The 57671-nt window shown below is 37.1% G+C and carries 37 protein-coding genes, 16 tRNA genes and 1 rRNA gene (1 of these 54 running past the window's edge); 47 read left to right on the forward strand and 7 right to left on the reverse strand.

Annotated features, from left to right (window positions below; all coding sequences use genetic code 11):
- Positions 1-86: 86 nt before the first annotated feature.
- From rrf to V7124_RS18580, 17 genes are all read left to right on the forward strand, one after another.
- Positions 87-202, forward strand: a 5S ribosomal RNA gene (rrf, locus tag V7124_RS18500).
- Positions 203-352: 150 nt separating this feature from the next.
- Positions 353-427, forward strand: a tRNA-Asn gene (locus tag V7124_RS18505).
- A gap of 9 nt (positions 428-436) precedes the next feature.
- Positions 437-528 (forward strand) — tRNA-Ser (locus tag V7124_RS18510).
- A gap of 22 nt (positions 529-550) precedes the next feature.
- Positions 551-625 (forward strand) — tRNA-Glu (locus V7124_RS18515).
- A gap of 29 nt (positions 626-654) precedes the next feature.
- Positions 655-730: transfer RNA gene (locus V7124_RS18520), tRNA-Val, on the forward strand.
- Positions 731-831: 101 nt separating this feature from the next.
- Positions 832-905, forward strand: a tRNA-Met gene (locus V7124_RS18525).
- A 3-nt stretch (positions 906-908) separates the two neighbouring features.
- Positions 909-985 (forward strand) — tRNA-Asp (locus V7124_RS18530).
- Positions 986-1022: 37 nt separating this feature from the next.
- Positions 1023-1095, forward strand: a tRNA-Phe gene (locus V7124_RS18535).
- A 12-nt stretch (positions 1096-1107) separates the two neighbouring features.
- Positions 1108-1183, forward strand: a tRNA-Thr gene (locus V7124_RS18540).
- A gap of 24 nt (positions 1184-1207) precedes the next feature.
- A tRNA-Tyr gene (locus V7124_RS18545) sits at positions 1208-1292 on the forward strand.
- Between the two features lie 36 nt (positions 1293-1328).
- Positions 1329-1402 (forward strand) — tRNA-Trp (locus tag V7124_RS18550).
- A gap of 15 nt (positions 1403-1417) precedes the next feature.
- Positions 1418-1493, forward strand: a tRNA-His gene (locus V7124_RS18555).
- 37 nt (positions 1494-1530) lie between these two features.
- Positions 1531-1605, forward strand: a tRNA-Gln gene (locus V7124_RS18560).
- 4 nt (positions 1606-1609) lie between these two features.
- Positions 1610-1684, forward strand: a tRNA-Gly gene (locus tag V7124_RS18565).
- A 6-nt stretch (positions 1685-1690) separates the two neighbouring features.
- Positions 1691-1761 (forward strand) — tRNA-Cys (locus V7124_RS18570).
- A gap of 39 nt (positions 1762-1800) precedes the next feature.
- Positions 1801-1886 (forward strand) — tRNA-Leu (locus tag V7124_RS18575).
- Between the two features lie 26 nt (positions 1887-1912).
- Positions 1913-1994 (forward strand) — tRNA-Leu (locus V7124_RS18580).
- 113 nt (positions 1995-2107) lie between these two features.
- Here V7124_RS18580 and V7124_RS18585 read toward each other — a convergent pair.
- On the reverse strand, positions 2108-5155 hold the full coding sequence (locus V7124_RS18585) for an FIMAH domain-containing protein (RefSeq protein WP_335492065.1): 3048 nt from the start codon (positions 5153-5155) through the stop codon (positions 2108-2110).
- 24 nt (positions 5156-5179) lie between these two features.
- A complete protein-coding gene (locus tag V7124_RS18590) occupies positions 5180-7162 on the reverse strand; it encodes a WD40 repeat domain-containing protein (protein ID WP_335411335.1) in 1983 nt (660 codons plus the stop codon).
- A 392-nt stretch (positions 7163-7554) separates the two neighbouring features.
- Between V7124_RS18590 and V7124_RS18595 the strand changes: the two genes are divergently transcribed.
- Entirely contained in the window at positions 7555-11436 is a 3882-nt protein-coding gene (locus V7124_RS18595; protein ID WP_335492069.1) for a cohesin domain-containing protein, read from the forward strand.
- Between the two features lie 51 nt (positions 11437-11487).
- Here V7124_RS18595 and V7124_RS18600 read toward each other — a convergent pair whose 3' ends face one another.
- Positions 11488-13083, reverse strand: coding sequence for an FAD-dependent oxidoreductase (locus V7124_RS18600; protein WP_335411331.1), 1596 nt, complete (start codon positions 13081-13083; stop codon positions 11488-11490).
- A gap of 137 nt (positions 13084-13220) precedes the next feature.
- Positions 13221-13799, reverse strand: coding sequence for a YesL family protein (locus V7124_RS18605; RefSeq protein ID WP_335492072.1), 579 nt, complete (start codon positions 13797-13799; stop codon positions 13221-13223).
- Positions 13800-13990: 191 nt separating this feature from the next.
- Here V7124_RS18605 and V7124_RS18610 point away from each other — a divergent pair, with 191 nt between their 5' ends.
- The 5 genes from V7124_RS18610 to V7124_RS18630 all read left to right on the forward strand — a co-directional run bounded on the left by V7124_RS18610 (position 13991) and on the right by V7124_RS18630 (position 19422).
- Positions 13991-15070: a GNAT family N-acetyltransferase gene (locus tag V7124_RS18610; protein ID WP_335492075.1), complete on the forward strand. Its 1080-nt coding sequence runs from the start codon at positions 13991-13993 to the stop codon at positions 15068-15070.
- 295 nt (positions 15071-15365) lie between these two features.
- A complete protein-coding gene (locus tag V7124_RS18615) occupies positions 15366-16610 on the forward strand; it encodes a sugar ABC transporter substrate-binding protein (protein ID WP_335492078.1) in 1245 nt (414 codons plus the stop codon).
- A 116-nt stretch (positions 16611-16726) separates the two neighbouring features.
- Positions 16727-17653 (forward strand): carbohydrate ABC transporter permease, encoded by a 927-nt coding sequence (locus V7124_RS18620; RefSeq protein WP_335411343.1) that lies wholly within the window; start codon positions 16727-16729, stop codon positions 17651-17653.
- Positions 17654-17716: 63 nt separating this feature from the next.
- Complete coding sequence (locus V7124_RS18625) at positions 17717-18493, forward strand: carbohydrate ABC transporter permease (RefSeq protein WP_420489501.1); 777 nt, start codon at positions 17717-17719, stop codon at positions 18491-18493.
- Between the two features lie 29 nt (positions 18494-18522).
- Positions 18523-19422: a Gfo/Idh/MocA family oxidoreductase gene (locus tag V7124_RS18630; RefSeq protein ID WP_335492083.1), complete on the forward strand. Its 900-nt coding sequence runs from the start codon at positions 18523-18525 to the stop codon at positions 19420-19422.
- Between the two features lie 75 nt (positions 19423-19497).
- Here V7124_RS18630 and V7124_RS18635 read toward each other — a convergent pair whose 3' ends face one another.
- On the reverse strand, positions 19498-20853 hold the full coding sequence (locus V7124_RS18635) for a hypothetical protein (RefSeq protein WP_335492087.1): 1356 nt from the start codon (positions 20851-20853) through the stop codon (positions 19498-19500).
- 235 nt (positions 20854-21088) lie between these two features.
- Between V7124_RS18635 and V7124_RS18640 the strand changes: the two genes are divergently transcribed.
- From V7124_RS18640 to V7124_RS18700, 13 genes are all read left to right on the forward strand, one after another.
- Positions 21089-22105, forward strand: a complete 1017-nt coding sequence (locus V7124_RS18640; RefSeq protein WP_335492089.1) for an NAD-dependent epimerase/dehydratase family protein — start codon at positions 21089-21091, stop codon at positions 22103-22105.
- Positions 22105-23160, forward strand: coding sequence for a dihydrodipicolinate synthase family protein (locus V7124_RS18645; RefSeq protein ID WP_335411314.1), 1056 nt, complete (start codon positions 22105-22107; stop codon positions 23158-23160). Before V7124_RS18640 ends, V7124_RS18645 begins: the two co-directional genes overlap by 1 nt.
- A 21-nt stretch (positions 23161-23181) precedes the next feature.
- Positions 23182-24186 (forward strand): zinc-dependent alcohol dehydrogenase, encoded by a 1005-nt coding sequence (locus V7124_RS18650; RefSeq protein ID WP_335492091.1) that lies wholly within the window; start codon positions 23182-23184, stop codon positions 24184-24186.
- Positions 24187-24289: 103 nt separating this feature from the next.
- Positions 24290-26170 (forward strand): beta-N-acetylhexosaminidase, encoded by a 1881-nt coding sequence (locus V7124_RS18655; protein ID WP_335492093.1) that lies wholly within the window; start codon positions 24290-24292, stop codon positions 26168-26170.
- A 12-nt stretch (positions 26171-26182) separates the two neighbouring features.
- A complete protein-coding gene (locus V7124_RS18660; RefSeq protein ID WP_335492095.1) occupies positions 26183-27526 on the forward strand; it encodes a GH1 family beta-glucosidase in 1344 nt (447 codons plus the stop codon).
- Between the two features lie 45 nt (positions 27527-27571).
- On the forward strand, positions 27572-28582 hold the full coding sequence (locus V7124_RS18665; protein WP_335492218.1) for a Gfo/Idh/MocA family protein: 1011 nt from the start codon (positions 27572-27574) through the stop codon (positions 28580-28582).
- The gene (locus V7124_RS18670) at positions 28579-29553 is read left to right on the forward strand and encodes a Gfo/Idh/MocA family protein (protein WP_335492098.1); all 975 of its coding nucleotides are present in this window, start codon (positions 28579-28581) and stop codon (positions 29551-29553) included. Before V7124_RS18665 ends, V7124_RS18670 begins: the two co-directional genes overlap by 4 nt.
- A gap of 79 nt (positions 29554-29632) precedes the next feature.
- On the forward strand, positions 29633-30313 hold the full coding sequence (locus V7124_RS18675) for an N-acetylmannosamine-6-phosphate 2-epimerase (protein ID WP_335492101.1): 681 nt from the start codon (positions 29633-29635) through the stop codon (positions 30311-30313).
- Between the two features lie 36 nt (positions 30314-30349).
- Entirely contained in the window at positions 30350-31264 is a 915-nt protein-coding gene (locus V7124_RS18680; RefSeq protein WP_335492103.1) for an ROK family protein, read from the forward strand.
- Positions 31225-32850, forward strand: coding sequence for an FAD-dependent oxidoreductase (locus V7124_RS18685; protein ID WP_335492106.1), 1626 nt, complete (start codon positions 31225-31227; stop codon positions 32848-32850). Before V7124_RS18680 ends, V7124_RS18685 begins: the two co-directional genes overlap by 40 nt.
- A 60-nt stretch (positions 32851-32910) precedes the next feature.
- On the forward strand, positions 32911-34722 hold the full coding sequence (locus tag V7124_RS18690; protein WP_335492109.1) for a hypothetical protein: 1812 nt from the start codon (positions 32911-32913) through the stop codon (positions 34720-34722).
- A 30-nt stretch (positions 34723-34752) separates the two neighbouring features.
- Complete coding sequence (locus V7124_RS18695) at positions 34753-36324, forward strand: hypothetical protein (RefSeq protein WP_335411296.1); 1572 nt, start codon at positions 34753-34755, stop codon at positions 36322-36324.
- 24 nt (positions 36325-36348) lie between these two features.
- Positions 36349-36966 (forward strand): SGNH/GDSL hydrolase family protein, encoded by a 618-nt coding sequence (locus V7124_RS18700; protein ID WP_335492113.1) that lies wholly within the window; start codon positions 36349-36351, stop codon positions 36964-36966.
- Positions 36967-37137: 171 nt separating this feature from the next.
- On the opposite strand, the gene apgM is transcribed toward V7124_RS18700, so the two are convergent.
- Both apgM and V7124_RS18710 read right to left on the reverse strand, forming a co-directional pair.
- A complete protein-coding gene (gene apgM / locus V7124_RS18705) occupies positions 37138-38379 on the reverse strand; it encodes a 2,3-bisphosphoglycerate-independent phosphoglycerate mutase (protein WP_335492116.1) in 1242 nt (413 codons plus the stop codon).
- An 18-nt stretch (positions 38380-38397) separates the two neighbouring features.
- On the reverse strand, positions 38398-39879 hold the full coding sequence (locus V7124_RS18710; protein WP_335492119.1) for an SLC13 family permease: 1482 nt from the start codon (positions 39877-39879) through the stop codon (positions 38398-38400).
- Positions 39880-40048: 169 nt separating this feature from the next.
- Between V7124_RS18710 and V7124_RS18715 the strand changes: the two genes are divergently transcribed.
- The 11 genes from V7124_RS18715 to V7124_RS18765 form a co-directional block, all read left to right on the forward strand.
- Positions 40049-40939, forward strand: a complete 891-nt coding sequence (locus V7124_RS18715) for a LysR family transcriptional regulator (RefSeq protein ID WP_335492121.1) — start codon at positions 40049-40051, stop codon at positions 40937-40939.
- A gap of 172 nt (positions 40940-41111) precedes the next feature.
- Positions 41112-42659, forward strand: a complete 1548-nt coding sequence (locus tag V7124_RS18720; RefSeq protein ID WP_420490567.1) for a response regulator transcription factor — start codon at positions 41112-41114, stop codon at positions 42657-42659.
- Positions 42660-42721: 62 nt separating this feature from the next.
- Positions 42722-44434: a cache domain-containing sensor histidine kinase gene (locus tag V7124_RS18725; protein ID WP_335492126.1), complete on the forward strand. Its 1713-nt coding sequence runs from the start codon at positions 42722-42724 to the stop codon at positions 44432-44434.
- A gap of 180 nt (positions 44435-44614) precedes the next feature.
- Positions 44615-45904 (forward strand): ABC transporter substrate-binding protein, encoded by a 1290-nt coding sequence (locus V7124_RS18730; protein WP_335492128.1) that lies wholly within the window; start codon positions 44615-44617, stop codon positions 45902-45904.
- A gap of 196 nt (positions 45905-46100) precedes the next feature.
- Positions 46101-47003, forward strand: a complete 903-nt coding sequence (locus V7124_RS18735; RefSeq protein ID WP_335492222.1) for a carbohydrate ABC transporter permease — start codon at positions 46101-46103, stop codon at positions 47001-47003.
- Positions 46996-47820, forward strand: a complete 825-nt coding sequence (locus V7124_RS18740; RefSeq protein WP_335492130.1) for a carbohydrate ABC transporter permease — start codon at positions 46996-46998, stop codon at positions 47818-47820. Before V7124_RS18735 ends, V7124_RS18740 begins: the two co-directional genes overlap by 8 nt.
- 41 nt (positions 47821-47861) lie before the next feature.
- Entirely contained in the window at positions 47862-50927 is a 3066-nt protein-coding gene (locus V7124_RS18745; protein ID WP_335492132.1) for a glycoside hydrolase family 2 TIM barrel-domain containing protein, read from the forward strand.
- An 83-nt stretch (positions 50928-51010) separates the two neighbouring features.
- A complete protein-coding gene (locus V7124_RS18750) occupies positions 51011-53266 on the forward strand; it encodes an alpha-galactosidase (protein WP_335492134.1) in 2256 nt (751 codons plus the stop codon).
- Between the two features lie 222 nt (positions 53267-53488).
- A complete protein-coding gene (locus V7124_RS18755) occupies positions 53489-56746 on the forward strand; it encodes a helicase-related protein (protein ID WP_335492136.1) in 3258 nt (1085 codons plus the stop codon).
- Positions 56736-57509, forward strand: coding sequence for a DUF4391 domain-containing protein (locus V7124_RS18760; RefSeq protein ID WP_335492138.1), 774 nt, complete (start codon positions 56736-56738; stop codon positions 57507-57509). Before V7124_RS18755 ends, V7124_RS18760 begins: the two co-directional genes overlap by 11 nt.
- A 10-nt stretch (positions 57510-57519) precedes the next feature.
- On the forward strand, positions 57520-57671 hold the beginning of the coding sequence (locus V7124_RS18765) for a site-specific DNA-methyltransferase (RefSeq protein WP_335492141.1). The gene runs 1762 nt beyond the window's last position; only the first 152 of its 1914 coding nucleotides appear in the window; its start codon is at positions 57520-57522; its stop codon lies beyond the right edge, outside the window.

The following is a 57671-nucleotide window of genomic DNA, read 5'->3' on the forward strand; positions in this document are numbered from 1 at the left end:
CTAGTTTTGAGGGAATGATTTTTTAAAAAAACCCTTGAAAAATCTCAAAAAGACTATATAATAGAAAATGTCTTTGAGTAAAATAGTCTGGTAACTATGGCAAGAAGGTCACACCCGTTCCCATACCGAACACGGAAGTTAAGCTTCTTTGCGCCGATGGTAGTTGGGACTTTGTCCCTGTGAGAGTAGGACGTTGCCAGGCTGTATTATTATTCCGCAGTAGCTCAGTGGTAGAGACGAGCATAACACCATGAATATGCTACGAGTTGTACACACCGAGCCGCTCCTTGCGTTACTTTCTGAGGTGGGGACACACGAAAGTAAACTGGGTTTAGGAAACAATTTATATTATTCCGCAGTAGCTCAGTGGTAGAGCTATCGGCTGTTAACCGATCGGTCGTAGGTTCGAGTCCTACCTGCGGAGCCATTCTTTTATGGAGAGCTGTCCGAGTGGCCGAAGGAGCACGATTGGAAATCGTGTAGGCGGGTAACCCTGTCTCAAGGGTTCAAATCCCTTGCTCTCCGCCATAAAACACTACTTGTTTTATTTGGCCCCTTGGTCAAGCGGTTAAGACACCTCCCTTTCACGGAGGTAACACGGGTTCGAGTCCCGTAGGGGTCACCAAAGTTTTTAACTATACTGAAATAACTCATGGAGGATTAGCTCAGCTGGGAGAGCATCTGCCTTACAAGCAGAGGGTCGGCGGTTCGATCCCGTCATCCTCCACCATAATTTCTTGATCAATCGAAAAGCTGCTTGAATAAGCAATCAGAGATTGATACATTCCCTACAATCTAGGGGCATGGATATTATGAAATACTTTTTATTGTCGCGGGGTGGAGCAGTCCGGTAGCTCGTCGGGCTCATAACCCGAAGGTCGCAGGTTCAAATCCTGTCCCCGCAATTCGGTCTGGTAGTTCAGTTGGTTAGAATGCCTGCCTGTCACGCAGGAGGTCGCGGGTTCGAGTCCCGTCCAGACCGCCATTTTTTAAAAAATGGCTTTAGGTAACATTATTATTGTGGCTCAGTAGCTCAGTCGGTAGAGCAAAGGACTGAAAATCCTTGTGTCGGCGGTTCGATTCCGTCCTGCGCCACCTTTTTATTATGCCGGGGTAGCTCAATTGGTAGAGCAACTGACTTGTAATCAGTAGGTTGGGGGTTCAAGTCCTCTCGCCGGCACCATTTGGTCAGAATTTAATATTATGTGGAGGGGTAGCGAAGTGGCTAAACGCGGCGGACTGTAAATCCGCTCCCTCCGGGTTCGGCGGTTCGAATCCGTCCCCCTCCACCAATCTTATTTTCCGACAAAGAAAAAACTATTTTTTATAGGGGTATAGTTTAAAGGTAGAACGAAGGTCTCCAAAACCTTTGGTGTGGGTTCAATTCCTACTACCCCTGCCAATAAATTTTATTATGGCGATTGTGGCGAAGTGGTTAACGCACCTGATTGTGGTTCAGGCATTCGTGGGTTCGATTCCCATCAGTCGCCCCATAATGGACTTTATTAACTATTAAAAATATATTATCATTGGGCTATAGCCAAGCGGTAAGGCATCGCACTTTGACTGCGACATGCGTTGGTTCAAATCCAGCTAGCCCAGCCAATTTGCGGAAGTAGTTCAGTGGTAGAACACCACCTTGCCAAGGTGGGGGTCGCGGGTTCGAATCCCGTCTTCCGCTCCATAATATGGCGGCATAGCCAAGTGGTAAGGCAGAGGTCTGCAAAACCTTTACCACCGGTTCGAATCCGGTTGCCGCCTTCAAAATTTTTACTTACGATTAATAGCGCATCTTATTGCGCCGGGGTGGCGGAACTGGCAGACGCACAGGACTTAAAATCCTGCGGTAGGTGACTACCGTACCGGTTCGATTCCGGTCCTCGGCATTAGAACAATTACAAAATTTTATTATGCCGGTGTGGCGGAATTGGCAGACGCGCACGACTCAAAATCGTGTTCCGTGAGGAGTGTCGGTTCGACCCCGACCACCGGTATCAATCTATCGCATGCCAAGCGGTAAAAAACGTTTCTTACCTAAGTAAGAAACGTTTTTTTGTTAATTAATAAAATATTTGTCTAGAAAGAAATTTTTAGGATGAAGATCCAATTAATTAGAAAATGCTTCTTCAATTGAATTAACATTGTTGTGTAAAGTATTTTTGATTGTTTCATCGATATTGCTGGTATCTAAATGTTTACGGAAATCTTCAAGATGTTTCAATGCTTGTTTTGAATCGCCTTTTTGGTTATGATGTTCCGCTTGTTTTAAACTGTTTGTTAATTGTTTTGCCAAAGAATGTGGAATGCCTCCAGTATCCTCAAGATCGAAAATTTGCTTAGATAGTGTATCAGTTGTAACGTCAATTGTTACGAGTAACTTATTAGTAGTAACAACCTCTCCATTATAAGAAACTTTTGCATATATCTCCGTAGTTCCTGCATTTTTACCGATCACTTTTCCTGCTTCAACGATAGCTGCCTTAGGATTGGAATTCACCCATTCTATTTTAGCACCTGCCAAATCGATTTCGTTTCCATTTACAAGTGTAACAGACAAATGAATGTCCTGTTCCGAACCTTGTAGCAGTGAATCACTTTCTATCGTCAATGTACCATTCTCTAGTGAAACTGGTAATTGATATAAATTATGATCAGCGGTATAGTAAATATTGCCTTCATTATCAACATCCATTAATTGAACAGTACCCGTAACTAACTGTTTACTTTTCATCGTTTTCGGATCAATAACTGTTAATTGACGTCCTGCTGTTGTGTAAAGGTATCCTTGATTGTCCCAGCGAATGAAAAATGGTCGCCATTGACTCCCTCTGTTAACACCTTTATAAAGCTCTGTGCTTTTAATAATTTCTCTATTTTCAGGATTCATCGCAAAGATGATTGTGTTATAGGCGCCAGCTTTATCTAATCCCCATGCGACTCCCCAAATGTTTCCATCAGGACCTACAGATAGTTCTCCAATCATTTCTGGTTTTTCTAATCCTTCCACCTGAAGGTCAAATTCCACATGTGTACCAGATTCAACATTATATTCGAACATTTTTGCCTTAGCTTCGGTAGGGTCAATGCCTAAACCACCAGAAATAGTCGAGCCGCCAAACACTTTACCATTTAAATAAGCTAATCCAATAATGCTTTGATTTTTAACAATATTACGGATGGTATTCCATTTATCGGTTTCAGCATCATAAATGGTAAGTGCACCACCAAGTCTTCCATAGTCGGAAATGGTACCAACAAAGAGTTTGTTATCACCTGATGTAAAAGTGAAAGGTCTGCTTTGATCATCTCCGATATCCTGAACCATCTCAGGATTATCACCGCTGACACCACCTGTATAGTTAAACGGCAGGTCTGGGTTATATTTGAAAATTCTGGCGCCACCATAAGTACCTAGATAGACATCTCCATTTAGAAACCCAATGCCTTCTATTTGGTGAGGGTCCCGTTCATGGAGGATATATTCATCGATAGAAGTATCAAAGACTCCAAAGGATCCTTGATAGCCGCCCATATAAATTTTTTGATCTTCACCGATTTCTAAACTTTGCATTAATAGGCCCTGCATATCCACTTCAGGGTAACTTATTTTTACCGTATTAGTGGCAGGGTCAAAGAGTGAATACTCGATTTGGTGATGTAAGATAGCTAATACATCTTTCCCACTATCATCTTTAACCCAATCCATTGCCTTTGCAGGTGTGGCTGGTAATTGAACAGTAGGTTCAACTTTCGCTTGCTTATGTGTTGTCATATCGTATGTCCATAATTGCTGCGTGTTTTTATTAATGTAATAGATAATATTCTCGTCATACGGTGATGGAGATGAAATCAGCCCATCAAATGTATGCTCATCCTGCCAATTCATTGTGTTTTTCTCTTCGCCCGTAGTCTTGTCGATCGTAACCATCGAAGTTCCATAGGCTACAAAAATATTATTTCCATATTCCCATATATTCGATATTTGTGTAGATACACCAGTTATGGGCAAATGTATTTCTGTTCTTTCACGAGTAGCAAGATCCATTTTCATTAAATAAGCCGTTGTACCAGTTCCTACATAAAGAGATTCTTCGGTAATTCCAAGTCCACGTGCATATTGTTGTCCCTCATAAAAAGTACCTAAATCGGAGAATTGAGCAGATTCAATATCATATTCAAACACTTTAGCATTTGGATAGGTAGCACCATAGATTTTCCCATCAACGGAGGCCTCTAGCTGCCAGACCCAATTATCAGATGGATTTTTTCCAAGCTGCTCAAGACGTTTTTCCTCGACCACATATCTGTATAAAATTCCGTTATAGGTGCCTGCAAAATATACATTGTCATCCGCACCGATAACCATTGCCCAAACTACATCACTTCCTGACAAGTCTTGAGAAAAAATCTTTTTACCAGTTACAGCGTCAGTTGCATAAAAAGTTGCTGGCGAACCATTTGTTGCATAGTAGAGTTCACCATCACCGATGGCTACCCCTTGAGATTTTGCAGCTAATGCGGCAGGACCATGATTAATGGTTTTACCATATTTAATAGGGAAATCTAAGATGTTAGATTCTTTTTCAAATAGCTTTACATCATCATAATATCCCTTCATGTTGGAAGTGGATGGTTGATAGATAAAAACCTTTAGTCCAGTTGCACCGGCTGGAGCGGTTGCTTGTATTTCTACTGTTTGCCACTTATTGAAGGCTGGAACATCAAAATATTTTGGTGTGTCAGAAATATTTTTTCCTTCATCATTGTACCAGCGCAGCCATATTCCAGGTTTACCAGTTAATTCTTCAACGTAGAGCTGTGCAGATAATTTATACTGATTTCCAGGAGTTATATCAATTTCCTGACTAAATAATCCTACAACACCGTTATTGTCAACGGCTAAACTTTGATTGCCAGAAGAAACGATTTTATCCGATATTGTCATGCCTGTTTTAAAACCCCCGGACCAATATATCCATGATGGCAGAGCCGTTTCAGATGGTGGTTCTGCTTCAAAACCACCATTTTCTACCTTAAGCTCCTTCCAACCGTCAGCAGCTGCAACAGAAATTGGCTTCTGGAAAAAGGGAAGTGTTGATAAAACTAGAATGGCTGCTAGTAAACAGTTATAATATCTTTTTAGTTTATTTTTCAATATTATTCCTCCTAATCTAAAAATCTATCTTTGGTATTGATAAAGCTTATGTCCTCTAGCAAAATAGATGTTTCCATCTGGATCCATTGCAAATAGATTAGCATCATCTACTAATACTTCATGATCCAATGTATCAGGGTTAATTCTGAATAATTCTCCGTGGGTTTGCCCATATAGATAGCCATCTTCATCAAATTCCAAGAATCCACCACGCCATAAATGCCCAATTGAATCCCAATTCATTGAATATAGTTCCTTTTCAGCAACAACTTGGTTTTTTTCAGTATCGTATTTGAATAAAATACCTGAAGTAAGTCCCCATAAGTTTCCTTCTTTATCAAAGGTTAGGGAAGAAATTGCCTTTTCTCCGGGAACTGGAATGGTTTCGAACTGTTTCTCACCAGTTTCCATATTATAGACAAATAATTTTGCTTCGTTCTCTGTTGGGGCAATACCTAAACCACCCCAAACAGAAGTACCGCCATATAACAGCCCATCCTTATAGGCTAATGAGATCACACTTTGATTTTGAACAATGTTCCGATGAAGGGTATAATCATTTGTTGCTGGATCAAAGATGGTTAATGCTCCACCAAGCTGTCCATAATCCGGCACGGTACCAATAGCTAAAAGATTACCTGCAGACTCTAAAGCAAAGGGACGATCTTGACCTTCAGTTTTTAAGCCGAAATGCTGAACAGGATTTACACCCATTTCATAGCTTTCATTTGGATTATAGGAATGTAAGAAACCACCAGGATAGATTCCCATATATAAACGATTTTGATGGCTAATCATTCCCTCGATTTGTCCAAGCCCTTTATTCTCTGTTACTTGGTTCGTTACATAGTTGAATTCTGCAAGTCCGCCAGATAAATATCCACCGATAAATATGTTTCCATTAGGACCTTGAGTAAGGGATTGGATACTGACCGGCTGTCCACTCAATTGACCCTGTAAAATTCGATGATTTCCGGTAATCGGATTGAAATGACGGATCTTTCCATCCCAAGCAATCGATACTAATGTTTTGCCTGGATATTGACTATTTTCAAATTTGGCCCAGCCGAAATCTCGTGCTGAGAAAAGATTATTAAAACCAGTTGGTGTTAGTTTCAATGAGTTCAAATCATAGGAATACAGTTCTTCATTTTTGATAAAATAAACCAAATTTCCTGGACCAGGTTCAGAAACATCAAGTCCATTCGCACCAGTAATCTCATCCACAATCTTCATGGTTTTCAAGTCAAATACTAGAATCGTATTACTAGAACCGGTTACCCGCGCGAACATTTTATTGTGAACTACATCGATATCATATACATTTGTACCTTTTGCATACTTTTCAGGAAGTGGAATCTCCACCTTTTCACCAGTATGTATATCTACCTCAACTAGATTTGCTCCATTTGTTCCCAGACCAACATAAAGCTTGTCTTTATAAACAGCAAGGCTTCTTGCATATTGTTGTCCTTCAATGATTTGTCCATAATCTCGAAACTCATTGGTTTCAGGATCATATTGGAACACTTTCCCACTAGGAAAAGTCCCCCCATAAATCCGTCCTTCACTATCTGACTTCACACGCCAAATAAAAGACTCACCTGGGATCGGATTTCCTAAGTTTTCAACATGATCGGCACCTGGAACATATTTAAACAATGAGGCTTTTGAGTTTGTTCCGATATAGACATTTCCCATCGGATCAACCGTTACTCCCCATGCTCCACTGGCACCATCTAATGGGAAACTGTCAACGCGTTCACCGGTTTTTGCATCAAGTACATTGAATACAGCAGGGGAACCGTTTGCAACAGCATAAATCCAATCTTGACCATTGGGACCTTTACCATAATCCGCAGCGGGAACTGAGACTGAATTAAGAACAGTACCAATCTCACGAATTTTACTTTCCTCAGCATTTGCAGGATGACTTCCAACAACACTTGAAATTAAAGAGAAGACTAAAATGGTTAACAAAAAATAAGTAAATGTTTTTCTTTTCATAACTAACCTTCCTTTCGCATTTTGATAGGGGGGAGGGAGACCGACGATTTAATTACTTGCTAAATTTGAAAACGGTTACAATTTTGCGATTATAACACCTCGATTCCTATACTCGCTCACTGACTGTAAGCTGGAGTATAAATAGATAAACATTAGTACTATTAATAATTTTCTAATTTCAGTTAAAGGATAAATAAGGAAACTAGTCTTTAATATGACGATAAAGAAGTTAGTGCTTTAGTAGGTAGGTGGAAATGATGCTAATTACCCAAATTCATTCACATCCAATTAAAGACAGTTTTCAGACTTGTCACATTTTTTTGATGGAAATACAATGAGGAAGATTAAGTGGATGTTATTTTAATACCAATTAAATGGGGAGGGGTTTTACTGTGGCTAGGAAAAAGAAGGTAATGCTATTATTGTTATCCATATTGTTAGCGCTTTCTGGCGCTTTTCAGGGATCAACATTATTTTTAAAAAATGTTAGTGCGTCTACAACTTCAACTATTTTAGTGAAAAATAGTAGTTTTGAAGAGGAAGTAGTAGATGGCCGAATACCTGGTTGGACATCATTGTTCGCGACAGGGGAAGGATACACGTTTGAAGTATCAAATGCACAACATACAACAGGAGAAAATAGTCTTCATATTTCCGATACGGATAGAGGAAAATCAGTCGGCTTGCTAAGTGAACCGATTGTCATTCAACCAGGGGATGCCTACACAGGAACAACGATGTTGTATTTGAAAGCTAATAGTACTGCAAGCTTACGTATACAATTTTATGATGAAAATAACAAACAGATTCCAACAGTTGAGTATGTTACACATAGTGAAACATCTAAGGGGTTTCCAGTAGAAAAATGGTCTAAGGTATCCACACCATCTGCGAAGGCACCAAGTAATGCGAAATATGCTAGAATAGTAGTTTTTACCACTAGTTATGCCATAGCACAAGCCTATTTTGATAACGTTGCCATTGAGGGAGAAGTAGTAGTAGAACCGATTGGAACAGATGTAAGAAATTCGAGTTTTGAAAAACCATTATACAATGGGAAGATCCAATACTGGGATTCGTTATTTAATGTGGGAGCAGACTATAACTATGAATGGAATGACGAGGTTAGTTCAACTGGAGATCATAGTTTAAAGATTTATGATCAATCAAGAAATCAGTCAGTTGCATTAATTAGTGATTATGTATCTGTTACACCAGGGGATTTTTATACTGGCTCGAGCAAGCTATATTTAAAAGATGGTGGTACGGCAAGCATCGATATTCGTTTTTATAATACAAATAATACCAGAATTGATGTTGGTGCAACTGAAATGCATTATCAATCTGGAAAAGACGTTCCTGCAGAAGAATGGAGTGATATTTATACTAGAAAAGTAGTTGCTCCAGAGGATGCGGTTTATGCACGAATGGTACTATATACAACATCGTACCAAATTGCTGAAGCATACTATGATGATATTGCGATTATACATGAAGCCGATCAATCACCAGCAAGACTATCGATTACAGCGCCAACTCAAGTAGCAGAAGGTGAGTCATTTACAGTAAATCTTGATGCTGCAAGGGTGAAGGAACTTTATCATATTGATGCCGATCTTTTTTATGATCGTATGAATTTACAATTTATAGGATTCAAACCACTTGGTTCCTTTGCAACAGATGAGGTGTCCGTAACTGTGGCGGATACAAACGGGAAAATTAATATTCTGGCTTCTGCGAATCCGGAGCAACCGGTAGTTGCGGATACAGGTGTTGTTCAATTACAGTTCAAAGCCAGTTCGGACACTGGACAAGCATGGGTAGTATTAAGTAAGGAAACACTGATGAATAATGAATTTCAGTTAGAAAGCGATCAAACATCATTGATAGCGATTGGAGAAACGAATGGGAAACTAGGAAACCTAGTTTTTGGTGAGCCTGAAAAACTCCAAACACCGATTGCAGATACTCTCGGTTTGTTTGACGGACGAGCTGGAAAAGAAGACGGTGTCAATGTCATGTATACGACAGTAAAAGGAGTTCCTCCCGTATTTCATGTGATGAATATTGATGACCATAAACTTATCCGCAGCTTACCGATGGAGGGTGCAGGGGACGTTTGGAGCCATACAATTGCACCGAATGGAGATGTTTATGTTGCTGCAGGGGGGCAGCTTTGGGTCTACTCACCAGTAACAAAGGATATTAAAAAAGTTTATACCCATAGTACCGAGAATGTGTTCTGGGCACTTGAACATGATGAAGAGGGCAATATTTATATCGCAACAGGTCCATTAGGAAAAATTATTAAATATGTACCAAGTACACAAACAGCACATGATTTTGGTCGATTAATGGGTCGTATTAGTCAAGAATATGTTCGTTCAATTGACTATAGTAATGGATATGTATATGGCGGAACATCACTCGGAGAGATTTATAAAATTGATGCAAAAACAGGTGAGAAGGTCGAAATTGCCTCTCCACTAAATGAAAAAGGCTATGTGTATGATTTAGATATTGTCGATGACAGGCTGTTAATTGCTCGTTTTGAAACGTCCCAAACAAGATATGTGTATGATTTGGAATCACAAATATGGCTGGATGTTAAAATTGAAAACAGTACTTCTGGTCTTCAACTGCCGAAAACATCTCAAGATGGAAAAATTTATATGCCGGTTAATGGGAAAATTGCTTCCTTTGATGTTAATACATTTGAAGTAGTAGAGATTGTTGATTATGGTACAGGATTTAGAGGTGCAGATTGGGTAGAATCGTCTGACCCTGAACTTCCAGGTGTAAGTTTGGTGACGATGAATTTTTCTGGCAGCTATATATTTTTTAATCCTGCTACTGGAAAAATTAAAACAATCAAAAACTACTTGCCTCCTTCTCCTTCTATTACACACGTGTTTAAGAAGGGTGCGAACGGAAAAATCTATATTACAGGAATGCAAGCTTCTAAGGCAGCAGAATACGATGTGTTTACGAAAGATTTAAAGCTTTTCCCTATGGGACAAGCCGGAGCTGTCATCCCTTACAAAGATAAAGTCTACTTTGGGGTATACCCAGGTGGTGGTTTTGAAGAATATTTGCCAGCAAGCGGTGATAATCCTAGGAAACTATTCAATATTGGCGATGAACAAGATCGCCCAATAACTGGTATTGAAGCCGAAGGGAAAATATTTGTTGGTTCAATACCAGACTATGGCGAAATTGGTGGAGCTTTAATGGTTTATAATCCATCTGCTCAGAACCCTGAAGAATCTTACAAGGTGTATCGCAATATTGTAGAAAATCAAAGTATTATTTCTTTAGCGTATAAGGACGGAAAAATTTATGGGTCAACCAGTATTAACGGTGGACTTAGTTCTGAGACAAGTGCAACCGAAGCAAAAGTCTTTGTCTGGGATATAGAAAAAGGAGAAAAAATAAATGAAATTTCCTTAAATATTCCCGGCCTTTATAGCCCTCCTGCAATTGGTGGACTCACCATTGGTTCTGATGGGCTGCTATGGGGTGCAGTTAATGGAATCGTGTTTGCATTGGATCCCGAATCACTTTCATTGATTAAGTATAAAAATTTGTTCCCTTCAGATGGTTCTTGGGGACAATGGGGAGCTTATAATGTTGAATGGCATAACGACATTCTTTATATGCAGCTTGGCCGCCGACTAGTAGCGATTGATCCAGTCACACTAGATTTTGTTTACTTCGAGGATTCTGAAGCCTTTACGATTGGTGAGGATGGACATCTTTATTATTCACCACGTTCTAATCGAACATTAATGTACAAGGTAACGATTACAGATAAAACACATCCAGGAAAATTAAATCTAAATGGCCCATCTATCGTTGAACGTGGGGAAGAATTTGAAGTAGCGCTTTATGCCAATCAAGTCAATAATCTCGATCAACTTATGGCTCAAATGGAATATGATTCAAAAATCCTTATATTTAAATCTGCAAAGTTGGTAGGTAAATTTAGTGAAAAGAGTTCAGAAATCCAAGTAACTAAAAAGCCTGGCAAATTAAAGATTGAAGCTGCAGTAACAGACGGTCAGTCACTAACAGAAGATGCTCAAATCGCTGTGATCCGCTTCAAAGCTAAAAAGGAAACAGATTTAACTAGTATTTCACTTTTGGCTGAATCTATGGTTTCTTTTGTAGATCGTGATGACGACATAATCACCGGAAAGGATCAATCCATTACGGTGAAGGTTGTTCCTTCAAAAAAGGGGAAGCAGCCAGTTAAGTCAGGAAAACAAGATTAAATGAAAATAAAAAGGACTACATTACAACAAAAGGTAATGTAGTCCTTTTTTTTATTGTTTCCCAAATGTAGATTTCATCCGTGAGATGGGGTCATCCTCTATGGAATAATCCCATTGAAGTACTTGTCCATGATCGAGTAACACTTTACTTAATTGTTGGTAATCAATGTCTTGTATCGTTGATTGATTCTTGAAGGCAATAGCTGCCGCAGCTCCAGCAGATTGACCTAAAATCATGAACACGGGCTCCATACGTATGGAACCGTAGGCAATGTGTGAACTAGATAAACAAACGGGAACGAGAAGGTTTACACATTCTTCAGCCTTAGGTCGAATCGAACGATACGAAATTGGATAGGGTGAAATGGGTATTTCAACATCCCCCTCATTATATACCCGGCCGTCGATAATCAGTCTTCTACAATGATGGGAGTCCATTTGATAGGAAGCCAAACCAATTGAATCCTCAACGGAAAGATCTCCTAAACAATTATGATCAGTCATTACATAGTCAGCTATCATTCTTCTTGCTTCCCGTATATATAACTGATGTGGCCAATGCCCAGTTTCTTCGAATTCATCCTTTGCCAATCCCCAGCTGTTTACCTCGTCCCGAATCGTTTGTGGAACTTGTTCATCATTAGCTAAAAAGTAAAGCATGCCGAGGTTGTATGTAAAATGATCTTGGAAAATCCTTTCGCGAGTTTGATAGTTTCCATCTGGCCAATCATAATTCATCCCAATGTAATCAGTGGAAAATCCACCATAATTATTTAAGTCGGTTTTTCCGTTTGGCAACATTGTATGAAGGTTCATCGCATCCCATACTCCAGCATTGATGTAACGTAATAATAATGTATAAAGCTCTGGGTTATAAGAAGGTGGTTTAGGAAAAGCAACACGATTATCAGGATTTTTTGTTAAACAAATACGAAAATTAAACGCCTGAATCCGGTGATCCCCCTGGCCCTGGTAACCTAGTTTCTCTTGATTTGTTTCAGTAATACCTGACAAAACCCCGCTTGAAGGGTTTCCATCGATGACATAGGGATCAATCCATTTTTCAAATTGATGATGGGGATGACCAAATTGAATTCCATTATAGGTTTCTTTGTAGGTGGCATTTGACTCTCTGCCTACAAAGTAGGAAACGCCTGCTTTCGCCATTAGGTCTCCTTCATAGCTTGCATCGATAAAGAATGCTCCCTTATATATAGTTCCATCTTCCATCAGTATTTCTATAATTTTGCTTTCTTCTGTTTTTACTTCTTCTAAATGCTGGTTAAAAAACACTTCAATTTCATAATCTTTAAGCCATTTTTCAAATACATATTTAGCTGCTTTTGGTTCAAATGTCCATTGCTCATCTGTATTGTAGTACTTTCCTAACTCTTGGAAAAATTCTCTGGAAATACCACCAATTGCTTCTTTTGCGCCAATATCAGAGGCACCTAAACCACTAGCTGTTATCCCGCCAATATGTGTGCCAAATTCAATAATCGCAACTGTCAATCCCATTCGCTTCGCTTGAATGGCAGCTGTGATTCCAGCAGGTGCTGCACCATATACAATCAAATCCCTTTCAATTACTTTTGGTTCAATTGCTTTGGGAGTTGGTACATAATAATGTAAATCACTGAAATCCATTTGCTTACCTCCTTGGTTTTACTTTAAAGTTTAAAATAAACATTGGAATAAGCAAGACTCTTAACGGACTTTAAGTATTTTGGCCAAGATCATGTAAAAAAAGAGTGCTCTTATATGGGCACTCTTAAACGAATGGACTAGACTATCGATTTTTTTCGGCTATTAATTCTATACAGGGCACGATTGCTGCACCAAGTAATAGCTACTGCCAACACACTACCAGTAAATAATGGGATAATCCCTGGTATGAATCTTACTATTATCATTAGAAGCATACATGAAGTAAAAATAAGAATCGTTTCTAAAAGGGCACTTGCTCCGAGTAAAAATGATTGTTTAATGTATTGAAAGAATTTCATATCAAATTGTGTGTAAATAGGAAAGAAATACAATAGAGTAACGATGTATGAAATGGTAATAAACCCGATAACCGGGTACAGCCATTGTAATTTGTCAGCATTTTTTAGAATAAACAAGAAGTCAAAAACTAATATATAGGCAGTTAAGATAAAAAATAGTCCATATTTATTCAGAGAAATAAACTCTTTCTTATAGGTGTTCCAAAAAGTATGAAAGATTTTTTCAACCGGTTCCCTTCGCAGCCACTTTTGAACAATTGTATACATAGCACCAGTGGAGGGGAATAGACCAAATAGTCCTAAACCGACTAGAGTAAAACTAATCCAAAGTATATTTAAATAAGCCACCTTTAGCATCCAAACTGCAAAAGTATTAAACTTTTCCCACCCAGTCAAATAATTCACCTCTAAATAAAATAGTGTAATTGAAAATATTTAAAGACATTTAATAGACGTGTCACATAATAAATAATAGAAAGTAGGTTAAATAGTTTTATTGTATATAGCATAACTCAAAATGTAACTAAATGAAATCAGGGGTGAAATAAATGACAGAATACCGATTACTCCAAGAAGGAGAATTTCAGCAGGCGATTGATTTAGCAGATAAAGTATTTCGAAAAGAAGGGCATTCGTCTATGGGAATTGCCTTCCCGCAAGTGTTTTCTGCAGCATTAAATCAATCATATGGTGCCTTTATCGATGGAAAATTAGTCTCTTTTATCGGATTAGTCCCATCCGTTCTTCATATTGAAGGTGCGGAAGTGCAAGCCTTTTCGATTGGTGCTGTCTGTACAGAGCCTGATTATCGTAAAAGAGGAATAGCAAATACACTCTTACAAATGATTTTTGAACATGTTAATAAGTCAGGTGCCTCGGTTCTATTTGTTTCAGGAAACTTACCAATTTACATCAAACAAGATTGTAACTATTACGGGAGTATCAATCAATATAAAATTCATCAAGATGCACTTCATTTGGAGGAGACATATTCAGTTCGCGAGCTACAGCCATTTGACTGGTTTCAGATTAGAAAATTAAGTCATAATCGCCCCATCCGATATGAACAAAGTATATATGAACTAGCTCTTCTTAATGAATCAGCAGGATTTGCTAGTATTTTTAAAATGAAACATAAAGTCCTGGTAGCGGAAGAAAATCAAGAGTTAAAAGCATTTTTAGTGTTCGGAATACCATATCATGAACAAGTAAATGTGGATTCACGTGTAATCGAATGGGGAGGAGACCCCCAAGCTATCCGGAGTTTACTTGCAGAAGCTTTTAAATATGATTTAAATACATTGTTAGTCAATATTCCCGCCTTTGACTCAGCCCTAAACCTAGAACTCGACTTACAGGAAAAGGTAATAGAACCATATCCAGGAACAATGAAGATTATGAATTTAGATTTACTATTGAGACAGCTTAGTCCATATTTTGAAGGAAAAGTAGAAATTTTAAATGAAGATGCAAATCATAAGAGACTTATATTTAAACAAAGTGCCGTAAAAATAAGTAATCAGGAATTAAAAGAGCTAATTTTAAATGGAAACGGAAATTTTGATTCATATTTACACAATGTCTTTCCGATTCCATTTCCATTTCCACAAGGTTTAAACTACGTTTAATTAGACTTAATTAGTATAGGTACTATATTAATTCTAGCTTTTTATTAAAGACACTTTATAGACTTGTCACAATATTAAAAAAAACCTAAAATGTAGTTATTAGGAATTTAAATGGGTATCATTTTTTGACACCCCATTGTTAACGCTTTCAATTAAATGTTTTTTCAAAAAAAGAATATAGGTTTTAAGGAGGGGATCAATAAAAATAAAAGTTTATCAGATTTAAAGATATTAAGCTTTTTATTTTAATAATAAATCGGGGGTTAATTACATGAAAAAGAAAAGTAAATGGTTAATGATACTTATGATCGCATTTAGCTTAATTCTTGCAGCTTGTAGTGATAAGACAAGTTCAGATCCTGGTAAAGATAAAGGTGAAGATAAAGTTGATGGCGAAATAACGGTTTGGGTACATCCTTATACGAGTGATGCTAAAAAAGAAGAAGCCATGTGGAAAGAGATTATTGCAAATTATAATAAAGAGTTTGCTGATGTAAAGGTAAATATTGAAACGATTCCTTGGGCTAATCGCGATCAAAAAGTGTTAACCGCATTAGCTGCTAACAATGGACCAGATGTATTTTATGCCATACCTGACCAAATGCCACAATATGCGGATGTAGGTATGCTTCTAGAATTAGACAAATATTTAGATGATGCAGATCTTGAAGGATTTGTTGAATCTTCATTAGTATCAACAACATGGAAAGATAAGAAATATGGATTACCAATTTTACAAGAAGCTTATACATTCTTCTATAATGTAGATGTTGTTAAAGCAATCGGTGAAGATCCAGCTAATCTTCCAAAGACTTGGGAAGAATTTGAAGCTTGGGCAGCTAAAGCAAAAGAAAAAGATTTCTATGCATTAGCTTATTCTGGCGGCGGTTCCATGAACGGTACCATTTATCCATGGATTTGGCAAGCTGGCGGTGGTGTTGTGTCAGAAGATAATAAAGTTTTAATCAATAATGCAGATAGCGTTAAAGCGTTCGAAATCGTTAACAAAATGTATCAAAATAAATATATTCCTGAAGATTCAATTACATCTACCAATCAAAATGAATTATGGTTTGGTGGAAAAATCATGGCTGTTCTAGGTTCAGGTATTGACGTTACGATGTTGAAAAAAGAAGGCAAGTTTGAGTTTGCTATTGCCGAACCATTGAAGAATAAAGAGCAATTAACGTATGGAACAACTGGGATGTTTGTAGTCCCTTCCAATACTGACAATCCAGATGCAGCTGCAGAATTTGTTAAAGCAATTACTAATGCTGAGAACCAACGAATTTTCAATACTGTGACACAATATATCCCAACACAAGAAGAAGCGAAAGACATTTTTAATTCTAATGAACATATGAAGCAGCTATCAGGCTATACACAATATGCATTACCTGGTGTTATTCACCCTAAAGGCCGTGCGATAATGCCATTTATTCAAGCAGAAATCCAATCTATGATGTCTGGCGAAAAAACTCCTAAAGAAGCAGCAGACGCAGCAGCTAAAAAGATCGAAGCAGAATTAGCTAAGCCGTAAACGAATAGTTTCTTAAATTAGAGAGTTTTATTCCACCGTGAATAAAGCTCTCTGTTACTTCACAAAAAAGGAAATAAGGTGATAGCTTGGAAAAGGTCATGGTAAACCCTAATAAAATGACTTTGAAAAATGAAAAAAAAATAAAGCGTCCTCTTAAGCAAAGAATCAAAGACGAATGGAAAAAGAATGCCCTCGTCTATATTATACTTGTTCCCATTTTAGCTCATTTCCTTGTGTTTCAAGTCATTCCATTTATTTATAGTTTTATATTAACCTTTCTAAATTATCGAATTATTGGTGTTTCAGAATTCGTTGGGCTAAGAAATTGGAAGCAATTGTTTAGTGACGATATTGCATGGAAATCTATTTGGAATACATTATTATTTTCCTTCTATTATATAGTCCCTACTATGGCTCTTGGATTAATTTTGGCACTTGTTATCAAGTCAGGTATTCGATTCACCAAATTGATTAAAGGGATATTTTTCCTTCCTGTTGTTACCTCATTCGTCGTGGTAGCCGGAATTTGGGAATGGTTATTTTCGGGAACAGAATCGGGCTTTATCAACTATCTGTTAAGCTTTTTTGGAGTGGATACCCAATTATTTTTATCCGATTCTACACAAGCACTGATCGTGTTAGCTGGATTGAGTATTTTCAAAGTATCTGGAAGTACAATGATCTATTATTTTGCTGGATTGCAGTCGATACCAAAAGAGATGTATGAAGCAGCAAAAATCGATGGTGCCTCACCTTTTAAATCCTTTTGGATGATTACCTTTCCATTATTAAAACCTATTCATTTCTATGTATTAATTATTACGACCATCGGGTCTTTCCAAATTTTTGACTCAGCCTATTTATTAACAAATGGCGGACCGAACTTCTCGACAAGTACGATTGTGTATTACCTATATACGATTGGCTTCACGAATTTAAATTTTAGTTACGCAGCCGTATTATCCTATGTATTATTCGCTATTATCTTAATCATTTCGCTTATTCAGAAAAAATATTTTGGAGATGATCAAAATATTTATTAATGAGACAGCGATATGTAAGGGAGATGAAATAACTTGTTAAAGCAAATATTAAAATATCTTGTGATGATCTTCTTAGGATTTTGCTTTCTCCTACCGTTTTTAATCATGGTATTAAGTTCACTTAAAGAAACTACATATGCAGCATTGGATCCATTATTTTGGATTCCTAATGATCCATCATTAAATAACTTTATCTATTTGTTTAGAAACGACAATTTCCTGCGCTGGATTTATAACTCGGTCATTGTGACAATCATCCCTGTTTTTTCACAAATGTTTTTTGCTGGTATTTTAGGTTACATTTTCGCCCGGAAGCAATTCTTTGGGAAGGAAGTCATTTTCTGGACATTTATGGCAGTCATTATGATTCCGTCACAATTATTAATCATTCCAAAATTTATCATGTTTTCAAAATTTGGCTGGATTAATGAATATCAAGCATTAATTATTCCAGAACTTTGGGCAATTATGGGTGTATTCTTAGTTCGTCAATTTATGCAAGGAATTCCAATGGAGTTAGATGAAGCCGCTCGTATGGATGGAGCCAACGACTTTCAAGTTTTTCGGAAAATTTATATGCCATTAGCATTTCCATCGATTGCAACGGTTGGAACCTTTGCCTTTGTAAGCAACTGGAATGATTTATTTCAGCCATTAATTTATATGACAAATGAAAAAATGTATCCCATTACAGTAGGTTTAGCTTCTACGTTGAGTAAGGAAGGGAATTTTGGAATTGAAATGGCAGGAGCTACCTTATCATTTATTCCAACCTTCTTAATCTTTTTGTTCTTCCAGAAGTATTTTACAGAAGGCATACAGATGTCAGGTTTGAAATAGTCTCTTTCATTTAATAGAGGAGAGGGAATATGGGGAATTTAAAAATTGGAATGATTGGTCTAGACACCTCTCATGCAGTGGCTTTTACGAAATTATTAAATGATCCGAATAACCGGTTTCATGTAACTGGTGGGAAAGTTATGATGGCATGCCCAGTCGGATCATTTGATTTTGCTTTAAGTTATTCTCGTATTGATGGGATAACAAAGGAAGTTGAACAATACGGGGTACAAATCGTTCGGACTATAGAAGAAGTGGCAGAGCAATGTGATGCAATATTAGTAGAGTCTGTTGATGGCAGAGTACATTTAGAGCAACTACAAAAAATGATCATGTTTAATAAACCAATATTTATTGATAAGCCATTTTGTTTACGTTCATCTGATGCTGCTGAAATGGTGAAACTATCAGAAAAATATAATACTCCCATCATGAGTACTTCTGCACTTCGTTTTGCTGAAGACTTAAGCCAAGCACTTTCTAAACAAGATAAAGGCAAAATAATTGGAGCAGACTGTTTTGGTCCAATGGAAATAGTTGAAACACAGCCGGGGTATTTTTGGTATGGAATACATACAATTGAAATGCTTTATACCATTTTAGGATGCGGGGCAAAAAATGTACGGACAGTGTCCAATCAGGATTATGATTTAATTATTTCACAATGGGAAGATGGCAGAATAGGGACAGCTAGAGGGAATAGAAAAGGCAATAATAACTTTGGTGCAATTATTCATTATGAAACCGGGAATGAATATGTTGTTATCGACTCGTCATCAAAGCCGTATTATGCTAGTTTACTTGAACAAATTATCCTTTTCTTTAGAGAAGGAAAACAGAGTGTACCAGTAAGTGAAACACAGGAAATAATTCGCTTTATTGAGGCGGCGAATGACAGCAAAGTGAATGGGAAACAAATACGGATTTGAAGTTTGGCGATTGAGTGGGGCAGACAGATGAAACAGCGGGCACTTTCCTGTACCCGCTGTTTCATCCTATACTTATTATTTATTGCTATCCATTATAAAGCTAAGCCGATAAATTCGTCTCGGCCTGCCTTTATAGGTGATTTTTTCTTCGCCTACAATATCTACCAAATTCGCATCCATCCATTTTAACAGGATTCGATGTGCGCTTCTCGTTGTAATAGTTAATGTTGAAGCTAACTCTTGTGCAGTATAATCATATTTTTTATGACGTGCTACCCTTGCCATTAACTTAGTCATATAGGCTGCAGACATTCCCGCTTTTTCTGCCTTTTCTAGCAGCTCTGCATCTGTGATCGATAAATCATATTTTTCATATTGGGTATCTGTAATGATGTCAACTGGTCCTATGACACTTTGGTCTTCGCGAACGATATAACAGACATTACCACCTAATTCTTTTGATTGACGTAGAGCCATCCTGGCATGGCTGCCTGCCTCAGCTGCAGAGCGACCAAAACCCACACCAATGCTTAATGACACACCAAGTTCGCTTTTTGCGGAATTTAATAAGGGAATAAATTTATAACCACGTGTTTCTCTTTCAAAAATCCCACGTGTAGTTATAAAAGAAAATTCCTCGCCACCCGAATTAATTAAATGGCCATCAAGGAGTTTTGTATAATTCAGCATCATTTGTTGAAATTTCAACTTTAATAATTGCACTTCATGTTCCGTTTTATATTTTTCAGTTGCTTTATCAAATTTATCAATATCGATAATACCAAAGACAATTTGTGATTCCTTATTTTTGCGGGCTTCCGTGGCGAGTAATGCTCGTTCAAGGGAAACAATCATATCCTGATAGGTTGGTGTAACCCATACATTAGGAATGCCTATTTCTGATAATTCAAGTGAAACCTCCTGGATACCAGTAATCGCAATGGAACCAACCTCTTGATAGTTTTCTCGATGAAATTGAACGATAGAGTGGATGGATTCGGCCTGATTATATTTAGGAAAAGATTTACATTCATATTTGGTTTCGCCCAAATCATAAAAAATATGTTGGATGTATTTTTCTTCAACCGTATCGATAGATAAATGTTTTGAATCATATTGATTTTTAATTAAAAACAATGACCGATAAAGACCTGTCCCCATTAAAGGGACATAATGAGTTGGAATTGAGCAGTCCATAAGCTGTTTTGTTTTAAAGTAAGTGGGGAATTCGGTGAATAGTAGAACTTCGACTTTATTAATCAAGGTAACTATGACTTCCGGGACGATTGTAGACGGTGTTGCATTTAGAAAAATGGGATGAAAGTTTGGGAAGGCTTCAAGCGCTTTCATTATTTCTTTGTCAAGTGCTTCAGGGCCAACGATTCCAATGATTATTTCGGGACCGTTGTGTGTTAATTGATTTGTTTTCATCATGTCATCTCCAGTATAAAGACATATTAAAGAAATGTCTTTATATAATCTTACTACTAGATTAAGATGAACGTTTCCAATTGTCAAACATTAATTTTTCCTCAGAAAAAGGATGTTTATTAAAAGACCTTTAAGTGACTTGTCTTTTAATAAGGCTAAATATAAAATGAAATCAAAATAGTAAATTATTAATTTCATTGTAAATGGCATTAATATTTACTCTAGGAGGATTAACATGAAAACGATTGCAGAGTTAGAAGACTTTATGACCACACCTAGCCAAGAATTGGTTCAGGACATCCATCAGGTGGATGGCGATATCATGATATTAGGTGTTAGCGGAAAGATGGGACCAACGCTAGCAAAAATGGCGAAGCGAGCTGTTGATCAAGCTGGTATACCAAAAAGGGTAATAGGTGTAGCAAGATTTACCGATAGTAGTTTAAGAGAAGAATTAGAACAATATGGAATTGAAACAATCCAAGCAGATCTTTTAAAAGAAGAAGAACTTCAAGACTTACCGATTGTGAAGAATATTATTTATATGGCAGGAAATAAATTTGGGACAGTAGGGAATGAGCATTATACATGGGCAATGAATGCCTATTTGCCGGGGCGATTAGCAGAAAAATTTAAGGACTCACGGATTGTTGCCTTTTCAACAGGCAATGTGTACCCATTTTCAACTGTTTTAAGCAATAGTTGTACGGAGGATGTACCGGCAAACCCGGTTGGAGAGTATGCTCAATCTTGTTTAGGAAGAGAACGTGTTCTTACTTATTTTTCTCATAAAAATCAAACACCAATGGTTATGTTTCGTTTAAATTATGCAATTGATCTACGCTATGGAGTACTTCTGGAAATTGCAAAAAATGTTATTCAAGAAAAACCAATTGATTTGGCAATGGGAAATGTTAATGTGATCTGGCAGGGAGATGCAAATGAATATGCTATTCGCTCTTTATTACATACAAATCACCCTCCTAAAATTATAAATGTTACCGGACCTGAAACATTATCAGTAAGATGGCTGGCAACGGAATTCGGCAAAAGAATGGAAAAGAAACCGTTGTTTGTTAATACAGAAAGTCCTACTGCACTGCTTAACAATGCTTCACATGCACATAAACTATTTGGGTATCCAAAGGTAACGGTTCAACAAATGATTGATTTGATTGCTGACTGGGTTATCAGTGATGGGCAGACCATTAATAAACCAACACATTTCCAAGAAAGAGAAGGTGCATTTTAATGCTAAAAGAGGCTGTTAAGAAAAAGCTTCATGCAGGTACAGTTATTCCAGCACATCCTCTAGCATTGACGAAGGAAAGACAGTTGGATGAATCTGGTCAACGGGCTTTAACACGTTATTATATTGATGCTGGTGTAGGTGGGATTGCAGTTGGGGTACATACAACCCAATTTGAAATTCGTGATCCTGAATTTAATCTTTATGAAAAGGTATTATCCCTTGCGATCGAAGAAACAAAACAGGCAAATGTTCCGGAAGATTTTATAAAAGTAGCCGGGATTTGCGGACCGACTGAACAGGCTCTTTCAGAAGCAAAATTTAGTAAAGAAGTTGGTTATGATTTAGGACTTTTAAGTATGGGCGGGTTAAATCACCTGTCAGAAGATGAGCTAATTGATCGGGCTGAAAAAGTAGCAGAGGTCATTCCACTATTTGGTTTTTATTTACAACCTGCAGTAGGAGGAAGAATTTTTTCTTATGAATTTTGGCATAGATTCGCTTCAATCCCAAATGTTTATGCGATAAAAATTGCTCCATTTGATCGCTATTGTTCGATTGATGTTGTACGTGCCGTTTGCCATTCTCCTCGTAATGAAGAAATTGCCTTATATACAGGGAATGACGATAACATTATAAATGATTTGCTTACAACTTTTGAATTCAATATTGGAAATGAAAAGGTGGAAAAGAAAATCGCGGGAGGTCTTCTTGGCCACTGGTCAGTTTGGACAAAAAAAGTAGTTGAGATATTTGATCAAATAAAAGAAGTGCAAAATCAAGAATTGATTCCAAAAGAGCTGTTAACACTGGGTCAACAGATAACTGACGCAAATGCAGCGATTTTTGATTCTAGAAATGCTTTTAAAGGAAGTATTGCAGGTATTAATGAAATTTTAGCAAGACAAGGATTGTTACAAGGGAATTGGTGTTTGCTTGACCGTGAAGTTTTAAGTCCGGGCCAGGCAGACGAGTTAAATCGAGTTTATGCTAGCTATCCACACTTACATGATGATGACTTTGTGAAAGCAAATTTATCAAAGTGGTTCGCGAAATAATAGACGAAAGGCAGATTTCATATGAAAAGAATTGTAGCACACAACAAAAAGGTTGAAATCATTGAAGATGAGTTACCGCAAATAGAAGGAAAGCCTTCTTATATATTAGTCAAAACATTATATTCAGTCATTTCACCAGGAACGGAACTAACGATTCTTTCAAATAGTGAAAATAAGCAAGTACATCTTGGTTATAGTGCGATGGGTGAAGTTGTTGAATGCGGTAGTGAGATTATCGATGTGAAAAAAGGGGATTTGGTCGCATGTTATGGGGCTCCCTATGTACACCATGATGAATATTTGTTAGTTCCGAAAACCTTATATGCGAAAGTTCCTGAATCCGTTGATCCAAAAGAAGCAGCTCTTGCTGGACTCGGTGCTATTGCCATTCATGGACTACGTATTGCGAACCTTCAGTTTGGTGAAACAGTAGTTATTGTTGGTTTAGGTGTATTAGGACAATTAATTGCTAAAATCGCTAATGCGGCTGCATACAACGTTATCGCCTATGATCTTCACGAAAGTCGAGTTGAAATGCTTCAGAGTGAATATATTAAATCATTTTCTACGATAGAGGATATGGAAGAGGCGATTCGGGTTGAAACGAACTCCCATGGCGCTGATGCTGTTCTATTATGTGCAGGTGGCAAACGGTCGCCACTAACACAAGAATGTTTGAAGTGGATCCGCAATAAAGGCAAGGCTGTCATTGTTGGCGATATTGAACCAGATTTTCCACGTGATTTAATGTTTGCTAAAGAAGCTGAGCTTCTTATCTCTCGAGCAGGTGGACCTGGCAGATATGACAAAGTTTATGAAAAAGAAGCGATTGACTATCCATATGAATATGTTCGCTGGACGGAAGGTAGAAATGTAGAAGAATATATTCGACTTGTCAAAGAAAAACGGATTAATGTTCGACCATTTATTACAGAAGTAGTTGAATTTGAAGAAGCACCGCACGAATTTGAAAAATTGTTTAATAAAGAATCTACAACACTTACAAAATTAATTCACTTTAAGTAAAAAATAAACCTTTCAAAGAATATAAGTAACCCATTGTTAGAATACAATGGGTTTTATTAAATCGAATGATGGATAGTAACATAAGTGAAATGAGGTATGGCGGATGCAAATCAATTTGATAGGCGAAACAAATTCAATTATAACAGGATTACAGCTTTTATCGGATGAATTGAACATTCAACTCCATGAGAATGGTTATCCGATTTCTGTAACACAAAGGGTAGGTCCAATTCAAGTTAGCAATGAAAATGGAAAAGGTGAAATCACTTTTCAAGAAAAAATCCATTTCTTTCGGGCCATCGGTTTATGGCTGGAAAATTACAGGAAGAATGGTGAATTTGAACTGACTGAACATCCCCAATTCCAAACGAGTGGTGTAATGCTGGACGTCTCAAGAAATGCCGTCCTAAAAGTAGATGAAGTAAACGGACTACTTAGGACAATGGCAATCATGGGATTAAATGTCGTCATGCTTTATACAGAAGATACGTATGAAGTTCCAGAATATCCGTACTTTGGTTACATGCGTGGAAGATATACAGAGGTAGAACTGAAAGCTTGTGATGAATATGCAGATACTTTTGGAATTGAAATGATCCCATGCATCCAAACCCTTGCCCATTTAACAATGGCTTTAAAGTGGGGCTATGCTACAAATATTAGAGATACCGCTGATATATTACTAGTCGGTGAACCGAAAACCTATCAATTTATTGAAAGCATGATTGAGGCTGCTTCTAGACCATTTAAATCAAAACGAATTCATATTGGAATGGATGAAGCCCATCAACTGGGACTTGGTCGTTATTTAGATCTGAATGGTTATGAGAATCGCTTTGAAATCATGAATAAACATTTAAGTCAGGTTGTTTCCATTGCAGAACGTCATGGTTTAAAGCCCATGATTTGGAGTGACATGTACTTCCGATTAGGATCAAAGCATGGTGAATATTATGATGATGAAGTTACTATTCCTAAAGAAGCAATTGATTCGATTCCAGAAAATGTTCAGCTTGTCTATTGGGACTACTACCACGAAGAGGAAGACTTTTACCGCTCTTATTTTGAAAAACATAAAGAGTTGGGACCAGATACTGTTTTTGCTGGCGGCGCCTGGACTTGGAATGGTATATCACCTAATTATGGCAGAGCGTTTGCGACAACCGAAGCCGCATTAACGGCCTGTAAAAAAGAAGGTATCCAAGAAATTTTCACTACATTATGGGGTGACAATGGAGCAGAAACCCCACTTACTACGGCACTGCCCGTGATTCAGCTTTTTGCTGAACACACCTACAATAAAACAGTTGATAAAGATATGTTAGCAGAACGGTTCCATTTCAGTACTGGCAATCATTTAGATGATTTTCTTATTTTAAATCAATTGGATGAAACTCCAGGTGTTATGAAAAATAATTTACAGTCATCAAATGCTTCGAAGTTTTTGTTGTGGCAGGATTTACTGATAGGCTTATTTGATGAAAATATCCGTGGACTACAAATGAATGAGCATTACCAAAAGCTTGCTCCACTATTAAATCGTGCCAAGGATAGAAACCCTAACGCCTTGCCTTTATTTGAGTTCTACGAGCAATTAGCCCGTGTTTTAAGTGTAAAGGCAGAAATGGGCTTACAGTTAAAGACAGCCTATGACCAAAAGGATAAAGGGAAAATGGTATCTCTTTTAGAAGATATTAAAGAACTGACCAAAGAGGTTGGGGTTCTGCGGCAAAAGCACAGAGAAGTTTGGTTTTCCTTATATAAACCATTTGGATGGGAAGTGTTGGAACTCCGCTATGGTGGTTTAGCAGCTAGGTTGGAAACCACACAATTCCGTATACAGCAATGGCTAGAAGATAAGATTACGAACATTGAAGAATTGGAAGCTGAGAGATTGATACATGACGGTCCCAATGGAATTGTTGATGGTTCTTTAGGGAACCACTTCTATCATCGGATTGCCACAGCGGGCAACATAATTTAGGAGGTTAAACATATGCCAATTATTCAGTTTCCAAAAGAAATGAAGTGGGGAACGGCTACAGCTGCTTATCAAATTGAAGGGGCAGCATTCGAGGATGGGAGAGGGTTATCTATATGGGATACCTTTTCCCATACACCCGGAAACGTAAAGAATGGAGATAATGGTGATGTTGCATGTGATAGTTATCATCGTTATGCAGAGGATATAGAATTATTGGATCAATTAGGTGCGAATGTGTATCGCTTTTCAGTTTCCTGGCCAAGGATTTATCCAACTGGAAAAGGAGAACTCAATCCAAAAGGGTTGAAATATTACCATGATCTCATTGATAAACTAGTAGAAAAAGGAATAGAACCAATGCTTACCCTTTACCATTGGGATCTCCCACAGGCCCTACAGGATCATGGCGGGTGGGCAAACAGAGAAACCGTTGATGCCTTTAGTCGATATGCTGAAACCATTTTCAAAGAATTTAATGGAAAAGTAAAGTATTGGCAAACGATTAATGAACCTTTATGTGCCGCCTTCTTATCCAATTATCGAGGTGTTCACGCGCCCGGGTTTAAAGACTTACAGCTTGCTGTGGATGTTTCCCATCATTTAGTTTTGGCACATGGGCGAGCAGTCAAGGTATTTAGAGATTTGGGAATAGAAGGCAAAATTGGAACCGCAACCAATACAACATGGCGGGAGCCATTTAGCAATAAGTCAGAAGATATTGAAGCCTGCAAGCGGGAAATTGGTCATAATATTGACTGGTTTCTAGATCCCATCTTCAAGGGTGAATATCCTCAGTATTTAGTTGATTGGTATAAAAACAAAGGTGCAGACCTCCATATCGAAGAAGGCGATATGGAAATCATTTGTCAGCCTATCGATTTCATCGGAGTAAACTATTATTCAGGTAATATAGCTCGTTATAAAGAAAATGATGGTTTATTGGATATTGAAAACATTGAAATTGATTATGACCAAACCTATATCGAATGGCCGATCTATGCAGACGGCTTATATAAAGTGTTTCATTATCTTGCTGAGCGCTATGGCAACATTCCACTATTTATTACTGAAAACGGGGCATGTTGTATTGACAAGCTTGAGAACGGAAAAGTAATGGATCAAGATAGAATCAAATATTATCAGCAGCATTTAACAGCGGTAAGCAGAGCGATTGAATCGGGAATTAATATTATAGGATATCTGGCATGGTCGTTACTAGATAATTTCGAATGGGCAGAAGGTTATGGAAAACGATTTGGTCTTGTTTATGTAGATTTCAATACTGCGGAACGAATTAAAAAAGATAGCTACTATTGGTATAAAAAAGTAATCGCCAATGGTTGGATGGAAATATAAATGGGCTTGAAGAATCCTGAATATGTCGAAAGTGGGATTAATCGTATGCAAAAGATATTATTGATTGGTGCAGGAACGATGGGGATGGAACATGCGAATTCCTATTATTCTATGGAAGATGTTCATTTAGTTGGAATTGTAGATCTTAGGAGAGAACAAGCTGAACAAATTATTGGTGAAAATGATACAAAGATTTTTCAAACGTTAGAGGAAGCGGTAAATGCTCTAGAACATATTGATGTCATCGATATTTGTGTTCCTACTTTTTTGCATAAAGAATATGTGCACAAAGCAGCCGATTATGGTATCGATGTAATATGTGAAAAACCGTTAGCTTATACACTGGAAGACGCGCGTGACATGATTGATTACTGTGAAAATAAAGATGTGAAATTATTTGTTGGGCATGTTGTTCGGTTTTTCCCACAATACTCAAAAGCACACGACCTCGTTTCTAATGGAACAATTGGTGATATAGGTGTTGTTCGTACAAAACGGGGTGGGAATTTTCCTGCAGGATGGAGCGATTGGTATGCCGACCATACGAAAAGTGGCGGGGTAATTCTTGATTTAATCATCCATGATTTTGACTTCCTGCGCTGGACCTTTGGAGAGGTTGAGAGAGTGTTTGCGAAAGGACTTGCTGAGCGAAACATCGAACACCTTGATTATGCGTTAGTAACGGTAGTGTTTAAATCAGGAGTTATTGCACATGTAGAAGGAACATGGGCCCATCAAACATTTTCTTCGCAATTTGAATTTGCCGGAAAAAGCGGAATTCTTGAATATGATAGTTTAAAAGATGAGCCAGTGTTACTGTCAATTAGAAATTCGAATGAAGAAAAAGGCGGTGTAGCAGTACCACAAAGTCCTTTGAAAAAATCACCTTATTATATAGAGATTGAGCACTTTTTACACTGTTTAAAAACGGATAAAACGCCAATTGTCACAGCGGAAGACGCCTATAAAGCAATGGAAATTTCAGTCGCTGCTCTACAATCTTTAAAAACAGGGTTACCTGTATCCCTAGATAAAGTAAGGGGCGATCTGAAATGAAAATTGGAATCATCAGTTTTGCCCATATGCATGCCCATAGTTATGCAACCGTATTGAAAGGGTTGGAAGGTGTCACACTAGCAGGGATAGCCGATGATAATGAAGAAAGAGGCAAAAAATATTCTGACATTTTTGATACGACCTATTATAAAAACTATCATGATTTGCTGGAAACCGATATAGATGCGGTTGTGGTTACATCAGAGAATAGCTTACATCATCGACATGTCTTGGCTGCAGCTAATGCAGGAAAACATGTGTTATGTGAAAAACCATTGGCTACGAATTTAGAAGATATGAAAGAAATGATTACTGTATGTGAAAAAAATCAAGTTTTATTAGGAACAGCTTTTCCAGTCCGATTTAACACCCCGATTCAACAGGCTAAAAAGATGATCGAACACGGTGTGTTAGGTGAAATTTTAGTTATAAAAGGAACCAATCGCGGAACCAATCCTGGAGGCTGGTTTATTGACAAAGAGAAATCCGGTGGTGGGGCTGTTCTTGACCATACTGTCCATGTTGTCGATATTATGAGATGGTTCACAGGTGCAGAAGTGACAGAAGTTTATGCAGAAATAGGCAGTGTATATACGAACCATCCTATTGATGATTGTGGAATTATTACAATGGAATTTACGAATGGGATGTTTGCTACTTTAGATTGTAGCTGGTCTAGGAATAGTTACTATCCTACATGGGGAGATGTAACTTTAGAAATTATTGGGAAAAATGGGACGGTAAAGGTGGATGCCTTTTCACAAAAGCTTGATTTATATTCTGATCATGATGGTGTCAAATGGATTGGCTGGGGAGATGATATGGACGCAGGACTTATCGAGGATTTTGTTAAGAGTGTAAGAGAAGGTAAATCTCCACTGGCAACTGGATTTTCTGGTATGAAGGCAGTTGAGGTAGCACTTGCAGCCTATCAATCTAATGAGAAAAAGATCCCTATAAAATTGAGTTAATAAAGGATAGGAATCAAGGGGATTACTTGATTCCTTGATTGTTTTACAAGAGTAATATAAAAGGAATTGAGGTTGTTATATGAATCCCATTATAAACACGTTTAAGGGCGGCTTAATTGTTTCTTGTCAGGCACTTGAAGCGGAACCATTATTTGGTTCAGAAACGATGGGGAAAATGGCACTTGCAGCTAAGAAAGGTGGAGCTGTTGGAATAAGAGCCAATACAGGGATCGATATTATCGAAATTAAAAAGGCGGTTTCATTGCCAATTATCGGCTTAGTAAAACAAAATTATGAAGATAGTGAAATTTATATAACTCCAACTATAAAAGAAGTTGATGAAGTTATACGTGCAGGGGCAGATATTATTGCTTTCGATGCAACCAATCGAATTCGGCCAAATGGTCAAACAATCACTGAGTTTGTTGAAGCGGTTAAGGAAAAATACCCGAATCAGTTATTAATGGGTGATATCTCTACATTAGAAGAGGGGATTTTTGCAGCAGATTTAGGGGTAGATATGATATCAACGACATTATGTGGTTATACACCTTATACGAGTCAGTATCATTCATTTAATAAGGACCTGTTAACTAATTTAGTGAATGAAACAAACATACCAATCGTTGCAGAAGGAGGGATTGATACACCCGAACTTGCTGCAGAATGTATTCGTCTCGGGGCTTATGCAGTTGTCGTAGGTTCTGCAATCACAAGACCTCAAGAGATTACGAAACGATTTGTTCAAGAACTGCCATGACTGTCTTAATAATGATTTATTTAAGGATGTGTTGATTTGAATACGATTGGAATTGACATAGGCGGAACAAAGGTAAAAGCAGGCATCATTAATCACGAAGGTCAAATATTGTCTCTTATAGAAGAACAGACAAATAAACAGGAATTAATGAATCAATTATTATCACTTATTGAAAGACTACTACATAATGATGATTTTAAAATTGAGGGAATAGGAATTGCAACAGCTGGAAGGGTGGACGTTGAGAACGGTTCTGTCCTTTATGCAACCTCGAACCTGCCTGGTTGGACGGGAATCAAGGTGAAAGAGATGGTTGAAGAGCGATTTTCTATTCCAACAGTTGTAGATAATGATGCCAATTGTGCAGCTTATGCTGAAATGGAAATAGGTTCAGCAATACAAGTGGAAAATTTTATTTGTATCACAATAGGAACTGGTGTGGGTGCAGGTATTATACTAAATGGAAATTTGCATCGTGGAAAAAACGGTGGTGCTGGAGAAATTGGCCATATGGTTCTTATTCCAAACGGCAGACAATGTAATTGTGGTAAAAGGGGTTGTTGGGAACAATATGTTTCAGGTACTGCTTTAACATTAGATATAAAGGAGGAAAGTACTTTTTTAAATCAAACTATTCTTCCTGAAAACATTTTTAAGCATGCCTATGATTCAAATCCAATCGCTGTAAAAATAGTAGAACGGTTTATTGACAATCTAGCGGTTGGTATTGCTTCTTTACAAGACATACTAGATCTAGATTGTTTTGTATTAGGTGGCGGGGTCATAGATTCTAGTCCATATTGGTGGGATCAACTAGTAAATAAATTGAAAACGATTACCAATCAATCTTTGATTATAAGAAAAGCCAAATTAAAGAATAATGCTGGTATGCTTGGTGCTGCGCTAATGGCATGCACATATGCGACAATGAAGCTCAAAGTGAAGGGGTGAGTCAATTGACAGTTTCACAAGAATTATCTGCGGATCTTGTCATTATAGGCGGCAGTCTTGGAGGATGTGCAGCTGCACTTGCTGCCTTGCAGACCGGAAAATCGGTGATTTTAGCAGAAGAAACAAAATGGATTGGCGGGCAAATAACCAACCAAGGCGTACCACCAGATGAACATCCATGGATTGAAAGTTTTGGTGCAACCAGAAATTATCGAACATTCCGAAGAAAAATTAGAGACTACTATTTTACTAACTATCCAGTGAAGAATAACCAACAGAACAACCAGCCATTTAATCCAGGTAATGCACTTGTTAGTAATATTAGTCATGAGCCAAGAGTAGCATTACGTGTTCTATATGATTTGTTTGCCCCTTATTTGAGTAGTGGCAAGCTTACATTGTTAATAGAGTACAAAATTTATAGTGCTGAAACTGAAAAGGATCAAGTACTGTCGCTTACAGTTAATAATCCGTTGACAGGAAATTCGCACTTATTAAAGGGAAAGTATTTTTTGGATGCAACAGAAACGGGAGAGTTATTGCCTCTAGCGAATGTTGAGTATGTAATTGGAGCCGAATCACAGGAAGAAACCGGTGAAGACCATGCAGTAAGTGGGGATGCAGAACCGTTCAATATGCAGGCGTTTACCTATTGTTTTGCTATGGATTATCTCGATGGTGAAGACCATACAATCGAAAAACCTGTCCAATATGAGTTTTGGAAGGAATATCAGGCGCCCTTTTGGCCGGCAAAGCAATTAAGCTGGTGGGGGCTTGTACCGCATACATTAAAACCGATTGAGTATTCATTTTTTTACGAGCCGAATCGTTTTTCATTATGGAATTACCGAAGAATTATTGATCAAACAAATTTTGTTCCGGGAACTTTTCAAAGTGATATTACCATTGTAAATTGGCCTCAAAATGATTATTGGTTAGGTCCAGTTATTGATGTGTCTGATGAAGAGAGAGAAAAGCATTTATTTAATGCAAAACAATTAAGTTTATCTTTGCTTTATTGGATGCAAACCGAAGCCCCTCGTCCAGATGGTGGTCTCGGCTATCCAGGTCTACGGTTAAGAAAAGATATTTTAGGTACAGAAGATGGTATGGCGATGTACCCATATATACGGGAATCAAGAAGAATTAAAGCAGAATTTACTGTGAAAGAACAGCATATTAGTGGTGAAATTGATGGCAAGATTGGTGCCACATTTTTTGACGATAGTGTAGGAATTGGCTGTTACCGTTTAGACCTCCATCCAAGTACAGGAATGAATAGTTACATTGATATTTCTGCCCATCCTTTCCAGATTCCACTTGGCAGTTTAATTCCGATACGAGTTCGGAACTTATTGCCTGCTAGTAAAAATATTGGCACTACTCATCTTACCAATGGCTGTTACCGGCTTCATCCCGTTGAGTGGAATATCGGTGAAGCGGCGGGACATTTGGCTTCTTATTGTATTGATAAAAATATCGCTCCACATGAAGTGAGAAATAAACCATCATTTTTAAAGGACTTTCAGTCACGTTTAATAGCGGCAGGAATCGAACTAGAATGGCCAAAAATTCATAAAGTATAAACCCTATTCTTAGAAGGAAGTGGAATGGCATTGATCGCTCTGGTTGACAAAAGGAAGCGAATGAATAAGTTTGTGAACTTTACAAACTATTTTTCCAATATCGAACAATTACAAGAAGAAAATCTACTAAAGTATGAGTTTATTTTTATCAATGGAAACGACAATGGGATCCCAAGGGAAATACCTTATGAAATGATAGAAAAGTTATGGGAGTTTGTGGAGTATGGCGGGATTTTATATGGCGAACTAATTAATTGTGAGGAATTTCCAGCATCAAGACTTTTTGGTTTCAAACAAGATTTTGCTGTGACCAATCGCCGCCTTGAGAAATTAGTCATTTCCAATGAAAGCCACTATGGTAAAAAAGGTCAGCTGCTCGAATGGCAAGGTCCTTTTTTAACTGGTTTTACATTTGATACGGAAAGATTATTAGATATTGGTCATTTTAAAGAAACTCATAGGACGGAAGAGGAAGGGCTATATCCTGGAATCGTTGTAAGAAATCATGGTAAAGGGAAGGCTGTTTTTTCTACTTTTTCCTTTTTAGGTAATGAGCAAATCTGGACGTTACGCCCCAACTGGCTGTGGAATGATGTCGTGAAATGGCTGCAAAAGGATTATCAATTGCCAATAAAAATGATAGATCCTGTCATTCAAATTTCAAAGAATGCCGATATTGCAAAAACCATTGAAAAGGGTGTGAATTGGTTTTTACATTCCGGTATTTTGCCGAAGACTGATGGAAGTCTCGGAGTTTATGAAAATGTTCATTCGATTCGAAGTGATATTAGTAAGGATTTACGGCCTGATTGTCATGCTCACACTGCTTTAATGTTTTACCTGTATGGAGAATATTCAAAGGATCGTAAATGGAGTAACATATCTGAAAGGCTACTAACCTATTTGTTTAAAGCGGGCTACCAGGATAGTGATCCGAATTCGGTAACATATGGTTTTTGGAAGTGGTTTCAGAGTCCAAGGAGTAAGCCGGATCAAATTTTTTCAGACGATAATAGCTGGGTTGCCCTTGTTCTATTATATCTTTATCGAAAAACAGGGAATGAAGAATATAAAAAACGGGGTCTCATAACAGCGTATGCCCTATTAAACACACAAAATAAGAATGGACTGCGTCCAGAATGTATACGAGAACAAGAATTAGTTGATTACGGAAAAGCCCATTTCCAAAATTCAACGGAAGCGAGCATGAATCCCCATTTCGAAGCAATTGTTCATGCTGCCTTCATCCAAGCCTATCTTGTTTCAAATGATGATGCTTTTCTACAGACTGCTTATAAGGGTACATTAACCTTGTTGAACAATAAAGAGGAACTGAAGTTTATGTATAGCAAAACTGCTGGGTATAGTAGGTTCCTATTATCAGTAGCGCAATTGTATGCCGTAACAAAAGATGCAGGAATCCATAAAGGTCTATATGAAATTTTTGATTATTTATCTGAACATCAACATGAACTCGGAGCTATTGAGGAAGCGGATAATCCTGATCCAGAACGGTATGGGACGGAAGATACGGGTGTTTTTCGTTTGAATCATGAGGGGATTGCTGATCAGTTATATACAAATAATTTCTTATGCATAAATGCCTGGGAAGCAGTTAAGGCAACTGGTGATTCTGATTTAAAGGATTTCCATGAAAAAATAGTCCAATTTATCTCTTCCATTCAAATCTCATCTCTGAAATACGAATTTGATGGCGGTTGGATGCGTTCCTTTCATCTAAATCGTAGTGAGTATTTTGGCAATAATGGCGATACTGGATGGGGTGCTTATGTTATAGAAAGCGGTTGGACGAATGCCATTATATTGTCTGGTTTATTATTTAAGGAATTAAATCAGTCACTACTAGAATAGGATACAAAGAAAAAGTAAGGAGTGGACTGTGTGGCCGCAATGATCTGTACTATTTTAAATGATGAAAACCCTATTATGTTTGCGAAACAAGAGTTACACAAATATGCCAAAGACGTTCAACAGCCCATCCAATATTCATTTGTATTAGGGTTGGAGAATGATTTTATTCAAAATGGCTTCATTGAACAACCGTTTTTTCAAGAGAGCTGCTCAATTGATGGTTTTCAACTGATTCAAAAAGAAAATGAAATTTATATTGTTGGTGCAAATCCACGATCTGTACTTTTTGGTGTTTATGAAGTTTGTAAAAAACTGTTTGGGTATAAGTGGGCAAGCCTTTTTCCAAATGAAAGAATTAATTTTAACAAAGAAAAAATACTTGTTCCTACTATTAATACTGGAAAAATGAGACGAAGGGGTTTGGTTGTAGAGAATTATGATGAACCTGATTTTCTTTTGCAATTAATTGACTGGGCGGCTAAACAATATATTAATGAACTATTCTTTACCTTCATGTTATGGGATAAAGTGAAACATGTTGTGACGAAAGAAATTGAAAAACGTGGAATGTCCATCACATTGGGCGGGCATAGTATGCACTATTTATTAAACGAAATTCCTGTTTCGGAGAAAAAACAGATCAATTTTGCAGATGCTAGTTGGAAGGACTTAATCATCAATAAAATAAGAGATTTTTGCAGTGAAACAAGTTCTATAGAAAGATTATCATTATGGCCAGCTGATATTGGGATAGAAGATGACCAGCCATTTTTAGCACATTATATTGCGTTTTCTGAACAAATAAAAATACAGCTTCCTCAAATTAACGTAGAACATATCGCCTACAATGCTGGTCTTTCGTGGAAAATGTTAGAGCTAACTGACGATGTGAAAAGTTCAAAATCTGTGAATACGTTATTCGCTTATTGGGGTAGAAATTATCAGCAATCATTCAGAAAAGAAGAGAGGGCAATTAACGCTTTACAAAAATGGCGTGATGCAACGAATGTGACACAAAAACAGTTAACGGTCTTTGAATATTATAGTGATCATTTTATGCTTGGTGATTTATTCCCACCATTATTTAAACGAATTCATGAAGATATCGAGTTGTTTCATCAGCTGGGGATTGAAAATATTGTTAATCTGATTGTTCCTTATCTTCCGAAAGAAAATGCTGCTGAATTGGATTTGTTGTATCCTTGGAAATCAATTCAGTTAATGAATGGTTATTATTTTGCACGATTAAGCTGGGGAGATGCTTTTGAAGAAGTAGAAAAGGATTTTTACTCCATTTTTGAAGAACATCAAGCCGAAGTTAAACAAGCCCTTGGAAAAATTGAAACAGTAATCTCGGGAGTATCTAAATGGAATGTGCCATTATTTCCGAACCGGATCATCGATCCAGAAAAAGTAGAAAATCATCACGACCTACAGTTGATTAGTAACGAAATTAAAAAGTGGAAAAACGATATCGAACCATTAAAAGGAAATGCTGTAAAAGAGATTGTTGATCCATATAGCATGGTTTGCTTTTATATAAATTATTTATATGAAAAATTAGATGATTACTTATCTAAATGGAAGGACAAGAGAGAGTAAGATTCGAGAACATTGGAGGTTAATATGAAAAAAAGAATTGTTTTTATTGGAGATAGTATTACTTGGTGGGGAATTGATGAAGGTGAGACAATCGGTACTGGTTATGTGCGTTTACTGCATGATTATTTAAAGGTTAGCTATCCTGAACGAGATTTTGAAATTTTTAATAAAGGTATTAGTGGAAATCGTGTGACAGACTTGGCTGAGCGGTGGGAGCAGGATGTCATTTCCTTACGCCCCGATATTGTTTCTATCTCAATCGGTATCAATGATGTATGGCGACAAGTCGATTCTCCAGAGATTGATCAAGTGTATCCAGAGAAATTTGAAGGAATTTATGACTCCCTCCTTAAGAACATCAATGAAAAAACCAATGCTTCTATTATATTAATGGAGCCTACGATTATTGGAGAAGATGTTCAGTCTTTAGGAAATACATTGCTCAAACCATATGTTGAAAGTGTTCATAGATTAGCAGATAAATATTCTGCAACCTTGATCCCAACACATCAGGCATTTATTGAATTTTTGGAGTCACGTAATGAAAATCCGCTTACAATAGATGGTGTCCATATGAATTCGATGGGCAATATGCTGATGGCAAAAACATGGATCCAAGCAGCAAAGTTGTTATTAGGTTAGCTCTGTTGAGAGCATACTAAAAAGTAAACAGGCACCATCCAAAAATATGGAAGGTGCACTGTATACTTTTTTGCAAAACCCGTATTATGGAAAATCAAATCCACTTCGACTCTGCCAAGACTTTAATTAATAATAGTGGTGGGGTAATTGTCTCCGCCACTCAAAAGCATCCTAATTCCCTTGCTTCTTAACAAATCCCAATAATCCATGGAGTGTTCGTACGAAGTCTTCCCCGGTTAAATGTCCTAATCCACCTTGAGCACAATCGATTTCATTGTATTGCAAGACCCGGTCTCTTCGTATACTTGGACCAGCTATTGTGACTGGAACCGGTTCACCAGTATGTTCCCCGACTTCACAAGGTGTAGAATGATCCGCTGCCAAAACGAAGTAGACATTTTCAGGTAACTGCTGACGAATTAGCCCAACCATATGATCGAACAACTCTATTGATCTTGCTTTCTCAAGTGGTTCATTATCGTGTCCTTTCACATCCGGCGCCTTCATATGAACGTACACAAAGTCATTGTTTGCTATTTCCTCTATAGCCAACCTTGCTTTTAATTCAATATTTGTATCAATATTACCAGTCATACTACTATCCGTAAAAGTCTTATAACCTGCTAATTTAGCAACGCCTAAAACCGTACTTTCACCTGCAATACAGCTTACATTTATCTTAAGCTTTTGAGATATAGGTTTTAGGTCTATCATCTGCCCAGCTCCCCTTGTAAGGATAAAATTAGCTGGAAGCTTCCCATCTGCTACACGTTCCGCATTAACGGGATGGGATGATAATATGATGTGTACCGTTTCAAGAACAAGATTTAATATAGAGGCAGTTCTTATAGCTTCCTCGGAGGAATTTAAGGGTTCTACTTTATGGTAAGGTTTACCGTCATTTGGTGCCTTTGGGTCGGAGTCGCTGATTTTATCGCTTAACCCAGATCCACGCAAGATGAGTACGGCACGATGTTCCGTTGCCGGTTTAAAAAGAATTTCTATCCCTTCTTCAAGCTCCAAACCACTAATAGCTTGTGCTAATTCATCAGTTTTCTCACGAATTCTTCCTGCCCGGCGATCAACAACAATCCCGTTTTCATCAACTGTGGCAAAATTACAGCGCAAAACAATATCTCCAGGTTTAACTTCCACTCCGATTCCTAAAGCTTCAATCGGTCCACGACCAGGATAATCATGAGGTTTATAACCGAATAAAATTAAATGTCCCATATCTGTTCCTACAGGAATGCCAGGAGCAATCAGGTCCATGAGCCCATTGATTCCCTCTGAAGCGAGTCGGTCCAGATTTGGTGTTCGGGCATGTTCCAATGGTGTTTTACCACCTAACAAAGGATGTGGTCGATCACCCAGTCCGTCGGCAATCGCCATAATAACTTTTCTGTTCAACAAGATGTTCTCCTCCTAACGTTATAATCCCAGTAGGCCAAACCATGTGAAATAGGCTAAACAGATAACGGATGCGCCAATAAAACATGTAATAACCGCATACTTTACTTGATCTACTATGGTAAAGTAATCTGATGAAAAATAAATGGTATTTACTTTTGAATGTGGCGGAAGCGTAATCGTAAATGTCATCGTCATTGCGGCAGCGAGTGCAAGTGGTACAGGATCCATTCCTAATGTTTTCGCTAAAGCAATGAAAGCAGGAATCAAGATCGTGACCCTAACGGTTTTACTCGTAAAGATGAGATGGCTGTACATACTTAGGAATATGACCACTACAGCAACCATAGCATGACTCATCTGATCGATTCCTAGAGCATCCACTACCTTACTGATAAGATATACCGCGCCTCCGGATTCGTCCAATGCATTTCCTGCAGCATAGGCACCTGCGGCGAAAATCATGAGTTCCCATTTGATATTTGCATCTTTCCATTCAAGCATACCTACTTTTGGAAGCAAGCAGAGGAGTGCTGCTATAACGGCAGTTTGCTCAGTACTAATTTCAAAACCAAACCAAGCTTCGTGATAGTCTCCAGTAGCCCACAAAAGTACAGTAAGAATGAAGATAACCGATGCTTTCTTCTCCGCTATGGAGAAAGAACCTAATTTCTTCAATTCGCCCTTTAGCGAATCCATTACATTTTCAAAGTTACCTTCCTCTTTAATAGAGAATAACTTTAACCCGATAAAGAAGGTGATTGTCATCGTGATAATAGCAGAAGGCATGGAGGCAAAAAGCCAATCCATATAACCGATGCTGCCACCCGCTTGCTCGTTAATAAAACCGACAGCGATAATGTTACCTGAAGTAGCCGTCATAACACCTGAAGTTGCGAGGGCATCAGCTTGAAGACCTTGCAGCATCATTACTTTACCAAGTCGACTTTTTCCAGGAATAGCTTTATAGACTTCCAACAAAATTAAGCAAATAGGCAACATAAGTGTTGCACGTGCTGTAGTCGAAGGAACGAAAAAAGCCAAAACAAAATTAATAATGACTAAAACAGCCAAAGCCCGAGTTGGAGTTTTACCAAACTGCGTGACCATCCATAACGAGAATCTTCTACCTAAATTTGACTTCATCATAGCAGAAGTTAAAACAAAAGCGGAAACCATTAACCAAATGACGTCAAACCCTAATGTTCCAAAAGCTACTTCTTGATCTTCGACCGCTCCCACTAACGGAAGCAATAGAATGGCAATTAGCGATGTCAGGTATATTGGAATTGGAGTTGTTATCCAAAGGACCAATGCACCAGCGAAGATGGCGATTGATTTTTGTGCTGCTGGCTCTAATCCTTCTGGAGTAGGCATTAACAGTAATAAAAGAATAACAATAATTGCAATGGGTATACCCCACTTTTTCATTCCAGCCTCAAAACTTCCTTTCTTTTTAATAGATGTTTCATTTCCATCTTTTTTGACTTTTTCATCAGCCATCATGAATCCTCCTAGTGATTGTCTTGTATTCGCTTTCAGTATATTAAAATCTATACTATAAAACAATTTGATTTACTTTTAATAATCATAAGTATATCTTATAATTATAGAAACATAGAAGATTTACTAGTTCCTAATGTATTTAAGTAGAAGGAAGGGGTGCTTCAATATGAACCTAACGAAACTTCAAACCTTTATCACTCTATCGGAGTGTTTAAACTTCACCGAGGCGGCAGAACTGCTTTATTGTTCACAACCTGCTGTTAGTATGCAAATTCAAAGTTTGGAAAGGGATTTAGGGTTTCCGCTTTTTGATCGGATTGGAAAAAAGTTATTCTTAACCAAACAGGGGGAACATTTCAAACCCTATGCGGAGCAAATAATTAATCTTTTTTCGACATCGAAAGAGCATATTAAGCAGTTTGACAATTTAGCTTATGGAACGCTATCTTTCGGAGCAAGTAATTTTGTTGGAGTCTACTTTCTTCCCGCTATCCTTAGTAGCTTTAATAAAAAATTCCCAGGAATCAAGATTAACATGAATATTACCAACTCAAGGCATTTAATTAACATGTTGGAATCTAACAAGGTTGAATTATTGGTTCTTTCTAATCGAATACCAATTGATGAGACTCGCTTTCAAGCCAAAACCTTTTATCAAGATGAACTTGTACTTATCGTCAATAACGAACATCAACTTGCCCAAAAAGGAGGGTGTACATTAGAGGATTTAGTAAATGAAACGATGATTCTGAAACCTAGTAAATCCGCTACACGTACCTATTTAGAAGGGGAATTTAAAAAATACGGGTTCAGCTCTCCTGAATATATGGAAATTAGCAGTCTAGAGGCTATCAAACAAAGCGTCATCCATGGTCTTGGTGTATCCATCGTCTCAAGCTTAGCGATTAAACAAGAGTTAAAAAATAAACTATTAGTTGAGGTTCCGATAGAAGGGGTAAAATTTTTAAGGGGGATAAACTATGTTCATCATCGAGGGATACATCTATCACCGGCAATAACACAATTAATTTCTTTGTTAGATCAAAAGTCTATATAACGATGAAAAAACGTTTCTTACAGTACACTTGTAAGGAACGTTCTTTATTTTAGCTGTTTCTCTTAGGTATTAAGAGAGTACAACCTCACAGATAATAGGCGAAATACTAGATTTGATGTGTATAATATATGTAAGAATATTTGTGAAAGGCTATCCGTCTGAGGTGAACATGATGACAACGAAAGAACTTTGTAAAATTATTATTGTAGATGATGAAATCTTAATTAGAAAAGGTATAAAACACTACATTGATTGGGAGCAAGAAGGCTTTCAAATTGTGGGAGAGGCTTCAAATGGAATGGAAGCACTTGAGATCATTGAACGAACCCATCCCAAAATCGTTATCACCGATATTGTGATGCCTGTTATGGATGGGGAAGAATTGACAAGAATCGTTAAGTCAAAATATCCAGATATTGAAATCATTATACTCAGTAGTTTTGGGGAATTTGACTATGTTCGTTCTACCTTTCAAAGTGGAGTGGTTGATTATATATTAAAGCCTAAGCTTGATGCAAGTACACTGTTAGACGCACTAAAAAAAGCAGTCGATAAGATGTCAACTACTCATTCAAATGAGACAAAAGAGCAGGATCGGATGTCGGTAAATCTTGTCATTGATAAGTTAATTTCTGGTTTTGAAGTGGATTATGATGCAGAGCTACTTTCCAGAGTATTTCCCTATGACTGTTTCTATTTATTAGGTGTAGTTTTTAATGGGCATCTTCCTAGAGGAGAGCTGCTTCAAATTCAAAATCATTTTGAAAATCAGTATCTTTCTACTATATCTCAAGCAACACATTTTTCAATTACCTTGGATAAGAACAAAACAGGAATCATTCTAAATGTAAATAAAGAACAGTCCAAAGAGACAATCGATTTTGTAAAAATGATTGCGGAGACGAATAAAGATGTAGGCTTTGTTCTAAGTGAACGATTCACTGATTTTTCACAAGTAGGGCTTATTTATAATGAAAAGGTATCAAAATTGCTGCAATATCAATTTTATTTTCCAAATATCCCTCTTTTAAGAGAACAGGATTTACCACGAGAAGTACCAAATATTGAAGCTTTTAAAATGGATTGGTTCACCAGTGAATGTAAGCGTAGTCGCTTTCATGAAGCATTTAGTTATTTACAGGAGTATGTATCTGTATTTTCTAAATGTTATACAACAGATATTTTTGAATTTAAATCTTTCTTTGAAAACATTATCTTTCACATTACTGTCATCCTAAACAACATGGAATACGATGTCACTGAAATAAAGAATGCCAAATATGAGTATTTTAGGGCAATTAACGAGGCACATTCATTTAATGAAACAGTAGAACAATTAAATAAATTTATTGAACAAGTGAACAAATGTTTACACTCGGAGAAAAATCAACCTAGTAATTTAAATATGAAGAGAATCCTGCAATATATTGAAGACCATTATGCAGAGCAAATCAGCCTTGCAGATGTAGCTGATCATTTTCATTTTAATTCTTCCTACCTATCTAACTATTTTTCTACACATAATAAAGAAGGGTTTATTGAGTATTTGAATAAGGTTCGAATTGAAAAAGCTTCGCAGCTGTTACTTAAGCATTCAGCCTCCATATCAGAAATTAGTGGAATGGTAGGTTATTCAGACCATAGCTATTTCTGTAAAGTATTTAAAAAGATGAATGGAATGTCACCTAGTAAATTTAGAAGAAAACATACTGTAGGTTAAGAGATGGGATGTAAATGAGAATAATACCGAATCGACTTAAACATAATAGCCTATTTTATAAAATGTTTCTTATAACCATACTAATCATTGTTACTGTATCCACGATGATAACATGGACCACAATGAGGATGTCAGAGGAATTTTTTATTGATCGGTTTAGTCTTAACAATAGCAAGGTTATGGAACAAATAAAGGAAAGCTTAGGTACTTTTCAATATTCGATTGTTATCGCTTCTAATGGCCTTATGAACAACGGAACAATCAAGAGTTTTCTCACAGGTGAGCACTCGAACAGAATGTTGGGTTCGTATTATTATAATGTAAAAAAACAAATGACCACTTTAAAAACAAGTGTAGAAGCTTATGATGTTGGTATTCTAGTTTATGGTATTAATGGTATTAGTTATGCAACAGATAGACCTTCATGGGTCAAATCAGATGAAGAGTTACAAAATCACTTCATCACTAGCTCTACACTCAAACAACCTAAAAAACTACTATTTCATCTTGAACAACAAAGAGATCAAACACAAGAAGATTGGGTTATTGTTGCTTCTAAGGCATTTATGGAACCAACTTCAAAAGTTATTTATGGATCAATGTACTTTACTATACAAGAACAGGATTTTAGAAAGTTTTATAGCAGTTATACAAGTTTGGGAAATAATGTGTTAGTGATGGATCCGTCTGGGACCATTTTATCCAGTAATCTTAATGAGTTCATTGGTAATAAAGAAACAGAGCTCCTGAAATTTGCCAACCAACTAGAGGAGCAGCAAAAGGATTATATAAATGCAGACTTTAAGGGTAAAGACCATCTAATCATGATTGAATATCTACCTACCTTTGATTTGTATTTGGTAAATTTAATTGATAAAAAAGCTGCATTTGCAGATATCATCGATAAAAAATCGATTGTACTAATCGGAATCCTTTTCATCTTTCTAGCCATCATCATCGTGTATTTTTCTTCAAGAAGGTTAACCAATTCGTTGTCAAATCTCGTAAAACAAATTGGAAATACCCCGGAAAATGACTTTGATCATTATATACCTGTAACGGGAACGTACGAAACTATGCAAATTGGTCAAGCCTTCAACTCTATGCTTGATGAGCTTCATGAGTATGTTGATAAAATTGTACTTATCCAAAAGCAGAAACGTAATGCGGAATTAGCGGCACTACAGCAGCAAATAAATCCACATTTCTTATATAATACGTTAGCTTCTATCAAATTCATGGTGCAGCATGGTGGAAAAGAAGAAGCAACCGACACCGTCAATGCGTTGATATCGTTATTACAAAATACGATAGGCAATATTAGTGAAACCATAACCGTGAGGCAAGAAATAGACAATTTAAAAAGCTATGTCTTAATTAATCAGAAACGCTACGGTGAACGAATTAGAGTGAACTATTTTATTGAACCAGAGTGTTTTGAAATCAAAATTCCAAAACTAATTTTACAACCCTTTATTGAAAATTCCTTCTTTCATGGCTTCAATAAAAAGAGTGGAGGGACCATTAATGTCCTTGTTTGGAAAGAAGGAGACTCACTTATTTGTGAGGTATTGGATAATGGTGACGGAATGGAAATATCAGCGGATAACAAACTTCCGGATACAAAGCGCAAACAGGAGATGTTTAGTGGGATTGGTGTTCAAAACGTTGATGAGCGTATTCAACTGATTTATGGTGAAGCTTATGGTGTTACAATCTCAAGTAAGATAGGTGAAGGGACAAAAGTTCACATTTCACTTCCAGTAGAAAACTAAAAATAGTCATATAACATAAAAATAGTACAAGCAAATAATTGGAAGCGTATTCAATAAACAAAAATATCACAAGTTTACAAAAATATCGTCCTAACTCGTACTCTCTAAGTGATGGTACCATAGTAATTGTAAGTGAGATAGCGCTTACAGAGAAACAAGGAATCTTAGGGGGGTTTATAGATGAAAAAAATATTTGCATTATTGGTAGTAAGTATGCTTTTGTTGGCTGCTTGTTCTTCTGGGTCTTCAAATGGTAAAGAATCAAAGGGAAACTCAGCGGATGCAAATGAAATTACTGTTTGGGCATGGGATCCAAGCTTTAACATCAAAGCATTAGAATTAGCGAAAGAAGCTTATGCAGCTGAGAATCCAGACCTTAAAGTTAAAGTTATTGAAAATGCTCAGGACGACATTGTTCAAAAACTTAATACTAGCTTAAGCTCTGGTACTACTAAGGGATTACCAAATATCGTGTTAATTGAAGATTATCGTGCAAAGAGTTTCCTGCAAGCATATCCAGATATGTTCCATCCACTAACTGGATCTTATAAAACTGAAGATTTTGTTCAATACAAAGTAGAAGCAACAAGTGTTGATGGTGAAAACTATGGACTTCCTTTTGATACTGGAGTAACTGGATTATATGTTAGAACAGATTATTTAGCAGAAGCAGGCTATACCGTTGAAGATCTACAAAACATCGACTGGAAAAAATACATTGAAATTGGAAAGAAAGTAAAAGAAGCAACAGGTAAAAGATTGCTGACTTACGACCCAAATGATTTAGGAATTCTTCGTACAATGATTCAGTCAGCAGGTAAGTGGTATGTGAAGGAAGATGGTACTACACCTGATTTAGCGAATAATGAAGCGCTCAAACTATCATTCGAAATTTATAAGGAACTTGTTGATAATGATTTAATGAATTTCCATTCCGACTGGAATGAGTTTTTAGCTACATTTAATAGTGGAAAAGTTGCTACAGTCACTACTGGTAACTGGATTACCCCTTCAATAAAAGCTGAAACGTCACAATCAGGAAAATGGGCAGTAGTGCCACATCCTAGTCTGCCGGGGATGGAATCAGTAAATGCTTCTAACTTAGGTGGTGCATCATGGTACGTCCTAAATGCTCCGGGTAAAGAAAATGCAGTAGATTTCCTTACAAAAACTTTTGGTTCGAATGTAGATTTGTATCAAAAATTAGTTACAGATGTTGGTGCTATCGGTACTTATATTCCAGCTACTAAGGGAGAAGCATATAAGACTGGTGATGAATTCTTTGGCGGACAGTCCATTGTATCTGATTTTTCAAAGTGGGCTGAAGAAATTCCACAAGTAAACTATGGTATGCACACATATGCGATAGAGGATATTTTAGTTGTTGCTATGCAGAATTACCTTAATGGTCAAGATCTGGATAAGGTATTAAAAGAAGCACAACAACAAGCGGAAACGCAAATTAAATAATTTGCCTTGAATTTAACCTCATAATATTTTATTAGAAATTAAGAAAATATAAGAGATTAAGCCTCGGAACTCGCCAGCTTCTCCATTAGGAACAAAGAAGCCATTACATGTGTTGGGCGAGCTCTTCCGAGGCTATTCTTATATAGATATAAGTCGGGAGTTGAAAAAATTGATACAAGCAACTACGAAGCAGGACATACAGCCGAAACCAAGAAAATTTCATAACAAACTTCGTTTTAAAAATGGACTAATCGGCTGGTCCTTTATTTTAATTGCAACGGCGATGATCTGTTTATTTTACTTCTATCCAATGGTCCAAGCACTCATTCTCTCTTTTCAATCAGGTGCTGGTTCAAATCTACAATTTGTTGGGTTTGATAATTACATTCGGTTATTTACAGATCCGACATTTATTGCTGCTGTGAAAAATACAGTCACCTATCTCATTATCCAAGTACCAATCATGATCATTCTAGCATTGCTTATATCTGTTTTATTAAATAATAAGAAATTGAAATTTAAAGGATTCTTTCGAACAGCGATATTTTTACCGTGTATTACCTCACTAGTTGCCTATTCTGTAGTTTTCAAATACCTATTTGGTTCAGATGGCATCATTAACCAAATGCTCATAAATGTTTCGCTTATATCAGAGCCGATACAATGGCTAACTGATCCTTTTTGGGCAAAGGTAACCATTATTATTGCTATCACATGGCGGTGGACAGGCTACAATATGATTTTCTATCTATCTGCTCTTCAAAACGTGGATAACTCAATTTATGAAGCAGCTAAAATGGATGGTGCAAATGCATTTCAACAATTCTTTAAAATTACGATTCCAATGCTGAAGCCAATTATTCTTTTTACTTCTATTACATCAACCATCGGTACGCTTCAATTGTTTGATGAGGTTATGAATATAACAAAGGGTGGCCCAGGAAATTCAACGTTAACCATTTCTCAGTATATCTATAATCTATCTTTCAAATATACGCCTGATTTTGGCTACGCAGCGACTGTTTCCTATGCAATTGTGATCATGATCGTCATCTTTTCTATCATTCAGTTCAAAGTAGCAGGTGATAAAAATGCATAATATTAAACGAACTTTCATTTATATCATTCTATCAATCTTTACAATCGTATCTATTTTTCCATTTATCTGGATGATTGTTAGTGCGACAAATAAATCCGTTGATGTTACAAAGGGGAGATTATTACCTGGAACTCATTTGGTAGAAAATTTCCAGAATCTTTTAAATACGGTAGACCTTGTTCCTGCATTAACAAACTCAGCCATTATATCGATTACAACAACCGTTTTATCTCTAATCATTGCCTCCCTTGCTGGCTATGGTTTTGAAATTTATAGAAGTAAAGCAAAGGATGTTATATTTACTATTTTGCTTCTTTCAATGATGATTCCTTTTGCTGCACTAATGATCCCATTATTTCGAATGTTTGGGACCATCTCTCAAATTGCACCTGGGATTGGTATTGATACATTAACATCTGCCATGTTACCAAGCATTACAACGGCATTTCTGATCTTTTTCTTCAGACAAAATACAAAGATGTTTCCAAGAGAGCTGCTTGAAGCTGGGAGAATGGATGGTTTAACAGAGCTTGGTGTTTTCTTCCGTATTTATGTACCTACAATGAAAACAACCTATGCAGCAGCTGCCATTATTACATTCATGTCAAGCTGGAATAATTATTTGTGGCCACTTGTTGTGCTGCAATCTCCTGAAAATCATACGATTCCATTGCTTATATCTAATCTAGGTTCTAGTTCTTCACCTGACTTCGGGATTATTATGACAACCATTGTGATCGCAACATTACCAACAGCACTGATCTTCTTCTTGCTTCAAAGACATTTCGTAGCAGGAATGATGGGATCAGTAAAATAAATAACCATCGATTGATAGAAGAATAGAAAGGACGAGTTAGAATGACAAAATCTCAAATCAAAGTAAATACACCAGCGCAAGCTCCGTCTATAGATTGGCTTACTGATTTAAATGTGTTTGCCGTTAACAGGGTTCCGGCACATTCTGATCATGTGTACTATGCAACCATAGAGGAAGCGAAAGAAGCTTCAGCAATGAAAATGCGTCATGATTTGAATGGAAATTGGAAATTTAATTATTCTATTAACCCAGACTCAAGACCAAAGCGTTTTTATGAGCTTGACTTTGAATGTTCGGCTTGGGGGAATATCAAAGTTCCAGGGCATATTCAGTTACAAGGGTATGGAACTCCACAATATGTGAATACCATCTATCCATGGGATGGGCATAGAGATGTACGTCCTCCAGAAATCCCAAAGGATTTTAACCCAGTGGGAAGCTATGTGAAGTACTTTGAAGTTCCAGAGAATATGGAGCACAAGCCTGTTTATATTTCATTCCAAGGTGTAGAGTCAGCTTTCTTTGTCTGGTTGAATGGTGAATTTATTGGGTACAGTGAAGACAGCTTCACTCCTGCTGAGTTTGAATTAACTTCTTTTCTAACAGGAGGAGAAAATAAACTGGCGGTTGAGGTGTTCCAACGAAGTACGGGCAGTTGGCTTGAAGATCAAGACTTTTGGAGATTTTCCGGTATTTTTAGAGATGTATATCTATATACAGTACCTGAGATTCATGCGCAGGATATCCACATTCATACGGCTCTTGACTCAGCCTATAAGAATGCAGAACTAAAAGTAGATTTAAAATGCCTGCCAAACATTCCTGTAGGTTCCCAAATAGCAGCAGAACTTTATGAGCAAAACGGAAACTTTGTAGCGAAAAAAACCTCCGAACTTACTGGTGAAAATGGTTCAGTATTGATAGAAGTAGAAGCAGCTAAACTTTGGAGTGCGGAAAATCCGTATTTATATAAACTCTATATCCAAATCTATAATGCTTCAGGTGAACTTGTTGAGGTCATTCCACAAAAGGTTGGGTTCCGAAAGTTTGAACTTGTGGATAAAATCATGCGGCTTAATGGTGAAAGAATAATGTTCAAAGGTGTAAATCGTCATGAATTCAACTGCCGAAGAGGTCGTGCTGTTACAAAAGAAGATATGCTTTGGGATATTAGAACATTGAAACAACACAATATCAATGCAGTGAGAACATCTCATTATCCAAATCAAAGTTATTGGTATGAGTTATGTGATGAATATGGAATTTATGTGATTGATGAAATGAATTTGGAAACACATGGTTCCTGGCAAAAAATGGGGGCGGTTGAACCTTCATGGAATATTCCAGGAAACAAGCCAGAATGGCAAGATATTGTTTTAGATCGAGCTGTTTCAATGGTCGAAAGAGATAAAAACCATCCATCCATATTAATCTGGTCATGTGGTAATGAGTCATATGCAGGTGAAGTTATTCTGAATGTTACCCGTTACTTCAAATCTGTTGATCCAAGTCGCCTTGTACATTATGAGGGTGTTTTTCATAATCGTGACTATAACGACAGCAGCGATATGGAGAGCCGTATGTATGCAAAGCCAGTAGATATTGAGGAATATTTAAATGATAACCCAGAAAAACCTTATATCAGCTGTGAGTATATGCACGCCATGGGTAATTCTCTTGGGGGTATGGACAAATATATTGCCCTTGAAAATAAATATCCAATGTACCAAGGTGGATTTATTTGGGATTATATTGATCAATCTCTAATCAAGAAAGACCGATATGGCCAAGAGTTTCTTGCATACGGAGGAGATTTTGGCGATCGTCCTTCAGACTACGGATTCTGTACGAATGGGATCGTATATTCAAATCGAGAGCTATCTCCGAAGATGCAGGAAGTTAAATATTTATACCAGAATATCAAGCTAAATGTTGATAAATCAGGGGTTACCATTCGCAATGAAAGTTTATTTGAAGATACATCCAGCTATGATTTGGAATACATTCTATTCCTAGAGGGGAAAGAATTGTATCGGAATCAGGACCTAGTGGTGATCCCGCCACAAAGTGAAGGTCGAGTTGAATTTAACTGGGGTGCTGAATTACTAAGTGAAGCCGGTGAATATGTCATTCATACATCCTTCAAGCTAAAAGAAGAGGAGCTTTGGGGTGATGCTGGTTATGAGGTTGCCTTTGGCCAATATGTGTTTGAGGATATCCAAAAAATGGCTCAAATTCCTAGTGGAAATTTAAGAGTAGCATACGGTACACAAAACATTGGTGTCCATGGCACTGATTTTACCATCATGTTTTGTAGAAAGGCTAAAAGTCTTATTTCTATGAAATATGGAGGTAGAGAGATGATTGAAGCTCCGATACTTCCACTGTTCTGGAGAGCTACTACCGATAATGATAGAGGATTTTCTCAAGGTTTTACTTCAGGATGCTGGTATGCAGCCAGCCTGGCTCGTCAATCTATGGGGCTAGAAGTAGCGGAACAGAAGGACAAAGTAGAGGTTACTTTTACCTATAAATTTTCAATTCATTCAAAAATTGAAGTCAAAAACACTTTTACCGTATTTGCAGATGGATGTGTGCGCGTTAAATCAGTCTATCATGGTACTGAAGACCTTCCACAAATGCCGATTTTTGCCGTTGCATTCAAGGTTTCCGCGGATTATGACCAATTAAAATGGTATGCTATGGGACCTGAAGAAAATTATTCAGACCGAGCAGCTGGGGCAAGGCTTGGGGTATTTACCAATAAGGTTACTGACAATTTATCAGGATATGTAAAACCGCAAGAATCTGGCAATCGTACAGGCGTACGCTGGGTAAATCTCACAAATCGTGACGGACATGGTATTAAAATTTCTTCTACTTCTCGTCCAGTAGAATGTAACTTTTCACCTTTTACTGCCTTTGAATTAGAGAATGCCGAACATCATTATGAACTGCCTAATGTGCACTATACGGTTGTAACTGTAGCAGGCAAACAAATGGGCGTTGGTGGAGATGATAGCTGGGGAGCACCTGTTTACCCGGAACATCTAGTGAACGCTAATGAAGACATGGAATTTGAATTTATGATTCAACCAATTAAATAATGTAGTGGTAAAGAGCTTGAATTAAATCTCAGGCTCTTTACTCTTATTACAGAAGAAAAGTCGTTCTTGGAAAGGGGATATGTATGCATATCTTTGTTAACGAACAATCTAATCAATTTCATCTAACAAACGGTAAGATTAGTTATATATTCAATATCCTAAAAAACGGAAGCCTTGGTCACTTATACTTTGGAAAAGCAATTAGGCATCGCGACGATTTCTCACATCTCATGAGGAATGATATTCCTACACCTGCTAGTTGTCACTACTTTCAAGATGATCCAGCTTTCTCATTAGAAACCATTCGCCAGGAGTACCCTGTCTATGGGAAGGGTGATTTTCGTGATGCTGCAATTGAACTTGAAACGAGTGAAGGTAGAATCGGGAACCAATTTACATACAAAAAATATGAAATCTCACAAGGAAAACCAAAGCTAGAAGGATTGCCTGCTACTTATGCTGATGGAAATGGGGCAACAACAGTAACCATTACCTTATTTGATGATACAACGGATACCGAACTGCTTTTAACGTATTCCATCTTTCATCATTATTCTGTTATCACGAGAAGTGCAGCTGTCAAAAATTCAGGTTCAGACGACTTATATATAAAAAAGATAATGAGCGCTTCGATAGACTTTCCGGATCAAAATTTTAGTATGGTGCACTTATCAGGAACTTGGTCTCGAGAAAGACATATTAAAGAACGTGAATTAGTCCAAGGAACCCACTCCATTTCCAGTATACGCGGAGCAAGTTCGCATCATCACAATCCGTTTCTCGCACTAAAAAGAAACGATACAACAGAGCATGTTAATGAGGTATACGGGTTTAATTTTATCTATAGCAGCAATTTCTTGGCCCAGGTTGAAGTTGACCATTACCAAGTTACAAGAGTGATGATGGGTATTCACCCACATCAGTTTAAATGGAAGCTTGGACATGATGAAAGTTTCCAGGCTCCAGAAGTCGTGATGGTATATTCTGATGATGGGTTAAATGGAATGAGTCAAATCTTTCATGATTTATATCGTCATCAGTTAATCCGCGATCCATGGAAAACGGATGAGAGACCAATATTGATCAACAATTGGGAAGCAACCTATTTTGATTTTAACGAAGAAAAACTTGTAAACATTGCAGAAAGTGCGAAGGAACTTGGGATTGAGTTATTTGTGTTAGATGATGGCTGGTTTGGGAAAAGAAATGATGATACTTCTTCGCTTGGAGATTGGTTTGAAAATGAAGAAAAATTACCGAATGGTTTAACTTCATTGGCACAAAAATTTAATAACATAGGGATGAAGTTTGGCCTATGGTTTGAACCTGAAATGATAAGTCCGAACAGCCAATTATATAATAATCATCCTTTATGGGTTGTCGGAAGAAAGGGAGAGCATTTGACATTCGGACGTAATCAGCTTGTGTTAGACTTTTCGAGACAAGACGTGGTGGAATACATTTATGAGAAAATGGCAGGCATCATTCGAAAAACAGGCCTGTCCTATATTAAGTGGGATATGAATCGAAATATTACCGATGCTTTTTCATCCGCCCTGCGACTAGATCAGCAAGGAGAGTTTTTCCACCGGTATATCTTGGGTGTGTATTCATTATATGAAAAATTAACAAATGAATTTCCTGAAGTATTATTTGAATCCTGTGCAGGTGGCGGCGGCAGGTTCGACCCAGCCATGTTTTATTATGCTCCACAAGCGTGGCCAAGTGATGATACGGATGCAGTGGAACGGCTAAAAATCCAGTATGGTACTTCACTCGTCTATCCGATATATAGTATGGGTTCACATGTTTCTGCATCGCCAAACCATCAAACCATGCGTTCGACTTCACTTGATACAAGAGCAAATACTGCATACTTTGGTACATTCGGATATGAACTTAATCCACTTGAGTTGAGTGAGGAAGAAAGAAAGATCATTAAGGAGCAAGTTCAGTTTTATAAAAAGCATCGAAGGCTCGTACGGGATGGGGATTTTTATCGACTTGTAAGTCCTTTTGAAAACAATGAAACAGCGTGGATGATTGTTTCTAAGGACAAAACCGAATCATTAGTTGGCTGGTATAAAGTACTGGCAACACCTAATCCCAAAAAACAACAAGTACTTGGACTAAAAGGATTGGATACCACTATCTTATATGAAATAGAAAACACAGGGGAAGCTTTTTATGGTGACGAACTGATGTATCACGGAGTAACATTGCCCACTGAATTTAATGGTGCCAATCACCTTAAAGCAAGTCTTGGGGGTGATTATCAATCAATTGTTTATTATTTAAAGGAAAGAAGAACGAGCAATGACGCAAGAACATGCATTTAAAGCTGCTGAACTTTGTTTGATACCACAAAAAGAAGCTTTAATTGTAGAATGATAGAAATCAAAAAAAGTGGCAGGCACCTAATTGAAGGTGCCTGCTACTTTTTTGTTTCTAGTTAAGGTGTTAATATATTTTAAGGGGCAATGGCTTGAGATCGTGTTATTATTGCTCTGGCTCCACAACAGTGTAGTGGAATTTACATTATGGTTAATGGCGGTGACTGAATGTTTAGAGGGATTGTTGATAACAAACAAAGTGGGCTTGTTGGTGATGTGTTGAAAGAACATATTCGCGAAGGCGGGAAGTTATCAATTGCCGCAGCTCATTTCACATTATATGCATTTAAGGAGTTAAAGAATGAGTTAGAGAAGCTTGATGAAATTCGGTTCATTTTTACTGAGCCAGCATTTGTTGGGGATAGTCATATGCCCGTCGAGCGAATTGAAAGTAATGAAGCAAAACTATATGGGGTTGACGAAGAAATTCAATATAAAAATGAGTTGAGTCAACAATATATTGCTAAAAAGCTCTCGAATTGGTTAAGTAAAAAAGTGCAGATCAAGTCAGTAGTGAACCAGCGAGTAGACGCAGGGTTTTACCATCTTGAAAACAAAGATGGTTCTCAATTAAGTCTTGTTGGTGGAGCACCGTTTTCCAGTGCAGGCTTAGGATATACCAATTCTTACAATATGTATTTGAATACAATTATTCAAGATGAAGAGACAAATAAAAAGATTAAACAAGTATTTAATCAAATGTGGGAAAATAAGCAGCAACTTCAGGATGTTAAAAATACCGTGTTAAATAGAGTTCAAAGCATGTATAAAATGAATAGTCCTGAACTTGCATATTTTGTTACTATTTATAATATTTTTAAAAAATTCCTTGAGGAAAATGAAGGGTTCGACCGTATACAACAAAAAACAGGTTTTCATCAAACAGAGATTTGGAATAAATTATATTCCTTTCAACAAGACGGTGTGGTAGGTGCCATTAATAAGATTGAAACCTTTGGTGGGTGCATAATTGCGGATAGTGTTGGCTTAGGTAAAACATTTGAAGCATTGGCCGTTATAAAATACTATGAACTGAAAAATCATCGGGTATTGGTTATTGCGCCAAAGAAATTAAGGGAAAACTGGTCTGTTTATCGATTAAATGATAAAAGAAATATTTTAGCGAATGACCGTTTTTCTTATGACTTATTAAATCATACAGATTTATCGCGTGAAGGCGGATATAGTGGTGATATTAATCTTGAACATGTTAATTGGGGCAATTATGATTTAATTGTTATTGATGAATCACATAATTTCCGTAATAACCCTAAAAGAAAAGATCGAATGACACGCTATGAGCGAATGATGCAGGAAGTGATTAAATCAGGTGTAAAAACAAAGGTTTTAATGCTATCGGCTACACCAGTTAATAATAAATTAGACGATTTAAAAAACCAGCTTGCTTTTATTACCGAAGGCAATGATACTGCACTGCAAAAATCAGCCAATATTAACGATATATCTGAAACCATCCGACATGCTCAACGCGTATTTAATAAGTGGAGTGAACTTTCAGAAAATCATCGAACCACTGAGCGCTTATTGGAAATGCTTGATTGGGACTACTTTACACTATTAGATTCATTAACCATTGCACGTTCGCGGCGTCATATTGAAAAATATTATAACATGGAGGATATCGGTAAGTTCCCCAAACGCCTACAACCAATTACGATAAAAGAAAAATTTGATACTCAGGATGAGTTCCCATCGCTCGAAAATATTAATAATGATATTTTGCGTTTAAGATTAGCGATATACTCACCTATGAAATACATATTGCCGAGTATGAAAGAGCAGTATAAAGAAAAATATGATACGAAAATAGAAGGTCGGGGCGCATTAAGGCAAGAAGACCGAGAGCATAGTTTAATTTATTTAATGAAGGCTGGTTTATTAAAACGGTTAGAAAGTTCGGTTAGTTCTTTTACCCTCACTATTCAAAAAATCATGAATAATATTGATATGACGATAAAAAAGGCTAATAGTCTTGATTTTGAAGAAGCATATTCACAAAATATTAGAGACATTGAAGACATGGATAGTAATGAACTAGAGGATATGGCTGTTGGCTCGAAAGTAAAGGTCCTAATAAAAGATATCGATTTAATTCGCTGGAAGCAAGATTTAGAAAATGACCGTATTATTTTGGATAAGTTGTATAATTACGCTCGACAAGTTGATGCGAAGCGGGATTTAAAATTACATGCATTAAAAAATTTGATTCGCCAAAAAATTAATCATCCTATTAACAGTGAAAATAAAAAAGTAATTGTCTTTACAGCTTTCGCAGATACAGCCAAATATTTATACGAACATCTTCATGGTTGGCTTAAACAAGAATATGGGTTATATGCTGCACTTGTGACAGGATCCGACAACCCAAAAACAACACTCAAAATGAAAAAAGTAGATTTTAATAATGTGCTAATAAACTTCTCCCCTCTCTCAAAAGAGAGGAACAAATTAATGCCGGATTCCCTAGAAGAGATTGATCTATTAATTGCGACGGATTGTATTTCAGAAGGGCAAAACTTACAAGATTGCGATTACTTAATTAACTACGATATCCACTGGAATCCAGTTCGTATCATCCAACGCTTCGGGCGAATTGATCGGTTAGGAAGTAAAAATGATTGCGTTCAACTTGTGAACTTCTATCCGCCGATGGAATTAGACGAATACATTAATTTAGTTGGCCGGGTAAAAGACAGGATGATCATTATGGATATATCCTCCACCGGAGAAGAAAATGTTATTGCTGAAAGTAGTGAAATGAAGGACTTAGAATACAGGCGTAATCAATTAAAACGATTGCAAGAAGAAGTCATTGACATCGAGGATATTTCTGGAAATGTGTCATTGACAGATTTCACAATGGATGATTTTCGGATTGATTTAGTCAATTACATGAAAAATAATACGCAAATTGTGAAAAGTATTAAACATCATATTTTTAGTGTGACTAAAAATGAAAACAAAAATGTAATTGATGAAATAAAGCCAGGAGTCATATTTTGTTTAAAGCAAATTAATAACTTCTCATCAAATGCAGAAAAGAATGCTTTACATCCATTCTATCTTGTTTATATTCAACAGGATGGTGAAGTGTTATATGGATACGGTCATGTGAAGAAAATTCTCGATTTATACCGATCATTATGTCTAGGAAAGAAAGAAGTCCAAAAAGAGTTGTATGACTATTTCTACCGAGAAACACGTGATGGTAGAAATATGACAAAGTATCAGAATTTCCTTGAAGCTGCCATTGAAGATATAATCGGTAAAAACGAACAACAAGCGACATTGGATATTTTTTCAGTGGGAAGCTTAACTTCGTTATTAACAAGTTCCAATAGTGATGTAAGAGATTATGAAGTGATAAGCTGCTTAATCATACAAGGTGATGATCATGGTGAATGATGAATTTTATGAGTTAATCGGTCTTCCCGACCGATTAACACCTATAAATCGTAAAATTGACAAAAAAATGTTTTTTGAGCAAATGGAGTATTCATCAAAAGAAAAGCAACAATTTACACAATGGATTGATCGAATTACAATGGCCTACCTATTAGCACCCCAAAATATAAATATTCATCCCTATGTTGATGAAGACAAAAAGTATGAAAATGTAACCTTTATTACGGTATCATTAAAGAAAGAACTAACCATGAAACAAGTAAAACAGGTAGCAGTACTGCTCCATGAATCCTTACCAAATCCAACCGTATTTTGTTTTACTAGCGAGGAAAAAATACTTCTTTGTACGGCATTAAAAAGACTCAATAAAAATAATCTGTCTAAAGTAATCATAGAAGAACTAAAGATTTCTCCATGGTTAGGATTGCAGAATAACGAGGATACAACGGTAAAGTTTTTTAAATGTATTCATATATCCTCTTTATCATTTACAACATTCTATAACTTTTACTCCGATTTTCACTATGCCCTTCGTTTGTTAGAAGTAGCAGAGAATACAGGGGACTTTGTTTCCTATGAAGAAGAAGAGTTAAATAGGGTCACGATGCTTTTGGAACAAATATCCGTACTCGAAATGGAAATTGACCGGTACAGAAAGTTAATGAAAAAGGAGAGCCAATTTAATAAAAAAGTGGAATATAATGTAAAGGTACAAGAATTAAAACAACAATGTAGAACGATTAAAAGAGAATTGAATTTGTAGAGGTGGAAAGATGAACAAATTATCCGGGCAAACCATGGACTTGGTTGGGCATAACATTGAACACTTAAAAAAACTATTTCCTGAAGTTGTAACGAATGGGAAAGTTGATTTTGAAAAACTTAAATTGGTATTAGGTGAAGAAATCGAAAGCAGTAATGAAAA

Source organism: Neobacillus niacini (genome assembly GCF_036961885.1).
Lineage (GTDB): Bacteria > Bacillota > Bacilli > Bacillales > Cytobacillaceae > Neobacillus > Neobacillus niacini_H.

Bases quoted from the DNA above. Each gene is read 5' to 3' on its own strand.
- V7124_RS18590 (WP_335411335.1), bottom strand. From the start codon at position 7,162: ATGAAAAGAAAAACATTTACTTATTTTTTGTTAACCATTTTAGTCTTC.
- V7124_RS18600 (WP_335411331.1), bottom strand. From the start codon at position 13,083: ATGGATTTCAGTGATTTACATTATTATGTACCAACTCCCAAAGCAATT.
- V7124_RS18605 (WP_335492072.1), bottom strand. From the start codon at position 13,799: ATGCTAAAGGTGGCTTATTTAAATATACTTTGGATTAGTTTTACTCTA.
- V7124_RS18610 (WP_335492075.1), top strand. From the start codon at position 13,991: ATGACAGAATACCGATTACTCCAAGAAGGAGAATTTCAGCAGGCGATT.
- V7124_RS18615 (WP_335492078.1), top strand. From the start codon at position 15,366: ATGATACTTATGATCGCATTTAGCTTAATTCTTGCAGCTTGTAGTGAT.
- V7124_RS18620 (WP_335411343.1), top strand. From the start codon at position 16,727: ATGACTTTGAAAAATGAAAAAAAAATAAAGCGTCCTCTTAAGCAAAGA.
- V7124_RS18625 (WP_420489501.1), top strand. From the start codon at position 17,717: ATGATCTTCTTAGGATTTTGCTTTCTCCTACCGTTTTTAATCATGGTA.
- V7124_RS18630 (WP_335492083.1), top strand. From the start codon at position 18,523: ATGGGGAATTTAAAAATTGGAATGATTGGTCTAGACACCTCTCATGCA.
- V7124_RS18635 (WP_335492087.1), bottom strand. From the start codon at position 20,853: ATGAAAACAAATCAATTAACACACAACGGTCCCGAAATAATCATTGGA.
- V7124_RS18640 (WP_335492089.1), top strand. From the start codon at position 21,089: ATGAAAACGATTGCAGAGTTAGAAGACTTTATGACCACACCTAGCCAA.
- V7124_RS18645 (WP_335411314.1), top strand. From the start codon at position 22,105: ATGCTAAAAGAGGCTGTTAAGAAAAAGCTTCATGCAGGTACAGTTATT.
- V7124_RS18650 (WP_335492091.1), top strand. From the start codon at position 23,182: ATGAAAAGAATTGTAGCACACAACAAAAAGGTTGAAATCATTGAAGAT.
- V7124_RS18655 (WP_335492093.1), top strand. From the start codon at position 24,290: ATGCAAATCAATTTGATAGGCGAAACAAATTCAATTATAACAGGATTA.
- V7124_RS18660 (WP_335492095.1), top strand. From the start codon at position 26,183: ATGCCAATTATTCAGTTTCCAAAAGAAATGAAGTGGGGAACGGCTACA.
- V7124_RS18665 (WP_335492218.1), top strand. From the start codon at position 27,572: ATGCAAAAGATATTATTGATTGGTGCAGGAACGATGGGGATGGAACAT.
- V7124_RS18670 (WP_335492098.1), top strand. From the start codon at position 28,579: ATGAAAATTGGAATCATCAGTTTTGCCCATATGCATGCCCATAGTTAT.
- V7124_RS18675 (WP_335492101.1), top strand. From the start codon at position 29,633: ATGAATCCCATTATAAACACGTTTAAGGGCGGCTTAATTGTTTCTTGT.
- V7124_RS18685 (WP_335492106.1), top strand. From the start codon at position 31,225: ATGCACATATGCGACAATGAAGCTCAAAGTGAAGGGGTGAGTCAATTG.
- V7124_RS18690 (WP_335492109.1), top strand. From the start codon at position 32,911: ATGAATAAGTTTGTGAACTTTACAAACTATTTTTCCAATATCGAACAA.
- V7124_RS18700 (WP_335492113.1), top strand. From the start codon at position 36,349: ATGAAAAAAAGAATTGTTTTTATTGGAGATAGTATTACTTGGTGGGGA.
- V7124_RS18710 (WP_335492119.1), bottom strand. From the start codon at position 39,879: ATGGCTGATGAAAAAGTCAAAAAAGATGGAAATGAAACATCTATTAAA.
- V7124_RS18715 (WP_335492121.1), top strand. From the start codon at position 40,049: ATGAACCTAACGAAACTTCAAACCTTTATCACTCTATCGGAGTGTTTA.
- V7124_RS18720 (WP_420490567.1), top strand. From the start codon at position 41,112: ATGACAACGAAAGAACTTTGTAAAATTATTATTGTAGATGATGAAATC.
- V7124_RS18725 (WP_335492126.1), top strand. From the start codon at position 42,722: ATGTTTCTTATAACCATACTAATCATTGTTACTGTATCCACGATGATA.
- V7124_RS18730 (WP_335492128.1), top strand. From the start codon at position 44,615: ATGAAAAAAATATTTGCATTATTGGTAGTAAGTATGCTTTTGTTGGCT.
- V7124_RS18740 (WP_335492130.1), top strand. From the start codon at position 46,996: ATGCATAATATTAAACGAACTTTCATTTATATCATTCTATCAATCTTT.
- V7124_RS18745 (WP_335492132.1), top strand. From the start codon at position 47,862: ATGACAAAATCTCAAATCAAAGTAAATACACCAGCGCAAGCTCCGTCT.
- V7124_RS18750 (WP_335492134.1), top strand. From the start codon at position 51,011: ATGCATATCTTTGTTAACGAACAATCTAATCAATTTCATCTAACAAAC.
- V7124_RS18755 (WP_335492136.1), top strand. From the start codon at position 53,489: ATGTTTAGAGGGATTGTTGATAACAAACAAAGTGGGCTTGTTGGTGAT.
- V7124_RS18760 (WP_335492138.1), top strand. From the start codon at position 56,736: ATGGTGAATGATGAATTTTATGAGTTAATCGGTCTTCCCGACCGATTA.